The organism is Streptomyces sp. CT34, from assembly GCF_000805335.1.
Lineage (GTDB): Bacteria > Actinomycetota > Actinomycetes > Streptomycetales > Streptomycetaceae > Streptomyces.
The window spans coordinates 3862860-3918351 of the sequence record NZ_KN708638.1; the positions used below are offsets into that span (position 1 = coordinate 3862860).

39 protein-coding genes, 7 tRNA genes and 1 riboswitch (1 of these 47 running past the window's edge) are annotated in these 55492 nt (G+C 71.9%); of the genes, 24 read left to right on the forward strand and 22 right to left on the reverse strand.

Annotated features, from left to right (window positions below; genetic code table 11):
• A protein-coding gene (locus RZ84_RS16870; RefSeq protein ID WP_043265009.1) for an MFS transporter crosses the window boundary here: on the forward strand, window positions 1-502 show its final stretch. It extends 788 nt beyond the left edge of the window; 502 of the gene's 1290 nt are visible here — the last part of the coding sequence; its start codon lies off the left edge, out of view; its stop codon occupies window positions 500-502.
• A gap of 22 nt (window positions 503-524) precedes the next feature.
• On the opposite strand, the gene RZ84_RS16875 is transcribed toward RZ84_RS16870, so the two are convergent.
• The gene (locus RZ84_RS16875; protein WP_043265010.1) at window positions 525-2303 is read right to left on the reverse strand and encodes a SpoIIE family protein phosphatase; all 1779 of its coding nucleotides are present in this window, start codon (window positions 2301-2303) and stop codon (window positions 525-527) included.
• A gap of 295 nt (window positions 2304-2598) precedes the next feature.
• Complete coding sequence (locus RZ84_RS16880) at window positions 2599-3978, reverse strand: FAD-dependent oxidoreductase (protein WP_043270092.1); 1380 nt, start codon at window positions 3976-3978, stop codon at window positions 2599-2601.
• 445 nt (window positions 3979-4423) lie between these two features.
• Between RZ84_RS16880 and RZ84_RS16885 the strand changes: the two genes are divergently transcribed.
• Both RZ84_RS16885 and RZ84_RS16890 read left to right on the forward strand, forming a co-directional pair.
• A complete protein-coding gene (locus RZ84_RS16885) occupies window positions 4424-5227 on the forward strand; it encodes a TetR/AcrR family transcriptional regulator (protein WP_043265011.1) in 804 nt (267 codons plus the stop codon).
• A 261-nt stretch (window positions 5228-5488) separates the two neighbouring features.
• Entirely contained in the window at window positions 5489-7447 is a 1959-nt protein-coding gene (locus tag RZ84_RS16890; protein ID WP_043265012.1) for a sigma-70 family RNA polymerase sigma factor, read from the forward strand.
• A gap of 953 nt (window positions 7448-8400) precedes the next feature.
• Here the strand turns inward: RZ84_RS16890 and RZ84_RS16895 are convergent.
• The gene (locus RZ84_RS16895; RefSeq protein ID WP_043265013.1) at window positions 8401-10476 is read right to left on the reverse strand and encodes an asparagine synthase-related protein; all 2076 of its coding nucleotides are present in this window, start codon (window positions 10474-10476) and stop codon (window positions 8401-8403) included.
• Between the two features lie 709 nt (window positions 10477-11185).
• Here RZ84_RS16895 and RZ84_RS16900 point away from each other — a divergent pair.
• The 6 genes from RZ84_RS16900 to RZ84_RS16925 all read left to right on the forward strand — a co-directional run bounded on the left by RZ84_RS16900 (window position 11186) and on the right by RZ84_RS16925 (window position 19078).
• Complete coding sequence (locus tag RZ84_RS16900; protein WP_043265014.1) at window positions 11186-12634, forward strand: hypothetical protein; 1449 nt, start codon at window positions 11186-11188, stop codon at window positions 12632-12634.
• A gap of 321 nt (window positions 12635-12955) precedes the next feature.
• Entirely contained in the window at window positions 12956-14176 is a 1221-nt protein-coding gene (gene lhgO / locus RZ84_RS16905) for an L-2-hydroxyglutarate oxidase (RefSeq protein WP_043265015.1), read from the forward strand.
• Between the two features lie 707 nt (window positions 14177-14883).
• Entirely contained in the window at window positions 14884-15822 is a 939-nt protein-coding gene (trmB, locus tag RZ84_RS16910) for a tRNA (guanosine(46)-N7)-methyltransferase TrmB (RefSeq protein ID WP_043265016.1), read from the forward strand.
• Between the two features lie 230 nt (window positions 15823-16052).
• The gene (locus tag RZ84_RS16915) at window positions 16053-17444 is read left to right on the forward strand and encodes a PrsW family glutamic-type intramembrane protease (RefSeq protein WP_078893845.1); all 1392 of its coding nucleotides are present in this window, start codon (window positions 16053-16055) and stop codon (window positions 17442-17444) included.
• A 114-nt stretch (window positions 17445-17558) separates the two neighbouring features.
• Window positions 17559-18023, forward strand: a complete 465-nt coding sequence (locus RZ84_RS16920; protein ID WP_043270096.1) for a MerR family transcriptional regulator — start codon at window positions 17559-17561, stop codon at window positions 18021-18023.
• Window positions 18024-18031: 8 nt separating this feature from the next.
• Window positions 18032-19078 (forward strand): aldo/keto reductase, encoded by a 1047-nt coding sequence (locus tag RZ84_RS16925; protein WP_043265017.1) that lies wholly within the window; start codon window positions 18032-18034, stop codon window positions 19076-19078.
• Window positions 19079-19166: 88 nt separating this feature from the next.
• Here the strand turns inward: RZ84_RS16925 and RZ84_RS16930 are convergent, their stop codons facing one another.
• A complete protein-coding gene (locus tag RZ84_RS16930; protein ID WP_078893847.1) occupies window positions 19167-20138 on the reverse strand; it encodes a YDG/SRA domain-containing protein in 972 nt (323 codons plus the stop codon).
• 174 nt (window positions 20139-20312) lie between these two features.
• On the opposite strand from RZ84_RS16930, the gene RZ84_RS16935 reads away from it, so the two are divergent.
• Window positions 20313-20615, forward strand: coding sequence for a hypothetical protein (locus tag RZ84_RS16935; protein WP_043265018.1), 303 nt, complete (start codon window positions 20313-20315; stop codon window positions 20613-20615).
• Between the two features lie 305 nt (window positions 20616-20920).
• Here the strand turns inward: RZ84_RS16935 and RZ84_RS16940 are convergent, their stop codons facing one another.
• The 5 genes from RZ84_RS16940 to RZ84_RS41220 all read right to left on the reverse strand — a co-directional run bounded on the left by RZ84_RS16940 (window position 20921) and on the right by RZ84_RS41220 (window position 28807).
• Window positions 20921-21862 carry an aldo/keto reductase gene (locus RZ84_RS16940; RefSeq protein ID WP_043265019.1) on the reverse strand — a complete coding sequence of 314 codons (942 nt, stop codon included), beginning with the start codon at window positions 21860-21862 and terminating at the stop codon, window positions 20921-20923.
• A 250-nt stretch (window positions 21863-22112) separates the two neighbouring features.
• Window positions 22113-23396, reverse strand: coding sequence for a M23 family metallopeptidase (locus RZ84_RS16945; RefSeq protein WP_043265020.1), 1284 nt, complete (start codon window positions 23394-23396; stop codon window positions 22113-22115).
• Between the two features lie 11 nt (window positions 23397-23407).
• Window positions 23408-23547, reverse strand: a riboswitch (cyclic di-AMP (ydaO/yuaA leader).
• Window positions 23548-24332: 785 nt separating this feature from the next.
• Window positions 24333-25412 (reverse strand): PP2C family protein-serine/threonine phosphatase, encoded by a 1080-nt coding sequence (locus RZ84_RS16955; RefSeq protein WP_043265022.1) that lies wholly within the window; start codon window positions 25410-25412, stop codon window positions 24333-24335.
• Window positions 25413-25796: 384 nt separating this feature from the next.
• Entirely contained in the window at window positions 25797-26852 is a 1056-nt protein-coding gene (locus RZ84_RS16960) for a LysR family transcriptional regulator (protein ID WP_078894662.1), read from the reverse strand.
• Window positions 26853-27121: 269 nt separating this feature from the next.
• Window positions 27122-28807, reverse strand: a complete 1686-nt coding sequence (locus RZ84_RS41220; RefSeq protein ID WP_052229978.1) for an MFS transporter — start codon at window positions 28805-28807, stop codon at window positions 27122-27124.
• A 269-nt stretch (window positions 28808-29076) separates the two neighbouring features.
• On the opposite strand from RZ84_RS41220, the gene RZ84_RS39010 reads away from it, so the two are divergent.
• Window positions 29077-29244, forward strand: a complete 168-nt coding sequence (locus RZ84_RS39010; RefSeq protein WP_157878844.1) for an anthrone oxygenase family protein — start codon at window positions 29077-29079, stop codon at window positions 29242-29244.
• Between the two features lie 201 nt (window positions 29245-29445).
• Here the strand turns inward: RZ84_RS39010 and RZ84_RS16975 are convergent.
• Window positions 29446-29518: transfer RNA gene (locus RZ84_RS16975), tRNA-Lys, on the reverse strand.
• 381 nt (window positions 29519-29899) lie between these two features.
• Window positions 29900-32137, reverse strand: a complete 2238-nt coding sequence (locus tag RZ84_RS16980) for a DEAD/DEAH box helicase (RefSeq protein ID WP_043265023.1) — start codon at window positions 32135-32137, stop codon at window positions 29900-29902.
• Between the two features lie 281 nt (window positions 32138-32418).
• Here RZ84_RS16980 and RZ84_RS39015 point away from each other — a divergent pair, with 281 nt between their 5' ends.
• On the forward strand, window positions 32419-33231 hold the full coding sequence (locus RZ84_RS39015; protein WP_043265024.1) for a hypothetical protein: 813 nt from the start codon (window positions 32419-32421) through the stop codon (window positions 33229-33231).
• A gap of 50 nt (window positions 33232-33281) precedes the next feature.
• Here the strand turns inward: RZ84_RS39015 and RZ84_RS16990 are convergent, their stop codons facing one another.
• The gene (locus tag RZ84_RS16990) at window positions 33282-33632 is read right to left on the reverse strand and encodes a metallopeptidase family protein (protein WP_043265025.1); all 351 of its coding nucleotides are present in this window, start codon (window positions 33630-33632) and stop codon (window positions 33282-33284) included.
• A 132-nt stretch (window positions 33633-33764) separates the two neighbouring features.
• Between RZ84_RS16990 and RZ84_RS16995 the strand changes: the two genes are divergently transcribed.
• The 4 genes from RZ84_RS16995 to RZ84_RS17010 all read left to right on the forward strand — a co-directional run bounded on the left by RZ84_RS16995 (window position 33765) and on the right by RZ84_RS17010 (window position 35802).
• Entirely contained in the window at window positions 33765-35447 is a 1683-nt protein-coding gene (locus RZ84_RS16995; RefSeq protein WP_043265026.1) for a metallophosphoesterase family protein, read from the forward strand.
• 83 nt (window positions 35448-35530) lie between these two features.
• Window positions 35531-35603, forward strand: a tRNA-Glu gene (locus tag RZ84_RS17000).
• Window positions 35604-35649: 46 nt separating this feature from the next.
• Window positions 35650-35724: transfer RNA gene (locus tag RZ84_RS17005), tRNA-Asp, on the forward strand.
• Between the two features lie 4 nt (window positions 35725-35728).
• Window positions 35729-35802 (forward strand) — tRNA-Phe (locus RZ84_RS17010).
• 67 nt (window positions 35803-35869) lie between these two features.
• Here RZ84_RS17010 and RZ84_RS17015 read toward each other — a convergent pair.
• Entirely contained in the window at window positions 35870-36952 is a 1083-nt protein-coding gene (locus RZ84_RS17015) for an ABC-2 transporter permease (protein WP_043265027.1), read from the reverse strand.
• Window positions 36953-37087: 135 nt separating this feature from the next.
• Between RZ84_RS17015 and hrpA the strand changes: the two genes are divergently transcribed.
• From hrpA to RZ84_RS17030, 3 genes are all read left to right on the forward strand, one after another.
• On the forward strand, window positions 37088-41125 hold the full coding sequence (gene hrpA / locus RZ84_RS17020; RefSeq protein WP_043265028.1) for an ATP-dependent RNA helicase HrpA: 4038 nt from the start codon (window positions 37088-37090) through the stop codon (window positions 41123-41125).
• Between the two features lie 96 nt (window positions 41126-41221).
• Window positions 41222-41296 (forward strand) — tRNA-Asp (locus RZ84_RS17025).
• Between the two features lie 279 nt (window positions 41297-41575).
• The gene (locus tag RZ84_RS17030; protein WP_043265029.1) at window positions 41576-41812 is read left to right on the forward strand and encodes a DUF6274 family protein; all 237 of its coding nucleotides are present in this window, start codon (window positions 41576-41578) and stop codon (window positions 41810-41812) included.
• 533 nt (window positions 41813-42345) lie between these two features.
• On the opposite strand, the gene bldC is transcribed toward RZ84_RS17030, so the two are convergent.
• Together bldC and RZ84_RS17040 are read right to left on the reverse strand one after the other, a co-directional pair.
• Window positions 42346-42552 (reverse strand): developmental transcriptional regulator BldC, encoded by a 207-nt coding sequence (gene bldC / locus RZ84_RS17035; RefSeq protein ID WP_003980577.1) that lies wholly within the window; start codon window positions 42550-42552, stop codon window positions 42346-42348.
• A gap of 502 nt (window positions 42553-43054) precedes the next feature.
• Window positions 43055-43891 (reverse strand): DUF8083 family protein, encoded by an 837-nt coding sequence (locus RZ84_RS17040; protein WP_043262598.1) that lies wholly within the window; start codon window positions 43889-43891, stop codon window positions 43055-43057.
• Between the two features lie 192 nt (window positions 43892-44083).
• Between RZ84_RS17040 and RZ84_RS17045 the strand changes: the two genes are divergently transcribed.
• Together RZ84_RS17045 and RZ84_RS17050 are read left to right on the forward strand one after the other, a co-directional pair.
• Window positions 44084-45217 (forward strand): Leu/Phe/Val dehydrogenase, encoded by a 1134-nt coding sequence (locus RZ84_RS17045; RefSeq protein WP_107068045.1) that lies wholly within the window; start codon window positions 44084-44086, stop codon window positions 45215-45217.
• Between the two features lie 335 nt (window positions 45218-45552).
• Window positions 45553-45801: a DUF3073 domain-containing protein gene (locus RZ84_RS17050; RefSeq protein WP_043262599.1), complete on the forward strand. Its 249-nt coding sequence runs from the start codon at window positions 45553-45555 to the stop codon at window positions 45799-45801.
• Window positions 45802-45920: 119 nt separating this feature from the next.
• Here the strand turns inward: RZ84_RS17050 and purM are convergent, their stop codons facing one another.
• The 7 genes from purM to purS form a co-directional block, all read right to left on the reverse strand.
• Entirely contained in the window at window positions 45921-46991 is a 1071-nt protein-coding gene (gene purM / locus RZ84_RS17055) for a phosphoribosylformylglycinamidine cyclo-ligase (RefSeq protein WP_043265030.1), read from the reverse strand.
• Window positions 46992-47024: 33 nt separating this feature from the next.
• Window positions 47025-48584 (reverse strand): amidophosphoribosyltransferase, encoded by a 1560-nt coding sequence (gene purF / locus RZ84_RS17060; protein WP_043265031.1) that lies wholly within the window; start codon window positions 48582-48584, stop codon window positions 47025-47027.
• Between the two features lie 442 nt (window positions 48585-49026).
• Window positions 49027-49824, reverse strand: a complete 798-nt coding sequence (locus RZ84_RS17065) for a maleylpyruvate isomerase family mycothiol-dependent enzyme (RefSeq protein ID WP_043265032.1) — start codon at window positions 49822-49824, stop codon at window positions 49027-49029.
• A gap of 5 nt (window positions 49825-49829) precedes the next feature.
• Complete coding sequence (locus RZ84_RS41225; protein WP_241777737.1) at window positions 49830-49991, reverse strand: hypothetical protein; 162 nt, start codon at window positions 49989-49991, stop codon at window positions 49830-49832.
• Between the two features lie 221 nt (window positions 49992-50212).
• On the reverse strand, window positions 50213-52462 hold the full coding sequence (gene purL / locus RZ84_RS17070; RefSeq protein WP_043265033.1) for a phosphoribosylformylglycinamidine synthase subunit PurL: 2250 nt from the start codon (window positions 52460-52462) through the stop codon (window positions 50213-50215).
• Window positions 52459-53163, reverse strand: coding sequence for a phosphoribosylformylglycinamidine synthase subunit PurQ (gene purQ, locus RZ84_RS17075; RefSeq protein ID WP_043265034.1), 705 nt, complete (start codon window positions 53161-53163; stop codon window positions 52459-52461). Before purQ ends, purL begins: the two co-directional genes overlap by 4 nt.
• Complete coding sequence (purS, locus tag RZ84_RS17080) at window positions 53160-53423, reverse strand: phosphoribosylformylglycinamidine synthase subunit PurS (RefSeq protein ID WP_043265035.1); 264 nt, start codon at window positions 53421-53423, stop codon at window positions 53160-53162. The genes purQ and purS overlap by 4 nt, the downstream gene beginning before the upstream one ends.
• Before the next feature lie 300 nt (window positions 53424-53723).
• Here purS and RZ84_RS17085 point away from each other — a divergent pair, with 300 nt between their 5' ends.
• The 3 genes from RZ84_RS17085 (at window position 53724) to RZ84_RS17095 (ending at window position 54382) form a co-directional block, all read left to right on the forward strand.
• Window positions 53724-54044 (forward strand): histone-like nucleoid-structuring protein Lsr2, encoded by a 321-nt coding sequence (locus tag RZ84_RS17085; RefSeq protein WP_043265036.1) that lies wholly within the window; start codon window positions 53724-53726, stop codon window positions 54042-54044.
• Window positions 54045-54163: 119 nt separating this feature from the next.
• Window positions 54164-54235 (forward strand) — tRNA-Gly (locus RZ84_RS17090).
• Window positions 54236-54309: 74 nt separating this feature from the next.
• A tRNA-Gly gene (locus tag RZ84_RS17095) sits at window positions 54310-54382 on the forward strand.
• Window positions 54383-55492 lie beyond the last annotated feature (1110 nt).

Consider the following 55492-nt stretch of genomic DNA (forward strand, 5'->3'; position numbering starts at 1 on the left):
GATCGTGGCGGCGCAGTTCGTGGTGCTCCGGCTGGTCGAACGGCGGCGCCGGAGCCGGGTGATGGCGCTGGTCGGGATGGTCTGGACGGTGGCGTGGACAGCCGCCGGGCTGTCCGGGCTGGTGCACGGCGCCCAGGCGGTGGCGACGACGCTGCTGATATCCACGTACGCGCTGTTCGGTGTCGGGGAGTCGATGCTGGCGCCGACGGTGGCGCCGTTGGTCGCGGATCTGGCGCCGGCCTCGCTGATCGGTCAGTACAACTCGGCGTTCGCGCTGGTCAAGCAGCTGGCGCTGGCGGTCGGGCCGGCCGTTGGAGCGCTGATGGTGGGCCACGGGCTGTATGTGGCGTACATCGCGATGCTGGTGCTGTGCTGCGTGGGGATCACCGGGCTCGCGCTGTGGCTGGGCCGGATGCTCAGCCCGGCGCAGGACCAGCCGCACCGGGCGGCGGCCGTCCCCGCGCCGCGGGCCGAGGCGGAGGCCGTGGGCGCAGCCGCGTAGGCGCGCCCCTGCCGCGCCCCGACTACCCGCGCGGCAGGGCGAATTCGCACCACACCGCCTTCCCGCCTCCCGGTGTTCGGCGCGAGCCCCAGGAGGACGCGATGGTGGCGACGATGGAGATGCCGCGGCCGGCCTCGTCGGCGGGTTCGGCCCGGCGGCGGCGCGGGAGGTGGTCGTCGCCGTCGGTGACCTCGATGATCAGGCGGCGGTCGGTGCGGCGCAGCCGCAGGCGCATCGGCGGGGTGCCGTGCTGGAGGGAGTTGGCGACCAGTTCGCTGGCGGCCAGGACGCCGAGGTCGTGGAGTTCCGGGGAGAAGCGCCAGGAGGCGAGGACGCCGGACGCGAAGGCGCGGGCCCTGGGCGCGGCTTCGGTGCCGCCGTGGAGTTCGAGCGCGGCGTTGTGGAACAGCTCGGCGTCATGGCCCGTACGGGCCGGGTTCTGGATGACGAGGATGGCGACGTCGTCGTCGTGGGTGGCGGTGATGCCGAGGGAGCGCAGCAGGCGGTCGCAGACGATGTCGGGTGCGCCGGTGGCGCCGGCGAAGGCGCGCTCCAGTGCCTCGACGCCGTCGTCGATGTCCTTGTCGCGGCGCTCGACGAGGCCGTCCGTGTAGAGGACGGCGCTGCTGCCGGGGCTGAGCGGGACCGAGCCGGAGGTGTGCAGCCAGCCGCCGGTGCCCAGGGGCGGGCCGGTCGGTTCGGCGGCGCGGTGGACCGTGCCGTCCGGGTCGCGCACGAGGATCGGCAGATGACCGGCCGAGGCGTAGACCAGGCGGCCTTCGTTGGGGTCGTGGACGGCGTAGACGCAGGTGGCGATCTGGCTGGCGTCGATCTCGGCGGCCAGCCCGTCCAGGAGCTGAAGGACCTCGTGGGGTGGGAGGTCGAGGCGGGCGTAGGCGCGGACCGCGGTGCGGAGTTGACCCATGACGGCGGCGGCGCGCACCCCGCGGCCCATGACGTCGCCGATGACCAGGGCCGTACGGCCGGCGCCGAGGGTGATGACGTCGTACCAGTCGCCGCCGACCGCGGCGTCGGTGCCGCCGGGCTGGTAGGTGGCCGCGACCCGCAGGTCGTCGGGCTGTTCCAGCTCCTGGGGCAGGAGGGAGCGCTGGAGGGTGACCGCGGCGGCGCGCTGGCGGGCTTCGCTGGCGCGCAGCCGTTCGGCGGACTCGATCTGGTCGGTGACCTCGGCGCCGAAGACCAGGACGCCCTTGTGCGGGGCGACGCAGGCGACCTCGGGGTCGGGTGCCGGGCCGCTGGCGGCGACCTCGATCGGGGTGCAGGTGAAGGTGTAGTAGCCGTCGCGGGAGCGGTCGCCGCCGGCGCCGGCCGGGACCTTGCGGGACTTGACCGTGCGCGGCTTGCCGCTGCGCAGGACCTGGTCCATCAGCGGGAGCAGGCCCAGTTCGCCGAGTTCGGGGAGGGCTTCGCGGGCGGTCCGGCCGGCCGGGCGGGGGCCGAAGACGCCGGCGTAGGCGCCGTTGACGTAGGCGATGCGGTGCTCGGGGCCGTAGACGACGGCGACCAGGGCCGGGATGGTGCCGAGGATGTCGTGGACGGAGAGCGCGTCGACGGTGGGCGGCGCGGCGCCGGGGGCGGCGTCCTCGGAGGAGGGGCCTTCGGCGCGGGCGGCGGGGACGCTGCCGGGCGGCCCCGCGGGCGCGTCACTGCCGTCCGCGGGCGCGGTGGGGTGTGCCGCGGGGTCCGCGGACGGGGTGGCCGGCGGGGTCGCGCGGTCGGACCGGGCGGCGGCGCGCCGCTGTGTGCCGGGGAGTTTGGCGCTCCAGCGCGTGAAGATCACGGAGGGGTACCTCTTACTTCGCGTCGTCGCGCGGGGTCGGGCCGTCGGCATGGGGGGATGCCCCCGGGCGTGGCGGGGGGCACTGTCGGCACCCTCTGGCGGATTGCAGCAAACGTCCAGAATCCTCGTGATTGTCACTCTTTGCAGATACGAGCCCACCCATGGTCACACGTCCAGTGTGGCCGACCGGACTGTCATCCGTCAGACGCCGGGCGCCGGAGTGGAGTTCCGCGTTCCTCCCCGGTCGTCGCACCCCGGCCGGACCTGCGGTCAACTTCCCTGGTGGGGCGACCGGTCAGCTGGTTTCGTTGTGCCGGCCGGTACCCGCGGCGAGTTCGAATTCGGCGCGTGGGTTCTCCAGCGAGCCGAGTGAGACGATCTCGCGTTTGAACAGGCCGGCGAGGGTCCATTCGGCGAGGATCCGGGCCTTGCGGTTGAGGGTGGGCACCCGGCTCAGGTGGTAGACGCGGTGCATCAGCCACGCGGGGTAGCCCTTCAGCTTGCGCCCGTAGACGTGGGCGACGCCCTTGTGCAGACCGAGCGAAGCGACCGAACCGGCGTATTTGTGCTCGTAGTTCCTGACCTGGCCGCCGCGCACGACCGCCGCGAGGTTCTCGGCGAGCACCTTGGCCTGGCGGACGGCGTGCTGCGCGTTGGGCGCGCACTCCGCCCGGGGCTCGTCGGGCGAGGCGGGCGGCGGTGCCGTCAGGTCCGGGACGGCGGCGGCGTCCCCGGCGGACCAGGCGTGCTCGACGCCGTCCACCTGGAGCGCGGCGGTGCACTTGAGCCGCCCGCGGCTGTTCAGCGGCAGCTTGGTCGCGGCCACGATGGGGTGCGGTTTGACGCCCGCGGTCCACACCAGGGTTCTGGTGGGGAAGCGGGAGCCGTCGCTGAGCTGCGCGACGCGGCTCTCGCAGGACTCCAGCCGGGTCTCCAGCCGCACGTCGATGTTGCGGGCGCGCAGCTCGCGGACGGCGTAGCGGCCCATCTCCGGGCCGACTTCGGGCAGGATCCGGTCGGTCGCCTCGACCAGGATCCACTTCATGTCCTCGGGCCGGACGTTGTGGTAGTAGCGGGCGGCGTAGCGGGCCATGTCCTCCAGCTCGGCGAGCGCTTCCACGCCTGCGTAGCCGCCGCCGACGAAGACGAAGGTGAGCGCCGCGTCGCGGACGCCGGGATCGCGGGTGGAGGAGGCGATGTCGAGCTGTTCGAGGACGTGGTTGCGCAGCCCGATGGCCTCTTCGACGGTCTTGAAGCCGATGCCGACGTCGGCGAGGCCGGGGACGGGGAGGGGGCGCGAGACCGATCCCGGCGCGAGGACCAGTTCGTCGTACGCCACGATCATGGCGTCGGCGCCGGCCTCCTCGGCGGCCAGGGTCGAGACGGTCGCCTTCCGCTCGGCGTGGTCGACGGCGGTGACCTCGCCGATGACGACATCGCAGTCCGGCAGGACGCGGCGCAGCGGGACGACGACATGGCGCGGGGAGATGGAGCCGGCCGCGGCCTCGGGCAGGAACGGCTGATACGTCATGTACGGCTCGGGGTCGACGACGATGATCTCGGCGGTGTGCTGCCGCAGCTCCTGCTTGAGCGTCCGCTGCAGCCGCAGGGCGGTGTACATCCCCACGTAGCCGCCGCCGACAACGAGAATCCGCGCCACATCGTCCGAAGACACAGCCTTCACAGAGGTTCTCCTCGCGGTGTCGACCAGGCCCGGGGCGCCACCGATCGGGCGGCCGGGCCGGCGGCGCGGCCACCATCGGGCGCTGCGCCCCCGGGAAGCGCAGCACTGTTCCATGACGCACCCCCGAAGCGTCTTTGTCCACAGGCCGGTCGAAAAGTAAGTCCGGCGCGAGCAGCTGTGCGGAGTGGGACATTCCGGTCGACCGGTGCGAAGTACGCTGGTCAGGCCGAGATTGGCGCAGAGCGGGAGGGAGTGCGATCAGGGCGGATCGGCCCTGTTGGGCCGATCGGGGGGCGCAGCGTGCGGAACGCCCCCTTCAATCTTGACGCGGGCTCAACTATGTTCGTATCTCGTTGGGGTGCACCCTCTCGTCGGGTCACTCCGACCGTCAGGGCGGGGAGTCTCCGGGGGGAGACGTCATTACCGGGGGATCACTATGCACATTCAGGGCTCTCAATGGCCGGCGGCGCTCGGTGTGACCGCTGCTTCCAACGGTGCCAACGGCAGCAGCGGTGACAGCAGCGGTACGGGCGCGGTGACCGGCGCCAACGGCCGCGGCACGCCACTGCGGGTGGATGCCCAGCGCAATCTGGAGCATGTGCTGCGCGCGGCCCGAGAGGTGTTCGGCGAGCTGGGATACGGCGCGCCCATGGAGGACGTGGCGCGGCGTGCCCGCGTCGGGGTCGGGACGGTCTACCGCCGCTTCCCGAGCAAGGACGTACTGGTCCGGCGGATAGCCGAGGAGGAGACCGCGCGGCTGACCGAGCAGGCGCGGGCCGCGCTGGGACAGGAGGACGACCCCTGGTCGGCGCTGTCGCGGTTCCTGCGGACGTCGGTCGCCTCGGGGGCCGGGCGGCTGCTGCCGCCGGGCATCCTGCGGGTGGGCGCCGGTGAGGAGAGCGGGCCGGAGACGCGGGTTCCGGACGGCGGGACCGAGGCGCGGGTGCCGCAGCAGCGGGTCGCCGGCGAGACGGTCGAGCCGCGGACGGCCGCCGTCGAGGGCGGGGCCGGCACGGTGGAGGAGACGCCGGGCGGGCAGGCGCTGCTGGAGGTCGTCGGGCGGCTGGTGGAGCGGGCCCGGACGGCGGGGGCGCTGCGGGCCGATGTCACGGTCTCCGACGTGCTGCTGGTGATCGCCACGGGGGCGCCCGCGCTGCCCGACCCCGAGCACCAGCGGGCCGCCTCCGCGCGGCTGCTGGAGATCCTGCTGGAGGGACTGCGGTCGCGCCCGGCCGGGTGAGATCCGGCGGCCGGACCCGTCCGGAGGAGCCCCGGGTGCGGGGTCTCCGGACGGGGCGGCTGCTCCCGTACGCCGCGGCGGCCCCGGGGTGCGCGGAATATCCCGTACGCGCAAATTACCCCGGACGAGTGAACGTCGGTGCGGTCGTCCGAGGGGCTTCCTCAGACGGGTGGTTGCCCGCAGGGCCTCTGAAGCGTGGGCCATCGGTGTGGCACGCTTGCGCGGTGTTGCGGTGTGATGGCGGGTTCGGGGGCCTCGGCGATGGGTGTTGACGGACGGGACGAGCGGGGCGACGACGGGAATGCGGGCACGCCTTCCGGGCAGGTCCCCGGTCAGACCGGGCCGCTGGGGCCGACGCCACCGATGAGGGGGCCGGAGGGGCCGGCACCCAGCGTGCCGCCGCAGCGCGAGCGTTCCCACCGGGCGGCGGGGCCCTCCGGCGGCGAGCCGGCAGGTGCGTCGGCCGGTGCGTCGCCCAGTGCGTCCGCCGGCGGTCCGGACGCCGATCTGCCGCCGTCCGACGGCCAGTTGATCGCGGCCATGCGGGCCGGCGACGACAGCGCGTACGAGGCGATGTACCGCCGGCATGCCGACGCGGTGCGGCGTTATGCGCGCAGCTGCTGCCGCGACGCGCACACCGCGGAGGATCTGACCGGCGAGGTGTTCGCGCGCACACTTCAGGCGGTGCGGGGTGGGGCGGGCCCGGATTCGGCGGTGCGCGCCTATCTGCTGACCACGGTCCGGCGGGTCGCCGCGGCCTGGGCGAAGACCACCAGACGGGAGCAACTGGTCGAGGACTTCGCGGTGTTCGCGGTGTCGGCGGCCGGGTCGTCGCTGGACGACGGCACGCTGGACCTGGGCGCGGACGTCCGGGCGATGCACGAGGCCGAGCAGTCGATGGCGATGCAGGCGTTCCGCAGCCTGCCGGAGCGCTATCAGACGGTGCTGTGGCACACCACGATCGAGGACGAGTCGCCGAGCCAGGTCGCACCGCTGCTGGGGCTGACCGCGAACGCCACCGCGGTACTGGCGCACCGGGCCCGGGAGGGCCTCAAGCAGGCGTATCTGCAGGCGCATGTGAGCCAGTCGCTGACCGCGGGCGGGGACTGCGCCCGGTATGCCGACCGGCTCGGTGCGTACGCCCGGGGCGGGCTGCGGATGCGGGCCGAGCGGGGGCTGCGCAAGCATCTGGAGGAGTGCGCCCGGTGCCGGACGGCGGCGCTGGAGGTCGCGGACGTCAACGAGCGGATCGGGGCGGTGCTGCCGATCGCGGTCATCGGGTGGTTCGCGGCCGGGTACGCCGTCAAGGGCGCCGCCACCGTGGTGGGCGTCGCCGGGGCGGGTGCGGCGGCGGGGGCCGGTGCGGCTGCCGCCGCGCCCGGGGCGGGGGCCGGCTCCGGCACGGCGAGCGGTGCCGGTGGCGCGGCCGTCGGTGAGGGGCTGGGCGCGCCGGTGAAGATCGCGATCGGTGCCGGGGTCGTGGTCGCGGCGGGCGCGGCACTGGCGTTCGCGCTGGCCGGGTCCCCGCAGCCGGCGCCGCACCCGCAGGCGAAACCGCACCGGCCGGTACCGTCCGCGCCCCGATCGCCCTCTCCGGCACCGTCGCAGAAGCCGCTGCCGCCGGTGGGCGGGGCGGTGCCCGTGCCGGGGCCCACTCCGACCTCCAGCCCTGCGCCCGCGCCTCCGAAGCCGACACCTACGCCGACGCCGACGCCGACGGCCACGCCGACACCGGCTCCCACGCCGCCGAAGCCGACGCCCACACCGACCCCGACGCCCCCGCCGTCCACGTCGTATCAACTCGGCTCACTGCCGTACGACTTCGCCGGCGACGGCACCGCACCGGAGGTGCGCGCCTTCGAGAGCAGCTGGATGTGGAAGCGGCACCGGCCCAGCATCGACGGCACGGCGTATCCCCACGGCGTGAGCGTGCATGCGTCGTCCTCGGTGGTGGTCGCGCTCAACCGGCAGTGCACCGCGTATGACGCCGTGGCGGGTGTCGACGATCTCAGCCTGGGGCTGGGGGCGTTGCGCTTCTCCGTGTACGCGGACGGGGTGCGGCTGTGGCAGTCGGGCGCGGTGCGCGGCGGGGAGCGGGGGGTGCCGGTGCACGTCCCGCTGGCGGGCCGCAAGACGCTGCGGCTGGTGGTCGAGCCGGAGAGCGCCGGTGATCTGGTGGCGCTGGGGGACTGGGCCCGGCCGCAGATCAGCTGCCGGTGAGGCGGGCCGTTGACGGTCGCGGGGCCTTGGAGGGTTGCCGGGCGGTCGGCGGTTGTTGGGCTGCCGGCCGTTGTTGGGCGGTCGATGGTTGTTGGGGCGTTGACGGATGTTGGGCCGTTGGCGGTTGCGGGACGGGTGGTGTGGCCGGGGCCGGGCCTGGGCGGGGGCCGTGGGGCGAGTTCGTTCTCCTGTCGTAGGCCGCGTCATGTGCCGGCTCCCGGGGTGTGGGCTGTGTCCGCTCGCGGGTGCGGGCTGTGCCGGCGGCCCGGGAGACCTCGGATGCGGACGCGGCGTGGAGGATGTGCCGGGCTCCGGCGCGGGGGCTGTGCCGGACTCCGGCGCGGGGGCTGTGCCGGACTCCGGCGCGGGGGCTGTGCCGGACTCCGGTGGTAGGGGGGCGAACGCCAGGAGGGCGATGGCGTCCGCCGGCGTGCGGTGTGTGCTCTCGGCGTGCGGCGTTTCATAGGCGCCGTCGGCCGCGCCGTTCAGCTCGGCGCGCAGGGCCGCGGCCGTGCGCCGGACGTCCGCCTCCTCGGGGACGGGGCGGGACAGTTGACCGCGCCGGGTATCCGCGGCGCCCAGCAGCCGGGCGGCGTCGCGCGGGCGGGCCGTAGCGTGCAGCGGCATTGTTCGTCCTCCCTCCCCCAGGACCTCCGTCGTACCTGGGTCGTGCCTGGATCCGAACCTTCATGTGGTCGTTGCGGCCATTGTCGCGGGCCGCGGCGCACACCCGCGCGTTGTCCACAGCCTGGGTCCGCGACAACGGCGGTTATCCACAGTCCGGTTGGGGCCTCAGGGGCCTGGTCGAGTCCTCCCGAGGCCCGGTCGGTTCTCCCGAGGCAGGAGAACCGGAGCCTCCGGGTCCGGACAACCGGACGCCCGGATGCCCGGGCCCTCGCTCCCGCCCCACGCCCAGGCTCTGCCCAGGCTCAGGTTCAGACCCAGGCTCACGCTCAGGAAAGCCGTGCCCGGGGGACCACACCGCCCGCCACCGCGCGCTGCCGCGGGGCCTCCGCGCCGGTCCAGCACGAGCCGCGCCGGGCCAGCAGCCGCCGCAACCACAGCTCCGTGGAGACCAGTTCGGCCAGTCCGTCCAGCGGCAGCGCGGCGCCCTCGGCCGCCGCGCGGAGCGCCTTGCGCACCACCCGCGCCTCGATCAGGCCCGCGTCGGCGAGCAGCGGCGCATCGAAGAGCTGCACCAACTGGCCGACGGCGCCGCGCAGTCCGGTACGTACCGCGGCGGTGTGCGTGAGGTGCGAGGTGGCGCCCCAGCCCGGCGGCAGATCCCGTACACCGGCGCCGGCCAGCACCGAGCGCAGTACGGCGGCGCGGGCGCCCGGCTGCACCCGGAGGGTGTCCGGCAGCACACGGCAGGCGAGCACCACCTGGTTGTCGAGGAAGGGGGCGTGCAGCCGCTGGCTGCGGACCTCGGCGGCCTGCTCGAAGACCCGGTGGTCGGCGGCCTGACGGGCCAGTGCCGCCCGGGCGCGCCGTTCCCCGGGGCGGCCGGAGGCGGGTGAGCGGGTCGCGGCGTCCCCGAGGCGAACCGATACTTCGGCGAGCGCCTCTCCCGTGAGCCAGCGGGCGGCCGGTCCGGGCCGGCACCAGGCTAGGGCGGCCAGTGAGGCGTCGACCGCCCCGCCGGCCACCGGTTCGTCGGCGAACTGCCGCTCCATGAGGCGGCGCGCCGCCTCGGTGATCCCGGCGGCGTACGGGGTGCGGGCGAGCCGGCGGGCGGCCCGGTAGACGGTGAACGGGACCAGGACGGAGTGCGCGGACGGGCCGTCCGCCTTCGCCAACGCGGTGACCGGGCGCAGCAGATGGCGTCGCCGGCGGTCCACGAGGAGGTCGGCGAGCCGGGCCGGGTGGGCGTCGAGGACCTGGCGCGCGCCGTTCCCGACGAAGTGGTCCGCGCTGCCGGCCAGCAGCCGCCGGCGGTGGCGGCCGGCGACGGTGAGCGAGGGGCCCGGCTCGTCCGTGAGCGGACCGCTGTCGAGGTCGGTGTACGGGAGCGCCTCCTCGCCGCCGGCGACGACGACGTGGCGGAGCCGTGGGTTGTCGGCGATGCTGCGGGCACGCTCCAGTTCGGCCTCGCGGTGCGGCCGACCGCCGTTGGTGGCGCGGTCGTTGAAGGTGACGGCCAGCAGGCGCTCGCCGTGGCCGTTGATCGTGCCGGGTTGTCCGGGGAGACCGGCGGCCAGAAGGGCGAGCGTGCCGGAGGCGCTGCCTCCGGAGAGGTCGGCGCCGATGCCGGGGGCCGGTCCGCCGCGGGCCGCACGCCGCTCCGCGGGACCCATACCGGGCACCGGGCCGGGGTCCAGCCCCTCCGGCCCGTCCGGGTCGGGGGCGAAGCGGGGGCCCGCCAGCCGGGCGCGTACCGCCTCGACGAGGGCCTCGCGGACGCCGTCCACGGCCTGGTCCGGGGCCAGTTGGGGCGCGGCGACGGCCAGTGAGGTGGTCGGTTCGAAGGAGGCGATCTCACTGGTGCCGGTGCGCAGCACCAGGGCGTGGCCGGGCGGGATGCGGCGGACGCCCTCGTAGGGCGTGCCGGCGCCCAGCGCCTCGGGGGCGTCCGGGCAGGCCAGCAGGGCGGCCAGATGGCCGACGTCGAGGCCGGCCTCGACGAGGTCGGCGAGCGGCAGGGCGGCGGGGGCGTACGCGGGGCCGCCGGCCCACCGGGTGTGGAAGACGGGGCGGGCGCCGGCCAGATCTCCGGTGATGGTGATCCGGCGGCCCACCTGGGCGACGGCGGTGTAGCTGCCCGGCCAGGCGGTGAGGTGGCGCAGCGCGCCCCCTCGGGCGGCGAACAGCCCGACCCGCAGCTGGTCGTCGGTGGCGCCGCAGACCCCGAAGACGGCGAGCCGGGTCTCCGGATCGGCCTGGACGACGCGGACTTCGTAAGGCCGCCAGTCGCCGACCGCCCACAGGGGGTCCGGGTCGCCCCAGAGGAGCTGGGCGCCCACGGGCAGGACCGTGCGGCTCTCCCGGCCGGCGGTCGCGGCACTGCTCCACCCCACCAACCAGCGCATCGCCGCCTCCACCCGATTCCCCGTCCGCCGCGGGGCCGATGGCCGCCCCGTACAGCGAATTCCCCAGCTGTTGTGCGGTCCATGCTGCCATGGCGAGGGGTTTCGGGAGATGCCGAAGGAAGCCCGTATGCGGGCGGTCGACGGGGCGGGCCGACGGGCGCGGCGGCGCGCCACCGGGGCGGGCGTTGCCACCGGGGCGGGCGCGGGGCGCTGCAACGACCCCGGGTGGCCCCCCGTGTGGCCCCCGGGGCGGGCGGCGGCGTGAAAGCATCACCCGTCGCTTTTCGGCCAAAGTCCGCACCGTACAACCCAGTTGGGGACCGGCCGGCGCGTCGGGTGCCGCGTCGTCCGGTGCGGCGGCCGGGCGGCGCCCGACCCCCGCGACGGCCCGGGAAGCGGGCTGCGCCTCCCGGACCGGACCGCCACCCGCGGGGAATGAGGTGGCGGTGTCCCCCAGCCCACTGGATCCAGTGCAGCGGGCCGACCCACGCAGAATCATCGAAGCGCTCCGGCCGGCGGGCGGCCAGCGCGCACGGACGGGCGCACGGGCACACGTACCCGGAGCACATGCCAAATCCCGCACCCCTGTTTGAACACGAATCTCGCCATCCGGGACACCGACTCTTAACGGTCGGGATCCGGCGAACTACTCTGGGTGGACGCATGCCCCGGGGTACCGGGGAGGCTGTCGCTGTGTCGAGGGGTGCGCATGTCCAGGGATATACGCGGGCCGAACGAAAAGCTCGGCACCGTTCTCGCCCTCGCGGGGATCAGCAATGCCGGACTCGCGCGCCGGGTCAACGACCTTGGTGCGCAACGCGGCCTGACGCTTCGCTATGACAAGACGTCGGTGGCCCGATGGGTCTCCAAGGGCATGGTTCCCCAGGGTGCCGCGCCCCATCTGATCGCGTCCGCGATCGGCAGCAAGCTGGGGCGTCCGGTGCCGCTGCACGAGATCGGGCTGGCCGACGCCGACCCGGCGCCCGAAGTGGGCGTGGCATTTCCCCGCGATGTGGGCGCAGCGGTGCGCACCGCGACCGAGCTCTACCGCCTCGATCTGGCCGGACGGCGGGCCGGCGGGGGCGGCATCTGGCAGAGCCTGGCCGGATCCTTCTCCGTCAGCGCCTACGCCACCCCGGCCTCCCGCTGGCTGATATCCCCGGCCGACAGCTCCGTGGCGCGGGAGGCGGCCGAGGCGCGGGACCGGGACGCCGCGGCGGCCGGCGACGCGGGGATCCCGCAGCACGTCGGCCACAGCGACGTCACCAAGCTGCGCGAGGCCGCCGAGGACGCCCGCCGCTGGGACTCCAAGTACGGTGGCGGGGACTGGCGTTCGTCGATGGTGCCGGAGTGCCTCCGGGTGGACGCGGCACCGTTGCTCCTCGCCTCGTACAGCGACGAGGTGGGCCGCGCGCTCTTCGGGGCGACGTCCGAACTGACCCGGCTGGCCGGGTGGATGGCCTTCGACACCGGGCAGCAGGAGGCCGCCCAGCGGTACTACATCCAGGCGCTGCGGCTCGCCCGCGCCGCCGCCGATGTCCCCTTGGGCGGCTATGTCCTGGCATCGATGTCCCTCCAGGCGACCTACCGGGGCTTCGCCGACGAGGGCGTCGACCTCGCGCAGGCCGCCCTGGAGCGCAACCGCGGTCTGGCCACGGCCCGCACCATGAGCTTCTTCCGCCTGGTGGAAGCGCGGGCGCAGGCCAAGGCCGGCGAGGCGCGCGCCTGCGAGGTGGCGCTCAAGGCGTCCGAGGGGTGGCTGGAGCGCTCCCGCAGCGGCGACCCGGACCCGTCCTGGCTGGACTTCTACTCGTACGAGCGGTTCGCCGCCGACGCGGCCGAGTGCTACCGGGATCTGCGGCTGCCCCGCCAGGTGCGCCGGTTCACCGAGCAGGCGCTCTCCCGCCCCACGGAGGAGTTCGTCCGCTCGCACGGACTGCGCCTCGTCGTGTCCGCCGTCGCCGAACTGGAGTCCGGCAATCTGGACGCGGCCTGCGCGGCGGGCACCCGCGCCGTGGAGGTCGCGGGCCGGATCTCCTCCGCCCGCACCACCGAGTACGTCCGCGATCTGCTGCACCGTCTGGAGCCGTACGGGGACGAGCCCCGGGTGGTGGAACTCCGCGAGCGGGCACGGCCGTTGCTGGCGGCGCCGGCGTAGCGGGCGGGACGGGCGAAGCGGGCGAAGGGCAGAACGGTCGGCGGGCGGAACGGTCGGCGGGCGGAACGGTCGGCGGGCGGGTACCGGTGGTCGACGGGTGCAGAAGTCGGCGGGGGAACCGGTCGATGGGGGTGTGGCGGTTCAGGGACGGGTTGATCGGGTGGGCGTGCGGCGGAGCGGATGGCGCGGCTGCGAGCGGGGTAGCGGTGGCGGCGAGGCCGCGTTGTCAGTGCCGCCCGTCATGATGGAGTACGTCGTCGGCGATGATGCGCGGGGGCGCGGCGACGGGCAGGCCCGCGAGCAGGCGGTTGGGGAGGTGCGGTGGCGGCGTACGACTGCGATGTGCTGGTGATCGGTGCCGGGATCGTGGGGCTGTCCACGGCCCATGCCCTGACGCGCGCCGTGCCCGGTATACGCGTCGTGGTGCTGGAGAAGGAGCCCGGACCGGCCCGCCACCAGACCGGACGCAACAGCGGCGTGATCCACAGCGGGATCTACTACCCGCCCGGTTCGCTCAAGGCCCGCTTCGCCCTCCAGGGGTCGGCGGAAATGGTCAAATTCTGCGCCGAACACGACATCGCCCATGAGGTCACCGGCAAGCTCATCGTGGCCACGGACCGCAGCGAGCTCCCCCGGCTGCACGGCCTCATCCAGCGCGGCCGGGAGCACGGCCTGCCGGTGCGCGAGCTGGGCCCGGCCCAAATAGCCGCGTACGAACCCGAGGTGCGCGGCCTGGCCGCCATCCATGTGGGCACGACCGGCGTCTGCGATTTCGGCGCGGTGGCCCGGCAGCTCGGCCGCCTCGCCCAGGAGGACGGCGCCCGGATCGCGTACGGCGAGGACGTCACCACCATCGGCCGCCGCCCCGGCCGGGTCGCGGTCCGCACGGCCGCCGGCACGGTCTACCGGGCCCGCGCCCTGGTCAACTGCGCCGGCCTGCACTGCGACCGCATCGCCCGACTCGCAGGCGATGCTCCCGGGATGCGGATCGTCCCGTTCCGCGGGGAGTACTTCACCCTCGCCCCGGAGCGCGCCGCCCTCGTCCGCGGCCTGGTCTATCCGGTCCCCGACCCGGCCTTCCCGTTCCTGGGCGTCCACCTCACCCGCGGCATCGACGGCGCCGTCCACATCGGCCCGAACGCCGTCCCCGCCCTGGCCCGCGAGGGCTACGACTGGCGTACGGTCCGCCCCGCCGATCTGACCGGCACCCTCACGTATCCGGGCGCCTGGCGGATAGCCCGCCGCCACTGGCGCTACGGCGCCGGCGAACTGCGCCGGTCGCTGTCCCGGCGCGCCTTCACGGACACGGTCCGCCGGCTGCTCCCCGCCGCCCGGGAGGAGGACCTGCTGCCCTCGCCGGCCGGTGTCCGCGCCCAGGCCGTCCTCCCTGACGGCACCCTCGTCGACGACTTCCTCTTCGCCGAGACCCCGGGCATGATCCACGTCCTCAACGCACCGTCCCCGGCCGCCACGGCTTCCCTCCCCATCGGCCGGGAGGTGGCCCGCCGGGTGGTGAGGGTGGTGGGGGACCTGCGGGGGTGAGGGGGAGAGACCTGCGGGCGTGATGGGGGACCCGAGGGGGTGCCGGGGTCTGCGGGGTGACGGGGCGAGCCGGGCCGACGGGTGACCGGGGCTGCGGGATGAAGACGGGTGACCGGGGGCTGCGGAATGAAGGAGATGCCCCCCGATGAAGGGGACGCTCCCGATCAAGGGGACGCCACCGGTTAACGGAGGTGACCGGGGGGTCGCGGGGCCGACCGGGGCGACGTTGCGCGGCAGCCGTAACGGGGCCGAGTGGAGCCGTGAGCGGCAGCCGTAGCGGGATGTGAGCGGGATGGGGGCGGCGGAGTGATGGGTTCCCACGCAGGGCGGGGCCGGGCTGCCCTCGCAAGGGCGGACTGCACCCCCGACCGGGCGGACTGCACCCCGACCGGGCACGCCCCGTGCGCCGTATGCGCCCCCCAAGCGCCCCCTCCAGACGTGTTCTTCTAGAGGCACTGCCGCGCGGCCCGAGGTGCGGGGCCCGGGCCCCGCACCTCGCTCGGGCCCCACGCCCCTCAGCAGGCACCCGCCCGTACCGCCCGCTCGCACCGCCGTCGCATACCGCCGTCGCATCCCGCCCTCGTATTCCGCGCTCCCGTACCTCCTTCCTCTACAGCGCCCCGGCGGCCCCAGGTACCGCCCTCCTGCAGAGCCGCCCTCTCCAGCGCTCCCGTCCCCTCCCCCACCATCCGTAGAATCGACACACTGTGTCCGAGAACCACGCCACCCCCGAGACCACCGCCCCCGAAGCCGACGCCCTGGGCGCCGACGTCGCGGCCACCGCGGTCGCGCACGCCCGCGAGCACGCCACGCACGCGGACGGCCACGCCGCCGGAGAGCGGGCCGCCGCCCCGGCCCCCGCGGCCGGCGAGCCCCGCCCCCTCGGTGCCACCGCGGCCTCCGCCGCCGTGCCCCGGCGCGGCAAGCCGATGTTCCCGGACGGGACCGGACCGGCGGCCGACCCCGCGGGCTCGCACCACGAGCGCCGGATCCGTTCCTTCCAGCCGCGCCGCAGCCGCGTCTCGCCCTCCCAGACGGATGCGCTGCGCCGGCTCTGGCCCAAGTGGGGCGTGGACATCGACGGGCTCTCCCGTATCGACCTCGACGCGTTCTTCGGCGGGCTGCCGGTCGTCCTGGAGATCGGCTTCGGCATGGGCGAGGCCACCGCGCAGATGGCCGCCGCCGCCCCGGACACCGGCATTCTCGGCTGTGATGTGCACACTCCCGGCCAGGGCAATCTGCTCGGTCTCGCGGAGCGGAACGGCCTGTCCAACATCCGGGTGGCCAACGGCGACGCGATCATCCTGCTGCGCGAGATGCTGGCCCCCGGCTCGCTCGCCGGCCTGCGCGTGTACTTCCCCGACCCGTGGCCCAAGAAGCGCCACCACAAGCGCCGCCTCATCCAGCCGGAGTTCATCGCGCTGGCGTCCACCCGGCTCGCGCCCGGCGCCCTGGTGCACTGCGCGACCGACTGGGAGCCGTATGCCGAGCAGATGCTGGAGGTGCTCTCCGCAGAACCGACGCTGGAGAATCTGTACCCCGGTTACGCGCCCCGGCCGGACTTCCGCCCGCTGACGAAGTTCGAGGGCCAGGGCCTGGACAAGGGGCATGTCGTCCACGACCTGCTCTTCCGTCGCCGCGGCTGAGAACGGCTCGGGCCGCGGGACCGGCCTCGTATTACGGGAGCCCGGTCCGAAGCGTGTGCGAGTCCGGTGCAGTCCCGGTGCGAGTCCAGTGCGGGCCCGGCACGCGAAGCACCCACCACCACCGCCCACCACCACCAGCACAGGCACCGCCACCCACCCCGAACCGACCCCCGACCGACGTCTTCCCGCCACCCGCGCGCCATGTGGGCGCCCCTCGTTAGGGTCTATGGGTGTCCCCGTCCCCGCCGCCGCTCCCCGAGCGCTCACCGGGCCCGTCCCCGTACACCTACGCCGAGCCCCCTCCCGGGTCCCGGCCGGGGCGCCGACCCGCGCCGTGGCACAGCAAAACCGTCCGCGCCCTCGCGCTGGCCTCGCTGCTGGCGCTCTCCGGCGTGCTCATCATCGGCATCGTCCGCCGCCAAACCGGTACCGAGGGCTTCCTGGTCGGCCTCGGCCTGGCGGTCTTCCCGGTGCCGCTGCTCATCTCGGCGTTCTGCTGGCTCGACCGGATAGAGCCCGAGCCGTGGCGGAACCTGGCCTTCGCCTTCGCCTGGGGCGCCTGCGCGGCCACCCTGGTCGCGGTCCTGGCCAACGGCTTCGCCACCAACTGGCTGGCCACCAACTTCGCCTCCGCGTCCCCCACCGAGGCCGAGACGTGGGGCTCGACCGCCATCGCGCCGGTCATCGAGGAGGTGGTGAAAGCCGCCGCCGTCCTCCTCCTCTACCGCTTCCGGCGCCGCGACTTCGACGGCATCACCGACGGCATCGTCATCGCCGGCATCACCGCCACCGGCTTCGCCTTCACCGAGAACATCCTCTATCTGGGCAGCGCGTTCGGCGAGGACCAGTCCCTGGGACACAGCGGGCTGGGTTCCCTCACCGCCGGCACCTTCTTCGTACGGATCGTGGTCTCCCCGTTTGCCCACCCCCTCTTCACGATCCTCACCGGCCTCGCGTTCGGGATAGCCGCGACCCGCTACCCCCGGCGCCGCGCCGCCCGCGCCGCGCTCGCCGCCCTCGGCCTGGTCACCGCGATCCTCCTGCACGCCGTCTGGAACGCCGCCTCCAGCCTCGGCAACAGCGGCTTCGTCACCATCTACGGCCTGTTCATCGTCCCCGTCCTCCTCGTCGTGACCTGGCTCGCCCTCTGGGCCCGCCACCAGGAACTGCTCTCCCTCCACGCCTACCTCGCCCCGTACATCACCGCCGGCTGGCTCGCCCCCGCCGAACCCACCGCCCTCGCCTCCCTCAAGACCCGCGCCCTGGCCCGTGACATAGCCCGCAGTACCCACGGCCCCACCGCCGCCCGCGCCGTCACCGAATACACCGCCCTGGCCACCACCCTCTCCTTCCACCGCCGCCGCGCCCACCTGACGGGCACCACCCCGGACTTCGCGACCCGCGAGCGCGAGCTGCTGGACCACCTGTGGCACTACCGCCCATGGGCCGAACCGGCCCTGATCCAGGCCCTGGCAAGCCGCGAGGGAAGCAGGAGAAGCAAGGGGAACAAGGGGAGCGAGGGGAGCGAGGGAGGGAAGGTAGGAAACGGGAGGAAGAAGCAAGAGGTGGGCGGGCCGGCTGCCGCGTCGCTCGTCGATGAGGCGGACCAGTCGCCCAGTTGAGCGCGGCGCGGCAGACCGCCTCCTACGTGGCGGGCCGGCGGACGCGACGGCCCAAGAGGCACCGCACGGCGGGCACTTGCTTCAAGTGCACTTGAAGGTTCTAGCGTGGTCGGCATGACGGTGATCGACAGCACTCCCGTGACGTTGCCGCCCGTGGACGCCTGTGTCTCCGCGGGGGCGACGCATCCGCGACCCGACGGCCAGGACCGCTACACGATCAGCGAGGTCGCGGAGTTCACCGGGCTTCGGGCGCACACCCTGCGCTGGTACGAGCAGATCGGTCTGATGCCGCAAGTGGAGCGGTCGCACACCGGCCAGCGTCGCTTCGACAACCGGGACCTGGACTGGCTCGTCTTCGTGGGCAGGTTGCGGCTGACCGGGATGCCGGTCGCCGACATGGTCCGCTTCGCGGAACTGGTCCGCCAGGGCGAGGTCACCTTCGGCGAACGCCAGGAAATCCTGGAGCAGACCCGGCACGAGGTCGCCGCGCGCATCGCGGAGTTGCAGGACACCCTCGCCGTACTCGACGCCAAGATCAACTTCTATGCGGGCGCCCGCCAGGCGTCGGAAGGGGCCTGAGCGCCATCATGAGCAACACCACCGTGAGCAACGCCATCGAGCAGATCCGCAAGGTCGAACTGGGCACCGGCGGGCCCCTCGTCGGCGTCCAGGGCTTCGGCGCCATGGGCATCAGCGCCGCCTACGGGCAGACCGACGACGCGGCGGCCCGCGACACCCTGGAGGCCACCGTCGAGGCGGGCGTCACCCTCATCGACACCGCCGACATGTACGGCGTCGGCGCCAACGAGGAGTTCCTCGCCCCCTTCGTCGCAGCCCACCGCGACGAGATCACCCTGGCCACCAAGTTCGGTATCGAATACCGCGCCGACGACCCGAGCTACCGGGCCATCCGCAACGACCCCGGCTACATCAAAAAGGCCGTCGAAGCGAGCCTGCGCCGCTTGAACGTCGAGGTCATCGACCTCTACTACATGCACCGCCGCGACCCGGCCATCCCGCTCGCCGAATCCGTCGGTGCCATGGCCGCACTGATCCAGGAAGGCAAGGTCAAGCACCTCGGCCTGAGCGAGGTCACCGGTGCCGAACTGCGCGAGGCGCACGCCGTCCACCCGATCACCGCCGTGCAATCGGAGTGGTCGGTTTTCAGCCGGGACGTCGAGCGCAGCGCGGTGGGCGCAGCCGCCGCGCTGGGGGTCGCCTTCGTGCCGTACTCGCCGCTCGGCCGGGGCTTTCTGACCGGTGCCTTCACCGACGCCAGCACAGAGCTCTCCGGCAGCGACTTCCGGCAGTTGCTGCCGCGCTACACCGGCGACAACGCCAAGGCGAACGCCGCTCTCCTGGCACCGCTGCACCAGATCGCAGCCGACCACGGCGCCACCACGGCGCAGATCGCCCTGGCCTGGGTACAGCACCGGGCCCAGGCGCACGGCCTGGCCGTCGTACCGATCCCGGGGACCCGCAAGCGCAGCCGCCTCCTCGAAAACGCCGCGGCCACCCACATCACGCTGACCGCGGAAGAACTGGCCCTCCTGGAGCCGATCGCCGGCCAGGTAGCCGGCGACCGCTACGCGGACATGTCCCTCACCTCCGCAGCCCGGGAAGCCCAGGAGTGATCGGCGACCCGCCGTCCCGCGCCACACCGCTGACGTGGGCCCGACCGCCCCTGGACAACTGGCCCTGGCCGGCCCTGGCCGGGCGGAATTACGACTGTGCGTCCAGTTCGGCAAGCACAGCGGGTCGGTCGGCCCACCGCGCCCGATGGCTCTGCACGCATTCCCTTGCGATCTGGTGTTCCCTGACCCGGTTCAATACACCGACCATCTTCTGCGTCAGTCCATCGATCACTTCGAATCCATCGCTGAGCTGACGTGCTCCACGGTCAAACAGCGCATGGCAGTTCGGACAGAGACACAGCACATTCCCTATCTTGTCCGGGCCATTGTGCGGTTCTCCCAGCGCCTGGATATGCGCGGCCTCGCTGATGGCGTCGCCGTCCGGTGACACCACCAATCGCAGTCCGCACATTTGGCAGGTGTCGTTGTACATCTCCTTGACCTGGCGAACCACCTTTGAGTCCCGCTGGCGTCGCGCGGAGGAGACGATGCGGCGCACCGCCGCTTCGGCGTCGGTGTCCGTATCACCGGCCAAGGAGACGGGTTGCGGCTGCACCGTTTCACCTGGTGCGATCTTGAGCATGCGGAACTGGCAGACGCGGAAGCCTTCCTTGCCCGTAGTGATCCAGTGGCCCGCCACCCGAAAGAGGCCGCAGTACTCGTAACCACCGGTGGCCTGCCGCCGCTTGCCGCTGATGTTCAGACCCCGGATGACACGTACGGGCTTCCCCAGCGCCTGGTTCAGCAACAGCCCGGCGTTTCCGGGAGCGTCCAGGGTCTGGTCGGCGACCATGCGCCGGGTTTCGCGGTCTCGCCCGCCCTCACCGGTGTAGATGATCTCGTGCTCGCCGTACTCATCGTCGAGATAGCCGCCGGAGAGCACGATGGAGTCGACGCCCTGGTGCGCGGTACCAGATATCCCCGATCCCGATTGGCGATGCACTCCAGCAGCGTGCAATTCCGCATGGCTCTTGAAGTGCTGCCCTTCAGAGACGCCGGGCGGAGTCCCGAAGTTCACCGGATTCGCAGATTTCGCCTTCGCAGCCTTCGTCTTCGCCATGAACGAATACTGCCAACTCCTTGATCGCTACGTCGCCCCCTTGAGCAAGCTGTGGTGCCCGCCACAACCAGCCGCATGAGCACCAGCCGTGTCCCCCACCGAAGTCCACGAGCATCCGAGCGTAGGCTCCGTGGCATCGACCTTGATTTGGTACGGATTACGGAGGTTTCTGTGATGGCCGGTATACCGACGAGTGTGGTCGCGGCGAGTGGGCTGGTGGCTGGTTACGGCGTCGCCCGGTGGACCAAGAAGCGGCCGTTGGGCGGGGTGGCGCTGGCGGCTGCCGGGGCGGTGGCGGCCAAGGGGTGGCAGGAGAAGGCCGGTACGAAGGCAGCGGCTGCGCTGAGCGGGGCCTATGTGGCGGCGTTCGCGGGGTCGCATCCGCTGGCCAAGAAGATCGGGGCGTGGCCTTCGGTGTTCGCGGTCGCGGGCGGGGTGGCGCTGGCGTCGTGGGTGGTGGCGGATCGGCGGGGGTAGCGACGACCACCGGGCCGCGGGGGTTGTGACTGCCCCCGGGGCCGGACCGGGTTGTGGAGTTCGTGGTGCGGGGCGGCGAAGATAGCCGCCCCGCACCGCTGTTGTGGGCCTGCGCCGCTGTTGTGGGCCTGCGCCACGGTTGTTGGCCTGCACCGCTGTTGCCACGCCGCACCGCTGTTGTTTGTCGGCCTGCCCACTGTCGTCGGCGTGCGCCCTCTTGTCGGCCCCCCGCGTTCAAAGACCCCCGTCCTCAAGGGGCCCCCGTCCTCAGGGGTCGGAGGTGGGGTCGGCGGCGGGGGCGAGCGTCAGGCCGATGCCTCCCTGAGGAGGGCCAGTTCGACGTCGGTGAGGGTGAGGTCGGCGACGGCCAGGAGGGGCGGGAGCTGGGCGACGTTGCGGGCGCTGGCGATGGGGGCCGCGACGGTGGGCTGGGCAGCGAGCCAGGCCAGGGCGACGGTGGCGAGCTCGGCCCCATGGGTGGCGGCGACCGTGTCGAGGGCCTGGAGGACGCGCCGGCCCCGCTCGGTCTCCAGGTACTCGGCGGCCTTCCCGGAGCGGGCACTGTCGACGCTACCGCCCGGGCGGTACTTGCCGGTCAGGAAGCCGGAGGCGAGGGCGTAATACGGGACCGCGGCGACGCCGTGGCGGGCGGCCACATCGGCGAGTTCGCCCTCGTAGGTGTCGCGGGAGACCAGGTTGTAGTGCGGCTGGATCGCCACGTAGCGGGCCAGGCCCTCGCGGGCGGAGAAAGTCAGTGACGCGTCCAGGCGCTGCGCGGAGATGTTGGACGCGCCGATCTCCCGGACCTTGCCGGCGCGGACGAGCTCGTCGAGGGCGGTCAGGAACTCCGCCACCTCGACCGACTCGTCGTCGTAGTGGGTGTAGTAGAGGTCGATGTAGTCCGTACGGAGACGGGTCAGGGACGCGTCGACCGCGGTCTTGATCGTGGCGGCGGACAGGCCCTTGAGATCGGGGTGGGCGCCGACCTTGGTGGCGATGACGACCTCGTCGCGGTTGCCGCGGGCCGCGAGCCAGTTGCCGATGACGGTCTCGGACTCACCGCCCTTGTTGCCGGGCACCCACACCGAGTACGCGTCGGCGGTATCGATGAAGTTCCCCCCGCCGGCCACGTAGGCGTCGAGCACACGGAAGGACTCCGCCTCGTCGGCGGTCCAGCCGAAGACATTACCCCCGAGGGAGAGAGGGGAGACGGAGAGCGAGCCGATGGTCTTGGCAGTGTGGGTCATACCTTCTTTCAACGCCGGCGGGTGGGGAGTTGTTCCCATCCAACGCCGGCGGGCGGGGAGTTGTTCCCGTCCGCCTACGCGTCGTTGCCACAACCGGCAGCACCTCGTTCCGCGTCCGGAAGCACCTGGTTCCGCGTCCGGAAGCACCTGGTTGCCGCATCCGGCACCTCGTTGCCCTACGGGCACGTGCTTACCGGTTCCACCCGCGCATTCCACGAGGGAGTGCGCCCGTATGTCAGACGCCCGTATGTCAGACGCCGACCCCGTGGTCGCGCAGCCACGGCATCGGGTCTATCGGGGCGCCGCCGTCCGGGCGCACCTCCAGGTGGAGATGCGGGCCGGTGACGTTGCCGGTGGCGCCGACACGGGCGATCACGTCCCCCGTGGTGACCTTGCCGGAGGTCTTCACCATGGAGGACAGATGGCAGAACCAGAGCTCGGTGCCGTCGTCGAGGGTGAGGACGATGCGGTAGCCGTACGGGCCGGCCCAGCCCGCCTGGGTGATGGTGCCGGAGTGAACCGCCTTGACCAGTGAGCCCGTTGGCGCCGCGAAGTCCTGCCCGGTGTGGTTCGCGGCCCAGTGGTCGCCGGCCTGGCCGAAGCTCGCGGTGAGGGTGTACGAGGAGACCGGAACGGCGAAGCTCTTCGCCAGTTCGGCACGGCGGGCGGCCTCCGCCGCCCGGCGCTCGGCCTCCGCCGCCGCCTCCTTCTTGGCGGCAGCGGCCTGCTCCGCTGTCTTCTGGTGCACGGTCGCTTCCTTCGCAGCCTCCTGGATCGCTGAGTGCTCCGCGGCCTGGCGCGCTTCCCGGTCCGCGGCGCCCTGCTGGGCATCGGCCTGCTGGAGGATCCGGCTGCGCAGCGCCTCGGCCGCGCCGGTGCCCCGAGTGGCCTCGTGGTGCGTCACACCCGCCTGGGAGAGGGGGCGGGAGGTGTCGGCGGACGCGGTTGCGGAGTCCGCCCCGGAGGCGGACGGGGCGTGCGTACCGGCGGCCGATGCCGCCGTCGCGCCCCCGCCGTCGTCGGACGTGGCGCCCCCGCCGTCGTCGGAGAGGAGCGAGCCGATGCCGGGCAGCGACGCGGCGTCCGGGAGCTTGCCGGCGAGGTCGTCGGCCATCCCGCCGAGGTCGGGCATCGAGATCGGCACCGGCGGCCGGTCCTCGGCCGTGGCCATCCCGCCGGCGCCGACCGCCGCGATGACGCCGACGCCCAGGACCGTGCCACCGCGGGCGAGTCCACCGCTGCGCTGTTTGGCCACCCGGTGCTTGCCGCGGACGGGGCGGACGGACTCCTCGGTGGGGTTCCACTCCTCCCAGGGGCCGTCGCCCTCGCCGGACGCACCGTCGTGGGTGGCGGTGAATCCCGGGGCGACGGCGGGTATTTCGGAGGCGTCGCGCCCCTCGTCCGGGTCGGGGAGATCAGCGGCGGGGCCGTCGATGCCGTAGATGCCATCCATGCCGACAACGCCGTCGCGGCCAGCCGGTCCGGCGAAGTCGTAGGCGGACGGGGCGTATGGGGCGGGCCTGTTGGACGCCACGGGGGCGCACTCCTTTCCTTCCTTCTCGCCTACCGGGTTAGCTGACGGGTTCGGAGCAGGAAGGTCTCCTACGGTCGCCCCCTGGCGAGAGGCGTCCGATTCACCCCAAGGTGGTGGTTCCCCGGTTCCCTTGGCGCGGTGCTGCGCAATTCCAGGCAGATACGGCTGATTCAGGTGCGCCCCGTCGGGCGACCTGTGCAGTTCTGTGCATTCCGTACGGCTCCAACGACTCTTTACGGCTCTGCACGGCTCTGTACGACGGGGCGCGAGCGAGCAGTTCGGAGTGGTGCGGAGTGCTGCTGGACGTGCGGGAACAGCGCATTCGGGATTCGGCGTCGGCGCGCGGAGCCGCCACTGGCGACGGCTGGGACGACCGCGCTCCGTTATCGGACAGTAATAGAGACGGCGGTGGAATACCAAGCGTTCCCGCGAATCCGCCCGGGTTTTGCCCCGCGCCCCGTACGAGGCGTGGCATGGGACTTTCGCCATCGGCGCGGGCGCAGACAGGACGATTCGCCGGCACCGCGCCAGGTGATCTTGCGGTGATGGTGTGTCAGTTGTTATGCGGACGGGCGCCCCGCGAACACGGAGCGTGAGAGCAGTACGGCCGGGATCACGGCCGGGAACCCGATCGGGAACACAGCCGGAACCACGGTCGGGATCATGGTCGGCAACGTCGTGAACACCGGAAACGCCGAGATAGCCGGGAATACGGGGAACACCGGGAACGCCGAGATAGCCGCGAACGCCGGGGACGCCGGGAGCGCCGGGAGCGCCGTCAACAGCGCTCAGGCAGTGGCGAATCGGCGGCTGCCCCTGGGGCTGTCCCCCTGTCCCCCCGGACAGGCCCTGTCCCCATCTCCACCCCACCCCCATCCCCACCCCCATCCGTATCCCAATCCATCCCCATCCCGATCCGTATCCCCATCGGCACCCCTATGCCTCCAAGGGGCGCTGCACCGCCAGCAACGCCATGTCGTCCGCCGGCTCCCCGCCCGCATGCCGGGCCACATCGTCGAGCAGCAGCTCCAGGAGGTCGTCGGGCCCGGTGAAGTGCCGGCCGCGCAACCGGTCGCCGGGGTCGTAGAACCGGCCCAGCAGGTCCCGGGCCTCGGTCACCCCGTCGGTGAACAGGAGCAACAGCGCCCCGGCCGGAAGGAACGTCTCGTCCGACCGGTCCGGCCAGGCGGCCACATCGCTCAGCCCCAGCGGCAGCGCGGGCGAACTGGGCATCAGCTCCCGCAGGCCCCCGTCGGGGCTGAGCAGCAGAGGGGCCGGGTGGCCGCGGTTCAGGACGCGCACCACGGACCGGTCCACCGCGGGTACCTCCGCCAGTACGGCGGTGGTGAAGCCCTCGTGCCGGTCGGGTCCCTCGCGGCGCCCGCCCTCCCGTTTGAGCGCGCGTTCCAGCCGACCGGCCACCGCCTCCAGGGTGGCCTCCTGCTCCGCCGCCTCCCGGAAGGCACCGATGACGACCGCCGCCACCTCCACCGCCTCCAGCCCCTTGCCCCGCACATCGGCGACGATCATCCGCGCGCCGTACGGGGTGTCCTGCACCGCGTAGAGGTCGCCGCCGATCCGGGCGTCGGCCCGCGCGCCCACGTAGCGGGCGGCGACCGAGAGCCCGGCGAGCTGTTCCGGCGGCGCGGGCAGCACGGCCCGCTGGGCGGCCTCCGAGACATCCCGTACGGATGCCAGCCGGGCGTCGCTCATCCGCACGACCCGGTTGATGCCGAGCGCCAGCAGCGCCACCACGACGACCGTGACCGCCTCGGTCACCGACTCGTAGTAGTCCTTCTCGCCGTGGTACGTCATGACCCAGACCTCACTGAGGACGGCGGCCACGACGGTCACGGCGGTGGCCCGCAGGGTGTAGAGCGGGGCCGCCACCAAAGGGGCGGCGGAGAGGAACGGGGCCGCGGTGTACTGGGGCGGCGTGACTCTGTCGAAGACCACGCCACTGACGATCAGCACGGCGGGCAGCCAGCGCGCCAGGCGGCGACCGAGCGGGGACATCTCCTCCCGGCGCGCCCGCCTCTCCCGGTCGCCCGTGCGGTATCTGCCGCCTCGACGCATCCGCACCGGCCTCTTCCCACTCCGTCCGCCCGGCCGCGCCCCGTATGGGCTCCCCCGTCCGTAAGGGCTCCCCCGTCCGCGGGGGCACCCTCGCGTGCGAATGACTCGCGTACGGAGGAACGGACACCGTCCCCCAAGGCTCGCCGCTACGGGAGCCGGGCGGCGAGTCCTCGGGGGCCGGACGGGTCAATACGCGGGCGTCGGTACGGAGGGGGCGATACGGGGCGTCGGCGCGGCGGGTTCGGTACGGGGGACGTCGGTACGGGGGGTGTGTACGGGGCGGGCCCGGGGCGTGCGCCTCTCCTCTCACGCCCGCGGGTGCCGCTACGGGCGCGGCCCGGCGAGGTGCGCGCCCGCCTCCGCGTCCGCATCCGTCGCACGGCCCGCACCGGGCTCCGCTACGGGAGCGTCCACCGGCTCCGGTACGCCGACACCCCCACCGGCGCGCCCGTCCCCTCCCGCGCCCCCGCTCGCACTCCCATGCCCATTCCCACTCTCACTCCCGCTCCCCCTCCCGCCCTCGCACTGCCGGACCGTGGCCCGCGCATGGGCGAGGAAACGGCGGGTCAGCGGGTGCTCGTCGTTCCGGGGGTAGACGAGGCGCAGCGGCAACAGAGGCGCGTCCGGAATCGCCACGAAGGAGACGAACGGGTGCACCCGCTGCCGGCCGATGGACTCCGGCACCACCCCGATCCCGCGGTTGCCGGCGACCGCCTCCAGCCACTCGTCGAAGTTCCCGCAGCGGACGGCGACTTCAGGCCGTTCGTCCGCGGGCCAGTCCGACGGGTCCGTCGTCCCGCTGACCTGGTTCAGCACCAGCCGCCTACCGGCCAGCTCCCGCCAGCTGATCTCGTCCCGCGCCGCCAGCTCGGAACGCACCGATACGGCCGCGATCCGACGCTCGTGCAGCAGGGTCACCGCGGTCATGCCCGGTGCGGTGACCCGGCCCCGCAGGATCGCGATGTCCACCTCTCCGCTGTCCACCCCCGCAAGCGCCGCGTCCCGCCTGAACACCCGTGCCCCGACGCCGGTTTCCGCCTCGAAGCGCTCGATGGCGGCCTGCGGCCAGGTGGCCGGAAACCCCCAGGCGAACCCGATACGGAAGAGGGGCGCGTCCGGTGCGGGCCGCAGCGCCGCCGTCAAACGGGGCAGCAGCACCCGGAGTTCGTCGTAGAGCCGCTCACCGGCCGCGGTCAGCGTGACCTGCCGGGTCGTCCGCTCCAGGACGCGGTAGCCGAGCAACTCCTCCAGCCGGCGGATGGTGCGGCTCACGGTGGGCTGCGAGAGCGCGAGCCGGTCGGCCGCCCGCGTGAAGTGCCGCTCCTCGGCGAGGGCCACGAAGCAACGGAGGTGATGCAGCTCTATCCCCGTGATCGCCATGATCGGCATCCTAGGCGGGACACTCCCGGGCACTCGTGGGCAACCAGGCGATCGGGGCGGCAGGGCAGCCGGGGCGGGACCTCCCAGGGCCCGGCGTCTGGTGCCTGGCGTCCGCCGGCTCCCCGGCCCGGCGTCTGCAAGCACCCAGGGAGACCCAGGGAAGGCCAGCGAGGCCCGGCCCCTACGGAAACCGCCCCCCTTCCCCTCCCCCTACCTCATCCCCTCCTCCCCCGCGGCGTCGCCCCGCGCCACCTCCGCATGCCGCCCCCTCATCCCGCCCCAGATCGCCAGAAACGCCACCACGGCCACTCCGCACAGCAGCCACATCGCCGCCTGATTGCCCCGCAGAAACACTTCCGCGGACAGCGCCTCGACGCCCTGCCGGTCCAACCTCGCATGCGTACGCAGCAGTTCGGCACCCGCCGCCGGATCGGCGACCGCCCGCGCCACCCACTCCCCACCGGGCAGATGCCGCACGGCAAGCGCATCTCGCAGCGCGCCCCGCGCCGCCCGGCGGTAGACCTCCATCCCGGCGGCCAGCCCGACCGCACCGCCCAGGTTGTGAAAGGTCCACGACGAGCCGACGGCGGTGCCCGCCAGCCGTTCCGGGACCGCCGACAGCGCGGCAACCGTGGCCGGTCCGAGCACGCACGCCCAGCCGATCCCATGAGCGAGAACGCCAGCACGATGAAGCCGGTCCCGCTGTCCCGTGTGAACTGCGCCTGCAACACCGCCGACAGCGCGAACGCGGCGAAGCCCACGCAGAGCAGCCGCCGCGGCGGGAACCGGTCGGCCAGCCGCCCCACCACCGGCGACAGCAGCGCCATCACCGCCGTACACGGCAGCAGCATCAGCCCGCTCGCGGTGCCCTGGTAGTGCCGCACGGAGAACAGGAACAGCGGCATCAGAAAGAACGCCAGACAGTAGAAGAACGCCAGCGAGAAATCGGCCGTGATGGCGCCGAGAAACATACGGTTACCGAACAGCCGAAAATCGATGAGAGGTGCCGCGACCTTCCGCTCCACGAAACAGAACGCCACGATCCCGGCGGCACCCAGGCCCAGCAGCGCGAGAATTCGACCGGACGCCCAGCCCCAGGCATCCCCCAGCGTGAGCCCGAGAATCACCGCCGGAAGCGCAAAACTGATCAGCGCCAACCCGATCCAGTCCATGCGCTCGGCACCGCCCAGAACCCCGCCCTCACCTTCCGCCGCCCTCCGCACTTCCCGCACCCCTGAAAACTCCCGCCTTTCCCACTTTTCCACCCTTCCCGCCCTTCCCGCCGTCCCCGTCCTTCCCTTCCTGTCCTCCCTTTCCTTTCCTCCCCGCGATTCCCGCACCGCCGAAAAGCACATCGCCAGCCCGACGACCACCAACGGCACGTTCAGCCAGAACACCCAACGCCAGTCCAGCCACCCGACGACGAACCCGCCCAGCATCGGGCCGATCGCCAGCCCGACACCGTTGACGCCGTACAGCGCTCCGATGGCCTTGCCGCGCTGCTCCTCCGGGAAGGTGTCGGCGACCAGCGCGCCGGTGCTGGTGTACAGCACGGCGCAGGCGGCCCCCTGCACAAAACGGCAGACGATCAGCATCCGTACGTCCCCGGCGAATCCGGCCGCCAATGACGCGATACCGAAAACCGCCGTCCCGCTGTAGAGCACCCGCCGCCGCCCGTGGCGGTCGGCCAGCCGCCCCATCGTCACCATGAACATGGACAGCGCAACGACAAAGACATTGACGATCAGCTGGAGTTCGGTGACCGTCGCCCCCATGTCCCGCTGGATATCAGGGGCCGCCGTATTGACGATCGTGAGATCGATACAGCCGAGAAAACTGATGATGCTCAGCCCGGCGAAAGCCCACCGTCTCCGCCCGGAGTCTCTTCCTTTTTTGCGGTCGCCCTGCCGGACACCTGCCGCGCCCGCGGCCTCTACGACCGAACAACTCTCCACAATTCCCGCCCCTCGGGTCGCCTGTCGATACCGTCCCGCACGACGCTAGGCACGACACCGAAACCGGAGAAATAGCATTCCCGTCCGCCTCATACGCCCCGCGAATAAATCCCGGCACCGACGGAGCACCACCCACCCCGCTCCACCGGACCCACCCCCACCCATCGCAACGCTAGAAATGCAAGCCACTCGATCTAGCGTCACTCCACAAACTAGCGACGCTAGACATCGTCGTCACGGCCACCGCGCTGCTCGTCGTCGGCGAGCTGATGTCGGTCGCACGGCTCGTCCCGATCAGCTCCCGCGTCGCCCGGTGGACCCACGACAGCCTCCCGGCGGACTGGAAGCAGCAGATCGGCCGCCGGGACCGTTTCCACCATGTGCGCGTCGGCATCATCGTCGCCGCGTTCGCCCTGCCGGCCGTCGCCCTGATCTGAGGCACGGCCTCCCGCAGAGCCGAGGCGCGCCGTCGTGCGCCGCATTCCCCGTGCCCGACCGGCATCTGACGCAGCGCCTGCCGGGGGGACCGAACCCGCACGGCGCCCACGCCCGGCGGGAAAAGCGAAGCGCCTCGGCCGGAGTTTTCCGGTCGAGGCGCTGAACCGCAGGTCAGAGGCGCTGTCCTGCGAGGGATTCGGTGGGCCATCAGGGGCTCGAACCCTGAACCAATGGATTAAAAGTCCACTGCTCTGCCAATTGAGCTAATGGCCCGCAACGAGCAGCATAGCCCGAGGACGTCCCGCAGCCCGAAGGCATGGGCCATCCGGCCAATCGGCGGCGCGCCGCCGCGGTGTCCCGTGTGCCGTGAAGGCCCCGGTACGGCCGTGCCGCATGCCTTCCGCGAGTGCCTCGCTCACCGGGCTCGGGCGACCGTGCGGGCCGTCACGGGCGCTGCACAGGCGCCTCCCCCCACGCCACCACCTGTGCCAACGCGCAGGGCCCGTACGGCACTTGCACGCCGTACGGGCCCTGCGGAAGCTATGGCCGAATCTCGGCCATCACGATCTCGGCCAGCACGCTTCGGAGATCACGCTTCGGAGATCAGCCCGCTTCGCGGATCTGCGTGCTTCGGGGATCAGCGCGCTTCGGAGATCAGCCGTTGCGCTTCCAGCGCGGCTTGTCGTCGCGGCGGCCGAAGGAGCCGGCCGCGCTGCCCGAGCCGCGGTGGTCGTCCCGCCGGCCGTACGGACGGTCGCCGCGGTAGCCGCCGGAGGACGGACGGCCGCCGGAGCGGTCGTCGCGGTTGAACGGGCGGTCGCCGCCGCCGGAGCGGTAGCCGCCGGAGGCGCGCCCGCCGGAGCGGTCATCGCGGTTGAACGGACGGCTCGGACGGTCGCCGCGGTCGCGGTTGAAGCCCCGGTCGTCGCGGCGCTCGAACGACCGCCCACCGGAGCGCTCGTCGCGGCGGTCGCGGTCCCGGCCGAAGCCGCCGCGGTCGTCCCGGCGGTCGAAGGAACGGCCACCGAAGCGGTCGTCACGACGGTCACGGTCACGGTCCCGACCGAAGCCACCCCGGTCACCGCGGTCGTCCCGGCGGTCCCGCTGGAAACCGCCGCGGTCGTCGCGGCGCTCGTCACGGCGCTCGAAGGAACGGCCACCGAAGCGGTCATCACGACGGTCGCGATCCCGGTCGCGATCCCGGTCCCGGTCGCGGTCGCGTCCGAAGCCGCCGCGGTCGTCACGGCGGTCGTCACGGCGCTCGAAGGAACGGCCACCGGAGCGCTCGTCACGGCGGTCGTCGCGCCGGTCGTCCCGGCGGTCCCGGCGCTCGAAGTTGCCCCGCTCGTCACGGCGGTCGGACGACCGGCGCTCGCCGGCCGCCTGCTCCGGCACCGTCACCGCGGCCTCGGCCACCGCCTCCGCGGCAGCCTGGGCGGTCGCCGCCAGCGCCTCCGCCGGGTCCTCGCCGCGCTCGCGGGCGGCGCGGGCGGTCAGCCGGTCCGCCTCCTCGCGCAGTTCGGCGGCGCGGCGCTGCAGCCGCTCCAGCTCGCGGGTGAGCATGCCGACCTCGCGCTCCGCCTGCTTGGCGGAGTTGTTGGCCGACTCGGCCTGGACCTCGGTGAGCGAGCGCGCGCCGGTGATCCGGGCGACGTCGTCGTCGAAGGCACCGGCGCCGCCGACGATGTGGCGCGAGGCGTCCACGCCCGCGTCCTCCATCAGGCGGAAGATCTGCCGACGCTGGTGCGGCAGCGACAGCGAGACGACGGTGCCGGACTGGCCGGCGCGGGCGGTACGGCCCGAGCGGTGCAGGTAGTCCTTGTGGTCGCCGGCCGGGTCGACGTTCAGCACCAGGTCGATGCCGTCGACGTGGATACCGCGGGCGGCGACGTCGGTGGCGACCAGCGCGTTGACGTAGCCGTCCTTGAAGTCGGCGAGGACGCGGGTGCGCGCGCCCTGGGTCATGCCGCCGTGCAGCGCGTCCGCCTTCACGCCCGCCTCGACGAGCTGCTCGGCGATCCGGTCGGCGCCCAGCTGGGTGCGGACGAAGATGATCGTGCGGCCCTTGCGGGCGGCGATGGCGGCGGTGACCGGCGCCTTGTCCTTCGGCTTCACGACGAGGACGTGGTGGGTCATGGTGGTGACGTTGCCCTGGGCGCTGTCGACCTCGTGGCTGACCGGGTCGGTCAGGTAGCGCTTCACGAGCGTGGAGATCTCGTTCTCCATCGTGGCCGAGAACAGCATCCGCTGGCCGCCCTCGGGCACCTGGTCCAGCAGCTCGGTGACCTCGGGCAGGAAGCCCAGGTCGGACATCTGGTCGGCCTCGTCGAGGACCGCGACCCGGACGTCCTCCAGGGAGCAGGCACCGCGGTTGATGATGTCGCGCAGCCGGCCCGGGGTGGCGACGAGGATGTCGACGCCGCGCTCCAGGGCGTAGATCTGGTTGCCCATGGACGTACCGCCGCAGACGACCTTCATCTTCAGGCCGAGGACGTCGCCGTACGGCTGGAGGGCGTCCGCGACCTGCATCGCGAGCTCACGGGTCGGGGTGAGGATGACCGCGCGCGGCTTCTTCTTGTCGGTCTGGCCGCCGGCCAGCCGGGCCAGGGTCGGCAGACCGAAGGAGAGGGTCTTGCCGGAGCCGGTGCGACCGCGGCCGAGGATGTCCTTGCCGGCCAAGGCGTCCGGGATGGTCGCGGCCTGGATCGGGAACGGGGTGGTGACACCGTTCTGCGCGAGCTTGCGGACGACGCCCTCGGGGAGCCCGAGGTCCGCGAACGTCACGGTGTCGGCGCCGGCGGCAGCCGTCGCGGGCTCTGCGGATTCGGCGACCTCGGGAGCCGGCTGCTCGTCGAACGCGGGCAGGGCGGACTGGTCAGTGGAAATGGACATGCGAAATGCGAAACCTTCCGGAGTCTCGGCACGCGCCCACAACTCCGTGTGATTTCGCAAAGACCGCCTCTATGCGGTCAGCCACGGCAAGGGAGAGAACGCGCCACGCGGCGCGCTTCTTTTCTGGCGCCGGGCAAATGGGATCAAACGATCTACCACCATACGCACCCTGCCCCCCGGAAGGCAAATGGCCTCCCGGCCACCCGCTCCGCGCACCCTCCCCACCCCCTGACCAACGCCCCCGTAGGCCCCCGTATGCCCCGGACCCCACCCGTTCTCAGGTGTCCCACTCCACCTGCGGCGCCGACAACGACGGTGCCGAGGCCGACGAGGACGAGTGCGCCCCGTGCGAGGACGACGAGGAGGCGCCCGAGGACATCGGGGACTCGGGCGACGGCCCGGACGCCTGGGTGCTGCTGGGCGACTGGGAGCCACGCGGAGGCCCGGACGGCCGCCCGCTCGGCACACCGGCGCTCGGCGAGGCCGGCGCGGACGGCCGGTCGGAGCGGGACGGCGACGGCTGCGCGGGTGCCGACGCGCCGCCCCGGCCGCCGGACCCGCCGTGCCCCGCCCCCGCACCGGGCTGGGGCCCGGACGGCTTGGCCGGCTGCTCGGGCTCCGCCGGCGCGGCCGGTGACGACGAGGGCTGCGCCCCCGCCGACGGCCCGCCCCCGTCCTCGCGGCCCGCGGCCGGGTCGCCGCCCGCCGGACGCCCGGGGCCGTGTCCCGTCCGCCGCGACCCGTTGCCGCGCCCGTCGGCGGCGAGCCCGCCGGGGCTGGGCTTAGCGCCCTTCGCGTCGCCGTGCCGCGCGGCGCTGCCCGACGGCTTCGGGTGGCCGGGCTCGCTGACGCTCATGCAGCCGGCCAGCGAGGCGGCGAGCGCGGAGACGGCCACCGCCGCGGCGGCGACCCGCGCCAGCGGACGCCCGGACTGCGGCGCGGAGCGCGCGGCCGGGCGGCCGACGCGCTCCGCGGCCGGCCGTGACGGGAGCAATGGGGGGCGGGCTGGCATCGGGCGCACGGCGGGACCTCCGGATCCGGGGCGCAGGGACGGCGGCGACGGACGCCCTGCCCAACTCCCGCCCCCCGCTTGAGGACACGCGCACCACCCGCCCGATCGCACCGGCCCGGCCGGCGGCTGCGGTCAGCCGTACCCCAGTGCGTGCAGCCGCTCGTCGTCGATCCCGAAGTGGTGCGCCACCTCGTGAACGACCGTCACCTCCGTCTCGGCGACCACGTCCTCCTTGCTGGCGCACATCCGCAGCGTCGGCCCGCGGTAGATGGTGATCCGGTCCGGCAGGACGCCCGCGTACCACTCCCCGCGGTCGGTCAGCGGCGTCCCCTCGTACAGGCCGAGCAGTTCGGGGTCGCCGCCCGGGGGCTCGTCCTCGACGAAGACCGCCACGTTGTCCATCAGCCGGGTCAGCTCCGGCGGGATCCGGTCCAGCGCCTCGGCGACCAGTTCCTCGAACTCCTCGCGCGTCATTTCCAGCACACCACCATTCTCCGCCCGCGGGCCCCGCGGCCCGCTCCGCAACCGATCGTCCGGGACCGGCCGCCGGCCCGCAGCCCAAGCGGAGCCGGAACGTCCCGCATAACGGGCGGGCGCCGCGGGCATACGGGGCCAATGGCCCGCGCAGCGCGCTCCCGGACATCGCATCCCGACCCGCCACACCGGCCGCACCCCCGGCTACCGCGCCCCCGTCGCCCCGGCATCCGCACACCGTCCGTACGGCATCTGCCCGCAGCCGTACGGGGCCTGCCCGCCACCGTCCGCCGCCACTACCGATCGCGTCGTACGCCACCCGCTGTCTCGCTCGCCCCGCCCGCGCGCCCGTACGCCCGCGCCCTCGGCCTGGCGGCCGTCGCCGTGCTCGGGGCCTGGCTGGGGCTGCTCGTCATCGGGAGCGTCCAGGCCCCGGTCGGCCCGATGGACACCACCATGGCTCTACGGCCCTCCCTGGCCGGCGGCACCCGGATCACCGTCCCGCCACTGGGCGACCTGGAACTGGACAGCCACTACGCCCCCGTCCGCCTCGATGTCGACGTCGACCGGCTGGACCCGGCCCGCTCCACGGAGCTGGTCGAACATCCCGAGCGATTCGCCGGCCTCCAGGACCAGGTCACCCGTGACGTCCTCCGCGGCACCGCGGGCCTCGCCGTGGCCTCCTGCGTGGCGGTGGCCTCCGGCGCCACCGCACTGGGCCTGGTCGTCTACCGCCGCCCGCGCCGCGCGCTGGCCGCCGGCGGCCTGGCGCTCGCCCTGCTCACCGCCTCCGGCGCCGCCGCCTACGCCACCTGGAACCCCGAGTCCGTACTGGAGCCACGCTTCTCCGGACTGCTCTCCTCGGCGCCGTCCGTCGTCGGCAACGCCCGCAGCATCGTCAGCGAATTCAACGTCTACCAAAAGGAGTTGGCCCGCCTGGTCACCAACGTCACCAAGCTCTACGACGCCGCCTCGACGCTGCCCGCGTACCAGCCGGACCCCACCACCATCCGCGTCCTGCACGTCTCCGACATCCACCTCAACCCGGCCGGTTGGCACATCATCGCCTCCCTGGTGAAGCAGTACCGGATCAACGTGATCATCGACACCGGCGACACCATGGACCACGGCTCGGCCGCCGAGAACCACTTCCTGGATCCCGTCTCCACCTTGGGCGCGCCCTACGTCTGGGTGCGCGGCAACCACGACTCGCGCGTCACCCAGCGGTACCTGACCGGCCGCAAGCACGTCATCGTCCTCGACAACGGGCAGGTCACCCAGGTGGCCGGGGTCCGCATCGCGGGCGTCGGCGACCCGCAGTTCACCCCGGACCGCTCCATAGTGGCGGCCGGCGACGCCGCCGAACGCAGCGCCGGCGGGCGGCTCGCCGACGCGCTGCGCACCCAGCGGCTGGCCGGCACCCCCGTCGACATCGCGCTCGCCCACAACCCGGCCGCGGTGACCGAGGTGGACGGCCTGGCCCCGCTGGCGCTCGCGGGCCACATCCACAAGCGCGCGATCAGCACCCTCCCCCGGGGCACCCGGCTGATGGTCGAGGGCTCCACGGGCGGCGGCGGGCTGCGCGCCGTGCAGAACCGGCAGCCCGCGCCCGTAGAGGCGTCGGTGCTCTATCTGGACCGCGCCACCAAGCGGCTCCAGGCGTGGGACGAGATCACGCTGGGCGGGCTGGGCCTGTCCAGCGCCGAGGTCAGCCGCCACCTCCCGAGCGAGAACCAGCCCGGCGCCACGCCCACCCCGTCGTCGAGCCGCTCCGCCGGCCCCTCTCCGGGGGCGGCCGGAAGCCCTTCCGGCGAGCCCCGGTAAACCGTTTTGGCGAACGGTCCTCCCATCCCATATGCTTCTCACGTCCCCGACGGCGCCGGTAACGACGCCAAGGTGGGCCATCAGCCCTCATCGTCTAGTGGCCCAGGACGCCGCCCTTTCAAGGCGGTAGCACGGGTTCGAATCCCGTTGGGGGCACGCATCATCGTGTGCGAGACTGGTTCACGCCGCTCGCACAATGCAAGGTCCTGTGGAGCAGTTTGGAGTGCTCGCCACCCTGTCAAGGTGGAGGCCGCGGGTTCAAATCCCGTCAGGACCGCTGCGGCTGGGTAGCTCAGTTGGTACGAGCGATCGCCTGAAAAGCGATAGGTCGCCGGTTCGACCCCGGCCCCAGCCACACCCCTTGGAGAAGGCCCCGGTTCACCGAATCGGGGCCTTTCCCGTGTCCGGGAAGGGACCCCGCGTCAGCCGTCCGCCGCATGCGCCGGCGCGAGGTCGCGGCCACCCGGGTGGCGGTGCCGCCAGACCCAGAAGACCGTGCAGGCGAGCGCCGACCAGCCGGCGAGCACCAGGAACGGGAAGAGGTGCTGGTGGCCGCGGAAGTAGACCGCGGTGTGCTGGGCGTTGACCGACGCCCCCGGGGGCAGCCAGCGGCCGATGGAGCCGAGCACGGAGGGGAGCAGCGGCCAGGAGACCGCGCCGCCGGAGGAGGGGTTGCCCAGCAGGACCATCAGGCCCCAGGTGGGGATCATCGCCCAGCGGCCGATCAGGGTGTTGAACATCGTGAAGACCATGCCGGACGTGAACATGGTCAGCGCGAGGATCAGCCAGGACTCGACGAACGGGAGCCGCAGCGCGCCCAGCCACCAGTCGGCCACCGCCGCGATGGCGAAGGCGCCGAGCAGGGCGTAGGCGAGGGTGCAACAGATCCGCTCGGCCGGGTTGAGGGCGCGGGCGTGCACGCTGAGCTGGATGGCGCCGACGAAGCCGATGATCACGGCGGCCAGCGAGATGTAGAAGAGCGCGAGCCCGCGCGGATCGCCTTTCTGGAGCGGCTTGACGTCCTGGACCAGGACCTCCACGCCGGTCGCCCGGCCGACCTGGGCGCCCGCCTGGCTCAGCAGCTGCGCCACCGACGCACCCGAGGCGCCGGACACGTCCAGTTCCATACCGCGGCCGTGCGCCCGCAGGACGGCGAACTCGCGCTGCTCGTCGACGGCGTCGCGCGCCTCCTCGTAGGTGGCGTACCGGGTCAGCCGGAGCGAGGCGTTGAGGGCCTTCTCCATGCCGAGGACGAACGCCTTCTCCTGCGGGGCGACCGGGGTGGCGGGCGTGGCGACGACGGCGGTGGGGATGTGCCGCGGGGTCGGGTTGGCCATGGTGTAGGTGTACGAGCCGGCGAAGAGGCCGGCCGCCGCGGCGAGGATGAGGACCAGGACGGACGCCGGGAAGAACGGCGATCTCTTGAAGGCGGCCCATCTCTCCGCGGGGGTCGGGCGCCGTCCGTGTGCGCCGTGCGGAACGGATGCACCTTCATGATCAAACATATGAACACGCTAAAGCACCGATGACGGACATACCCGCCCCGACCTCCTGGCCCTGCCGCTGCCCGGTCCGCGATCCGGTCGCGGCCGTCAAATGGTTCGCCAGTCGTTTGCGCGAGGTGAGATCCTGGGGGACGTATGTCCAGTCAGCCTGCCTCCGCCCTGCCCGACGGCGCCGCATCCACGCTGCCCGCGCTGCTGAAGCGACTGCCCGAGCTGATGCTGCGCGATCAGCAGCGGCTGGGACGCCGGCTCGACGGCGCGCGCCGGATCCGCAAGCCCGAGGCCCGTGCCGCCGTGCTCACCGAGATCGCCGGCGGCATCGACGAGGCCGAGCTGCGGGTCGAGGCGCGGCGCGCCGCGATGCCGGAGGTCAGTTACCCGGCAGAGCTCCCGGTCAGCCAGAAGAAGGACGAGATCCTGGCCGCGATCCGGGACCACCAGGTCGTGATCGTCGCGGGCGAGACCGGCTCCGGCAAGACGACGCAGATCCCCAAGATCTGCCTGGAGCTCGGCCGCGGCGTCCAGGGCCTGATCGGGCACACCCAGCCGCGCCGGATCGCGGCCCGTACGGTCGCCGAGCGGGTGGCCGAGGAGCTGAAGACCCCGCTGGGCGAGAGCGTCGGCTGGAAGGTCCGCTTCACCGACCAGGTCGGCGACGACACCCTGGTCAAGCTGATGACCGACGGCATCCTGCTCGCCGAGATCCAGACGGACCGCGAGCTGCGCCAGTACGACACGATCATCATCGACGAGGCGCACGAGCGCAGCCTCAACATCGACTTCATCCTCGGGTATCTGGCGCAACTGCTGCCCAAGCGCCCGGACCTGAAGGTGGTCATCACCTCCGCGACCATCGACCCCGAGCGGTTCTCCCGGCATTTCGGGGACGCACCGATCGTCGAGGTCTCCGGGCGCACGTATCCGGTGGAGGTGCGCTACCGCCCGCTACTTGAGGAGGGCGGCCAGAGTGCATCTGATTTCAGGGACGCCGACCGCGACCAGATCACCGCGATCTGCGACGCGGTGGACGAACTGCGCAGCGAGGGGCCCGGCGACATCCTGGTCTTCCTCTCCGGCGAGCGCGAGATCCGGGACACCGCGGACGCGCTCAACAAGAAGAACCTGCCGGCGACGGAGGTGCTGCCCCTGTATGCCCGGCTCTCGCACGCCGAGCAGCACCGCGTCTTCCAGCGCCATACGGGCAGACGGATCGTGCTGGCCACGAACGTCGCCGAGACCTCGCTGACCGTCCCGGGCATCAAGTACGTCATCGACCCCGGCATGGCCCGCATCTCCCGCTACAGCTTCCGTACGAAGGTGCAGCGGCTGCCCATCGAGCCGGTCTCGCAGGCCAGCGCCAACCAGCGCAAGGGCCGCTGCGGCCGGACCAGCGACGGCATCTGCATCCGCCTCTATTCCGAGGACGACTTCCTCACCCGCCCGGAGTTCACCGACGCCGAGATCCTCCGGACGAACCTGGCCTCCGTCATCCTCCAGATGACCGCGGCCGGCCTCGGTGACATCGAGAAGTTCCCGTTCATCGACCCGCCGGACCGCCGCAACATCAAGGACGGTGTCGACCTGCTGAGCGAGCTGGGCGCGCTCGACCTCAGGCAGAAGGACCTCAGGAAGCGGCTGACCCCGCTGGGCCGCCAGCTCTCCCAGCTGCCGGTGGACCCGCGGCTGGCCCGGATGGTGCTGGAGGCGGACCGCAACGGCTGCGTCCGCGAGGTCATGGTCATCGCGGCGGCGCTGTCCATCCAGGATCCGCGCGAGCGGCCGTCGGACAAGCAGCAGCAGGCCGACCAGCAGCACGCCCGGTTCAAGGACGAGACGTCCGACTTCCTGGCGTTCCTCAACCTCTGGCGCTATGTGCGCGAACAGCAGAAGGCGCTGTCGTCGTCCGCGTTCCGCCGGATGTGCCGCACGGAGTTCCTCAACTACCTCCGCATACGCGAGTGGCAGGACATCTACTCCCAGCTCCGTACGGTCGCCAAGGGCATGGGCATCCACCTGTCGGAGCAGGACGCGGCACCGGACCGCGTCCACATCTCCCTCCTGTCCGGTTTGCTTTCGCATATCGGACTCAAGAACGCAGGGCAGGAAGGCGGGAGAGAAGGGGCCGCCAAGAACGAGTACCTGGGCGCCCGCAGCGCCAAGTTCGCGATCTTCCCCGGCTCCGCCCTCTTCAAGAAGCCCCCGCGCTGGGTGATGTCCGCGGAGCTGGTCGAGACCTCCCGGCTGTGGGCGCGGGTGAACGCCCGGATCGAGCCGGAATGGCTCGAACCGCTGGCCCAGCACCTGGTGAAGCGCACCTACAGCGAGCCCCACTGGGAGCAGAAGATGGCCGCGGTGATGGCGTACGAGCGGGTCACGCTCTACGGCGTCCCGATCGTCGCCCAGCGCAAGGTCAACTACGGGCGGATCGACCCCGAGGTCTCCCGCGACCTGTTCATCCGGCACGCCCTGGTGGAGGGCGACTGGCGCACCCACCACCAGTTCTTCCATGACAACCGCAAACTGCTCGGCGAGGTCGAGGAGTTGGAGCACCGCGCCCGGCGCCGCGACATCCTCGTGGACGACGAGACGCTCTTCGACTTCTACGACCAGCGGATCCCGGCGGACGTGGTCTCCGGCGCGCACTTCGACTCCTGGTGGAAGAAGAAGCGCGGCGAAGAGCCCGAACTGCTCAATTTCGAGCACTCGATGCTCATCAACGAATCCGCCGAGGCCGTCACCAAGGACGACTACCCGGATTCCTGGCGCCAGGGCAAGCTGAAGTTCAAGGTCACCTACCAGTTCGAGCCGGGCGCGGACGCGGACGGCGTGACCGTCCACATCCCGCTCCAGGTCCTCAACCAGGTCTCCTCCGAGGGCTTCGACTGGCAGATCCCCGGCCTGCGCGAGCAGCTGGTGACGGAGCTGATCCGCTCGCTGCCCAAGCCGATCCGCCGCAACTACGTCCCGGCGCCGAACTTCGCCGCCCGTTTCCTGGACACCACCGTCCCCCTCCAGGGCGCCCTGACCTCCTCCCTGGCGGCCGGGCTCCAGCGAATGGTCGGCGTCCCTGTCGAGGCGGCGGACTTCGACACCGCCAGGATCCCCGACCACCTCAAGATCACCTTCCGGGTGGTCGACGAGCGGCGCCACAAGCTCGCCGAGGCCAAGGACCTCGAAGCGCTGCGGCTCCAGCTCAAGCCGAAGACCCGGGCGGCGATCTCCAGGGCCTTCGAGCAGGCCGCCGAACGGCCCGCCAGGGACGGCAAGGGCGGCCGGGGCGACGGCCCGCTGGCCGGCCTGGAGCAGCGCACCGGCCTGACGTCCTGGACGATCGGCACGCTGCCGCGCACCTTCGAGACCCGGCGCGCGGGCCAGCCCCTCAAGGCGTACCCGGCGCTGGTCGACGAGGGCACCAGCGTCGCCGTGCGCCTCTTCGACACCGAGGCCGAGCAGCTGACCGCCATGTGGGCCGGCACCCGCCGGCTCATCCTGCTCAACATCCCGTCCAACCCCGCCAAGTTCGCCCAGGACAGGCTGAGCAACCAGCAGAAGCTCGCGCTGTCCCGTAATCCGCACGGTTCCATCGCGGCGCTCTTCGAGGACTGCGTGACCGCCGCCGCGGACCGGCTGATCGCGGCGCGGGGCGGCCCGGCGTGGGACGAGGAGTCCTTCCGCAAGCTGTACGACGCGGTGCGCGCCGACCTGGTCGACGCGACGCTGAAGACCATCTGGCAGGTCCAGGAGGTGCTGGCCGCCTGGCAGGCGTGCGAGCGCCGGCTGAAGGCGACCACGTTCCCGTCGCTGCTGACGTCGCTGGCGGACGTCAAGGAGCAGCTGGCGGAGCTGATCAAGCCGGGCTTCGTGACCGCGCACGGAGCCAAGCGGCTGCCGGACCTGATGCGCTACCTGGTGGCCGCCGACCGCCGCCTGACGCAGCTGCCCACCAACGCCGAGCGGGACCGCACCCGTATGGCCAAGGTGAAGGAGATGCAGGACGAATACGCCTGGCTGCTGGAGCAGTTCCCCCCGGGCCGCCCGGTGCCGGCCGCGGCCCGGGAGATCCGCTGGATGATCGAGGAGCTGCGGGTCAGTTACTTCGCGCACGCCCTGGGGACCGCGTACCCGATCTCCGACAAGCGCATCGTGAAGGCGGTGGACGCGGCGGCGCCGTAGCCTCCGGGCGGGCACCGGGATCGAGTTCGACCGCACCCCCTGACCTGCTGTACAGTCTTGTTCCGCAGCCCGCCGCAAGCGGAAAGCGAAACGCAAGGTCCTGTGGAGCAGTTTGGAGTGCTCGCCACCCTGTCAAGGTGGAGGCCGCGGGTTCAAATCCCGTCAGGACCGCTTTTTCACGGCCCGCATCCCTCTCGGATGCGGGCCGTTGTGCTGTCCGGACCGGCCCGCGGCGCGGTACGGTGCGCATCACACACCACCCGCGGTCCGCCCCGGCGGGCACCGCGATCCTCCCGGCCGCACGCTCCCCGCGTCCATCTCCCCCGGGCCGTCCGCCCTGTGGCCCGAAGGTCCCGTCCGATCCCGGCCGGCGGCGACGGGCGTCTTGACGGCGGCACCTGCCGCCGGTACTCACAGAGGAAGGCGTGGGGGCCGGGGAGGTGGCGTGCGATGACTGCTGCGGTACGACACGAGACCAGGGCGCTGTTGCGTGCCCATCTGTCGGCGGCCCTCGCCTACGGCTCCCGCCATCTGACCCGGCACTGCCCGGTCTGCCATCAGCTGCTGCGGCTCGCCATGGAGCCGCACGCGGCCCTCTCCGGGGCCGACGCGCCCCCGCCCGCCTCCGCCCCCCCCCCGGCCGCCTGCGAGCCGCCGGCGGAGGACGAAAGTCCCGCCGACCGGTGACCAAGGGCGCCTGCGCCCACCGGCGGCGCGGTGGAAGGCTGTTGATGTGGTGACGGTGAAGCGCCCCTTACCGCAGGGGACGTATGCCCTTCAAGGACCGCGCGATGTGACGGGAGTCACCGAACAAGTTTCGCGCGACAGGGAACTTACCGCCCGCCCACAACCGGTCAATTTAATATGTGCAATTGCACTCCTCGTCGAGTACTCCGAAACAGACCCGCCAGGTCCACACTGACGGCCCCCCTCAGGGCCCCTGAACGGGTCGTGACGCCCCCGCCGGAGTCGACCGGCGCCAGGGCGCCCCGAGCGCCGCGAGCGGCCCTGGAACGGCCGCACACAAAAGAGATCGCGCTGGACCCGGCGGAGTCCAGCGCGATCGATGACGTACCCAGATGGAACGGGTGTGGGCCTGTTGGGGCAGGCGCCGCGTCGTAAAGAGCTCTATGGAGCGGGGTGAAGCAGGTGAAGCATGTGGTGCCAAAGCGGGCGTTTCCGGGTTGGGGGGCCCGAAAACGGCCTGGTTATGCGGTTGTTCAGGACTCGCTGCGCTGCTGCGGGATACCCGCGAGCAGCGCGCGGACCTCAGCCTCGCGGTAACGCCGGTGCCCTCCGAGCGTACGGATGGACGTGAGCTTGCCTGCCTTGGCCCAGCGGGTCACCGTCTTCGGGTCCACGCGGAACATCGTGGCGACCTCGGCGGGGGTAAGCAGCGGCTCGGCGTCAGGGGTGCGAGCGGTCATGAGCGGCCTCCTCGGGAGAACCGAACCATCACGGTTCTTTCCTCTAAATTCTGCACCTTGACCCACGTTGCCCGAAATGGCAGACGCGGGCCGAGTCGGTTATAGGACGAACGGCTTGTCCTCGGCACTACAACTACACCATCTGTCCAGCCACGTCGGCCAAACCGATGGAATTGCCCTCTCAGGTGTTCAACCTTGGCGGATGCCGATGGACCGTGCCATAGCGGACAGTCACACCCCCGTGACGAACAGTCACAACGTGACCAGCCACCACGAGACCCCTCAAGGAGCGCAATACCGAACTATCCGCCCTTAGTTGGACGGAAGGAGCCCGAGTCAGGCTCCTTGTCCTATTTTGGCACGAGGGTACGCCTTAGGAGCAAGACCCGAAGTCAGTGCTTTAGGTCACGCTTGAGGCAATAGCCCGGATCGGGACCTACGTCCCGTACGTCCTGACCACCGGGATGCCGCACCCGGCAACTCCGCGTCGGGCACCGGGCATTCAGCTGGAGAACTGACGTTCGCGCACCGCGCGCCACCGCTGCGAGAGCTTCTCGTACGCGACGCCGGCCCGCTCGCCGTCCCCCTCGCGCAGCGCCGCCAGCCCCTCCGCCACCTCGGCGGCGGAGCGGTCCTCGGCGAGCTGCCCTTCGGGCACCGCGTGCACCAGCCCTCCGTAGTCCAGCTCCACGAGCGAACGCGGATGGAATTCTTCGAGCCAGCGCCCCACATCTACCAGGCCGTCGATGAGCGGCCCCTCTTCCAGGGCGTCCCGAAGCGTACGCAACCCGCGCGCGACGCGGCGCCGCGCCTGCACCATCGGCGTCCGGTAACGCAGCAGGGGCGCCTGCTCACCCTCCGTGTACTCGCGCTCGCCGTCCTCGAAGAGGACGAACCAGCGGACCGGGACGTGCCAGGTCGCCGCCCGGATCCACGGCCGGGCGTCCGGATTGCGCTCCCGCCACCGCTCGTAGTCGGTGGCCGCCTGGCGGCGCACCACCGGGGGCAGCGCCGCGTCCAGCACCGCGGCCGGCAGCAGCTCCTCCAGGGACTCCAGGGCCTGCCAGCCGCGCAGCCGGGTGCGCCAGGGGCACACATAGGTCACCTCGTTCACCACGGCGACGAACGCGTCGGCGCTCTCGTGGACCGGCACCGGGACCGGTGGGGTCGGCAGCAGATCGGCCAGCGCCCGGCGCTGCTCGTCGACGGCCGTGGGCATGTCGTCGCGCTTGGCGTAGCGCGCCCAGTAGGAGCGCTCCGGCTCGGGGAACGCGGCCAGCGGTTCGTAGACCCGCAGATACGCCACATACGGGACCCGTACCGACGACGCCAAGGCCACGCCCGCTCCTTCAAAGGAAAGTCCACCGCCCGGAGTTGCCTACCCCCGCCCGGTCTGGATACGGCAGATCGTCCCATGCCCGTCCCCCGGGAGAGGGTGATCCCCGGTACCTGGCGGATCAACGCGCCCTCCAGGTCTTACGCTCGTTTCAACCGGCCCTCCCCACCCGCAGGAGGGCGTCCTCCGCGACATATGGGAGTCACGACCGTGACTGACGTACGTCCTGCCTTCGCAGGCGCCGAGAGCGGCGTGCTGCAGACCCTGTTCCGCACGGAGCAGGGCGGCCACGAGCAAGTCGTTCTCTGCCAGGACCGGGCGAGCGGCCTCAAGGCCGTGATCGCCATCCACAGCACCGCGCTGGGCCCCGCCCTCGGCGGCACCCGCTTCCATGCCTACGCCTCCGAGGAGGAGGCCGTGCTGGACGCTCTGAACCTGTCGCGCGGCATGTCCTACAAGAACGCCCTGGCCGGGCTGGACCACGGCGGCGGCAAGGCGGTGATCATCGGCGATCCCGATCTGATCAAGACCGAGGAACTGCTGCTCGCCTACGGCCGGTTCGTGGCCTCCCTCGGGGGCCGCTACGTCACCGCCTGCGACGTCGGCACGTACGTGGCCGATATGGACGTGGTCGCCCGCACCAACAAGTGGACCACCGGCCGCTCCCCGGAGAACGGCGGCGCCGGCGACTCCTCCGTGCTGACCGCCTACGGCGTGTTCCAGGGCATGCGGGCCTCGGCCCAGCACCTGTGGGGCGATCCGACGCTGCGGGACCGCAAGGTCGGCATCGCGGGCGTCGGCAAGGTGGGCCACCATCTGGTCGAGCACCTCCTCCAGGACGGCGCCGAGGTCGTGATCACGGACGTCCGCGCCGAGTCGGTGGACCGGATCCTCGCCCGGCACCCCCGGGTGACCGCCGTCGCGGACACCGAGGCGCTGATCCGCACCGAGGGCCTGGACGTGTACGCGCCCTGTGCGCTGGGCGGCGCGCTCAGCGACGACTCGGTGCCGGTGCTGACCGCCAAGGTGGTCTGCGGCGCGGCCAACAACCAGCTGGCGCACCCGGGCGTGGAGAAGGACCTCTCGGACCGCGGGATCCTCTACGCCCCGGACTACGTCGTGAACGCCGGCGGCGTCATCCAGGTGGCCGACGAGCTGCACGGCTTCGACTTCGACCGCTGCAAGGCGAAGGCCGCGAAGATCTTCGACACCACGCTGTCAATATTCGCTCGTGCGAAGTCCGAGGGCATCCCGCCGGCCGAGGCGGCCGACCGGCTCGCCGAGCAGCGGATGGCCGAGGCGCGGACGGCGGGGGGCCCGCGCGCCTGATGGCCGCACCGCCGTCCAGGGGACGGCCCACGGCGGTCCAGGTGGCCGAAATCACACCTTGCGCGGCCCGTCACGGGCGGCGGGGGAGACATCCCTCACCACCCGTCGGCGGGTCGCCGTACAGGACAGGTTAAAATCGCAGTTGACCAGCGTGGAAAGGGCGCCTCGCCGGTCGTGCGGAGCGGTGGGTGATGCGGGCGACGTACCGTATGGCCGCGGAAGCAGGTACCGTTAAAGCCCTACGAGCCGGTCTCTCTGTCGAGAGCCCGCTCTGAATCATGAACGCGTGTCAAGACTCTGGGGCCATCGAGCCCCGTCATTGAGGGGGTCGACCCATGGGGCGCGGCCGGGCCAAGGCCAAGCAGACAAAGGTCGCCCGCCAGCTGAAGTACAGCAGCGGTGGGACGGATCTCTCACGACTGGCCGACGAGCTGGGTGCAACGCAGTCGAACCAGCAGCCTCCGAACGGAGAGCCGTTCGAGGATGACGAGGACGACGACCCGTACGCACGGTACGCAGACCGGTACAACACCGATGACGACGAGGACGAGGGCAACTCGACCAACCAGCGTCGTCGCGCTTGACACTCTGCGCGCTCGCGGCATTCATAACACCATCGCGGACCCGGTCCTGGGCAGTGCCCGGACCGGGTTCTGTGCTGCCCTGGTGACCGCCGGCGCGGCGGCCCCAGGGCTCGGCTGACTCAGGCCGCGTAGTCACCGGTGAGGGTCACTGCCTCGGTGTGGCCGCCGCGCTCGACGATCTCACCGCCGACCCAGGCGTCCACGCCGCGGTCGGCGAGGGTGGTCAGGGCGACGTCCACCGACTCCTGGGGCACGACGGCGACCATGCCGACGCCCATGTTCAGGGTCTTCTCCAGTTCCGGGCGCGCCACCGCGCCGGCCGAGCCCACCAGGTCGAAGATCGCGCCCGGGGTCCAGGTGGAACGGTCGACGGTGGCGTGCAGCCCGTCCGGGATCACCCGGGCCAGGTTGTTGGCCAGCCCGCCACCGGTGATGTGCGAGAACGCGTGCACCTCGGTCGTCCGGGTCAGCGCCAGACAGTCCAACGAGTAGATCTTGGTGGGCTCCAGCAGCTCCTCACCGAGGGTGCGGCCCAGCTCCGCCACCTCCCGCTCCAGGGCCATACCGGCCCGGTCGAAGAGCACGTGGCGTACCAGCGAGTACCCGTTCGAGTGAAGTCCGGAGGAGGCCATCGCGATCACCGCGTCACCCGTACGGATACGATCCGCGCCCAGCAGCCGGTCGGCCTCGACCACGCCCGTACCGGCACCGGCGATGTCGAAGTCGTCCGCGCCCAGCAGCCCCGGGTGCTCGGCGGTCTCACCGCCGACCAGCGCGCAGCCGGCCAGCACACAGCCCTCCGCGATGCCCTTGACGATCGCCGCGACCCGCTCCGGGTAGACCTTGCCGACGCAGATGTAGTCGGTCATGAACAGCGGCTCGGCACCGCAGACCACCAGGTCGTCGACGACCATGCCGACCAGGTCGTGGCCGACGGTGTCGTAGACGCCCATCCGGCGGGCGATGTCGACCTTCGTCCCGACGCCGTCGGTGGCCGAGGCCAGCAGCGGACGCTCGTAGCGCTTGAGCACGGAGGCGTCGAAGAGGCCGGCGAAACCGCCCAGCCCGCCGACGACCTCCGGGCGGGTGGCCTTCGACACCCACTCCTTCATGAGATCCACGGCACGGTCGCCGGCTTCGATGTCGACGCCCGCGGACGCATAGCTGGCACCGGTGGAATCAGCGGACATGGCTGAGAACTTTCGTTTGGGTGGGTACGAGCACTACGGGCGACGCAGCGCGTCGGCGCCGCCGACCCCGGCCGTGAGCGTCCGGAGGCCGTCCACGTCGGAGGTGGACGGGGCCGCGGTCTCCGACTCCAGGAGGTGCTTGCCCAGCAGCTCCGGGTCGGGCAGCTCCATCGGGTATTCACCGTCGAAGCAGGCGCGGCACAGCTTCGGCTTGTCGATCGTGGTCGCCTCGATCATCCCGTCAATGGAGATGTACGCCAGCGAATCGGCGCCCAGCGACTTGCCGATCTCCTCGACGCTCAGCCCGTTGGCGATCAGCTCCGCGCGGGTGGCGAAGTCGATGCCGAAGAAGCACGGCCACTTGATCGGCGGGGACGAGATCCGGATGTGGACCTCGGTGGCGCCGGCCTCGCGCAGCATCCGGACCAGCGCGCGCTGGGTGTTGCCGCGGACGATCGAGTCGTCGACGACCACCAGGCGCTTGCCGCGGATGACTTCCTTGAGCGGGTTGAGCTTGAGCCGGATACCGAGCTGGCGGATGGTCTGCGAGGGCTGGATGAAGGTCCGGCCCACGTAGGAGTTCTTGACCAGGCCGGAGCCGTAGGGGATGCCGCTGGCCTCGGCGTAGCCGACGGCGGCGGGGGTCCCGGACTCCGGGGTCGCTATCACCAGGTCCGCATCGGCGGGCGCCTCGGCGGCCAGCTTGCGGCCCATCTCCACCCGCGAGAGATAGACGTTGCGGCCGGCGATGTCGGTGTCCGGGCGGGCGAGGTAGACGTACTCGAAGACGCAGCCCTTGGGGCGGGCCTCGGCGAAGCGCGAGCTGCGCAGGCCGTTCTCGTCGATGGCGACCAGCTCACCGGGCTCGATCTCCCGGATGAAGCTGGCGCCGACGATGTCCAGGGCGGCCGTCTCGGAGGCCACCACCCAGCCGCGCTCCAGGCGGCCGAGGACCAGCGGGCGGATGCCCTGCGGGTCGCGGGCGGCGTAGAGCGTGTGCTCGTCCATGAAGCAGAGCGAGAAGGCGCCCTTGACCTTCGGCAGGACGCGCGGCGCGGCCTCCTCGACGGTCAGCGGCTTGCCCTCCTCGTCGACCTGGCCGGCGAGCAGCGCGGTCACCAGGTCGGTGTCGTTGGTGGCCGCGACCTGGGTCGCACGGCCGCCGTCCCGGGGCAGTGCGGCGACCAGTTCGGCCAGCTCGGCGGTGTTGACCAGGTTGCCGTTGTGGCCGAGCGCGATCGAGCCGTGCGCGGTGGCACGGAACGTCGGCTGGGCGTTCTCCCACACCGAGGCACCGGTGGTGGAGTAGCGGGCATGGCCCACGGCGATGTGGCCCTGGAGGGAACCGAGCGAGGTCTCGTCGAAGACCTGGGAAACCAGGCCCATGTCCTTGAAAACGAGGATCTGGGAGCCGTTGCTCACCGCGATGCCCGCGGACTCCTGTCCACGGTGCTGCAGCGCGTACAGCCCGAAATAGGTGAGTTTGGCGACCTCTTCACCCGGAGCCCAGACACCGAAGACGCCGCATGCGTCCTGGGGGCCCTTCTCGCCGGGGAGCAGGTCGTGGTTGAGTCGTCCGTCACCACGTGGCACGTCCCAGAGTCTAGGGCAGGTCGCGCATTCATCCGAACCGGGGATGGACGCGAGGCTGGAGGACCGCATGAACGGCTCGTTGCGCACGCTTGACGCGCACACGTCCTCCCGGCCGCGCACTCCGTCCCCTCGAACCCCGCGAACCCTTGGCGCGTCTGGCCTCTCACCAGGTGCGCCGCGGCTCCCGGCGTCCCGTACGGCACCGCCGCGCCCACCCCGGTCGCGTGGCCGGCACCTCCTCCCCTCCCCCCTCAAGGACAGGCGGTGCTCCCCTCGCCCGCACCCGCCCCACCACCCCTGAGCTGTGCTTTCGTGCGGTTTCCGCCATCCCAGACGGGACGACTTGAAGGCGTATGCACTCTATGCCGGTTTTGCTTTCCGGACGGTCGGTGTGAGATGCGCGACGCCCGCACGCGACCGCCGGACCGGGCGCCGGACCGGCTCAGCTCATGACCGGCAGAATGCCGCTGATATCCGCGCGCTCGCCACTGGCGCCGACCGCCGCCGCGTCCAGCGCCTCGGCCCACCCCAGACGGCCGGTGGCCAGGCGTATCCACGTCAGCGGGTCGGTCTCGACCACGTTCGGCGGGGTGCCGCGGGTGTGCCGGGGGCCCTCGACGCACTGCACGACGGCGAACGGCGGCACCCGGACCTCGACCGAGCCGCCGGGCGCCTTCACGGCCAGCGCGTCGGCCAGCAGCCGGGTGGTGATGGCCAGCGCCTGGCGGTCGTACGGGATCTCCTGGCCGGTGGCCGCCGCCAGGTCGTCGGTGTGCACGACCAGCTCGAGGCAGCGGGTGACCAGGACGTCGTCCAGCCGCATCGCGGCGGGCCGGACGGGCAGCACCCGGTCGCCCGGCTCCCGCGGGAGCAGCTCGGCGAACTCCTCGGCGGTGCGCGCCAGCAGCTCCACAGGGTCGTTGGCGGCGGCCAGCTCGCGGGTGAACGCGTCGACCCCCGGGGCGTACTCGGCGGCGGCCGCCGGCCAGTCCAAAAGAGCGGTCTCGGCCTGCTCCGGGACCGGCAGCCGCAGGGCGCGCGCCACGCTGCCGACCCCCATGGACAGATGCGCGACCAGCTCCCGCACCGTCCAGTCGCCCAGCCGGGTCGGCAGCGCGAACTGCTCCGGCGCCAACTCCGCCACGGCAGCGCGGACATGATCCAGCTGCGCGATGACGGCCGCACGGGTCTTGCGGGGGTCGTACTGGCGTGGGCGCGGCTTCCGGGCGGTGGGCGACATGGTGATCAGCCTAGGCGGCACCACTGACAGTCGGGCCGGATTCGGGGCGCGGGGGTGCTCTGCGGCTCCTCGGCCGTGAAGGTCTCGCCGTCGCGCGGCACGCCGATGCCCCGCCGGACGAAGACGAACGGGACATCGTCGGCGGTGTCCGGGTCGGCACCGTTCATCAGCTGGACGGGGAGGTGCGGCCCCGGTAGCCGTACCAGCCGGCCAGCGGCGCCTGACTGGCCAGCGGTACCTCATACCGAAGGGGCCGACCTCTTACGGCTCTTACGGAAGACGCCGGAGCGCCCGCGGGGTCGGGCCGGAACGCCGGCGCGGCCCGCCAGGCGTACTGGCGGGCCGCGTCGGCACGGCGGGACACGGGCCAGGGCCCCCGGGAGCGACGCTAGGCGATCAGCCCCGGGATGGTGGCTTCGTGTGCCTGCTTCAGTTCGGTGAGGGGGATGCTGAACTGTCCCTGGATGTCGAGGGTTTCGCCGTCGACGACGCCGATGCGGGTGGCGGGCAGACCGCGTGCGCCGCACATGTCGGTGAAGCGGACCTCCTCACTGCGGGGCACGGCCACGATGGCGCGGCCGGCGGATTCGGAGAAGAGGAAGACGAACGGGTCCAGTCCGTCGGGAACCACCACACGGGCGCCCTTGCCGCCCCTCAGGCACGATTCGACCAGGGCCTGGACCAGTCCGCCGTCGGACAGGTCGTGGGCGGCATCGGCCATCCCGTCCCGCGACGCGGAGATCAGCACCTCGCCGAGGAGCTTTTCCCGTTCCAGGTCCACCCGCGGCGGCATCCCGCCCAGGTGGTCGTGGACCACCTGCGACCAGGCCGAACCGCCCAACTCCTCGCGGGTCTCGCCCAGCAGGTAGATCAGCTGACCCTCGGTGGCGAACGCCACCGGCGTGCGGCGGGTGACATCGTCGATGACCCCCAGCACCGCCACCACCGGCGTGGGGTGGATGGCGGTGGTGCCGGTCTGGTTGTAGAGGGAGACGTTTCCGCCGGTCACCGGCGTGCCCAGCGCCTGGCAGGCGTCGGCCAGACCGCGGGTGGCCTCGGCGAACTGCCACATGACGGCCGGATCCTCCGGCGAGCCGAAGTTCAGGCAGTCGGAGACCGCCAGCGGCCTGGCACCGGTGGCCGCGACGTTGCGATACGCCTCCGCCAGCGCCAACTGCGCCCCGGTGTAGGGGTCGAGCTTCGTGTAGCGGCCGTTGCCGTCGGTGGCCAGGGCCACGCCGAGGTTGGTGTCCTCATCGATCCGGATCATCCCGGAGTCCTCGGGCTGGGCCAGCACGGTGTTGCCCTGGACGAACCGGTCGTACTGGTCGGTGACCCACGCCTTGGACGCCTGATTCGGCGAGCCCACCAACGCCAGCACCTGAGCCCGCAGTTGTTCCGGGGTTGCCGGACGCGGCAGACGGGCCGCATCGTCGGCCTGGAGGGCGTCCTGCCACTGGGGCCGGGCAAAGGGGCGGTGGTACGTCGGGCCCTCGTGGGCGACCGAGCGCGGCGGGACATCGACGATCTGCTCACCGTGCCAGAAGATCTCCAGCCGTTCGCCGTCGGTGACCTCACCGATGACGGTGGCGATCACATCCCACTTCTCACAGATCTCAAGGAACCGCTCGACCTTGTCCGGCTCGACGATCGCGCACATCCTCTCCTGCGACTCACTCATCAAGATCTCCTCCGGCGAGAGGGAGGAGTCCCGTAGCGGGACGGTGTCCAGCTCGATGTGCATGCCGCCGGAGCCGGCCGAGGCCAGTTCGCTGGTCGCGCAGGACAGGCCGGCCCCGCCCAGGTCCTGGATGCCGGCGACCAGGTTCTCGCGGAAGATCTCCAGCGTGCACTCGATCAGCAGCTTCTCCTGGAAGGGGTCGCCGACCTGGACGGCGGGCCGCTTGGCCGGCCGGGCGTCATCGAAGGTCTCCGAGGCCAGCACCGAGACGCCGCCGATGCCGTCGCCGCCGGTGCGGGCACCGTAGAGGATGACCTTGTTGCCGGCGCCGGACGCCTTGGCCAGATGGATGTCCTCATGCTTCATCACGCCCACGCACAGCGCGTTGACCAGCGGGTTGCCCTGGTAGCAGGGGTCGAAGACCACCTCGCCGCCGATGTTGGGCAGGCCCAGGCAGTTGCCGTAGCCGCCGATGCCGGCGACCACACCGGGCAGGACACGGTGGGTGTCGGGGTGGTCGGCGGCGCCGAACCGCAGCGGGTCCATCACCGCCACCGGGCGCGCGCCCATCGCCAGGATGTCGCGGACGATGCCCCCCACCCCGGTGGCCGCGCCCTGATAGGGCTCGATGTAGGAGGGGTGGTTGTGCGACTCGACCTTGAAGGTCACCGCATACCCCTGCCCCACATCCACCACACCGGCGTTCTCCCCGATACCCACCAGCAGGGCGTCGGTCCGGGGGGCCTTGTCGCCGAACTGCTTGAGGTGGACCTTGCTGCTCTTGTAGGAGCAGTGCTCGGACCACATCACCGAGTACATCGCCAACTCCGCACCCGTGGGCCGCCGACCCAGGATCTCGCGGATGCGCGCGTACTCGTCCTCCTTCAGACCCAGCTCGGCCCAGGGCTGACCCACCTCGGGGCTCTCGGTCGCGTGCTTGACGGTATCCAGGCTCATACGCCCACCAGCTTCTTCAGGATCGAGGTGAAGACCCCCAGACCGTCTTGGCGGCCGGTACCGATCAGCGGCTCCACCGCGTGCTCGGGATGCGGCATCAAACCCACGACATTGCCCGCCGCATTGGTGATACCGGCGATGTCCCGCAACGAACCGTTCGGATTGCCACACCCGTCGGCGGCCGGGCCATCGGTGACGTAACGGAACGCCACCCGACCCTCCGCCTCCAGCATGTCCAACGTCCGCTCATCAGCCACATACCGGCCGTCGATGTTCTTGAGCGGAATGCTGATCTCCTGCCCCAGCACGTAGTCGCCGGTCCAGGCAGTCGCCGCGTTCTCCACCCGCAACCGCTGATCACGGCAGAGGAAATGCAGGTGGTTGTTGCGCAACATCGCACCCGGCAGCAGATGCGTCTCGGTCAGGACCTGGAAGCCGTTGCAGATGCCCAGCACCGGCATCCCGGCCCGGGCCTGCTCGATCACGGTCTCCATCACCGGCGAGAACCGGGAGATCGCCCCGGCCCGCAGATAGTCCCCGTAGGAGAAACCACCGGGCAGCACCACGGCGTCCACCTGGTGGAGATCCTTGTCGCGATGCCACAGCGGCACCGCCTCGGCCCCGGCCACCCGAACCGCGCGCTGGGTGTCGCGGTCATCGAGCGTGCCGGGAAACGTGACGACTCCGACACGAACGGTCATGACTCGGCCCGCACGGCTTCGTCGACCCGGACTGTGAAGTCCTCGATAACGGTGTTGGCCAGGAACGTCTCGGCCATCTCATGGATACGGGCGAGGGCGGCATCATCGACCGGACCCTCCACCTCAAGTTCGAAACGCTTGCCCTGACGGACATCGGCGATCCCCGCAAACCCCAGACGAGGCAGTGCACGCTGCACCGCCTGCCCCTGAGGATCGAGGATCTCCGGCTTGAGCATGACGTCGACTACGACGCGTGCCACTGGCACTCCCGGTGGTGTGGTGCGTAAGGCGGTGACCTCACAGTACCGTGTTCGAAAATCTACGCGCATAGATATCCGGCGCGCCCGATCACGACCCGGTATCGACGGGAGCACACCTTGGGGAAAATCCTCGAAAAGATCCGGGGTTCGGATTGCAGCAAGACACGCTGACGAAATTAACTGGGCTTCACAATGCAATGCCCATCGCTGTACAAATGAAAAAGCATTGATCCCAATCAGCCGGATCCGGAGCATCACCCCACGTCAACAAGGGGTTGCTCCCCGAAAGGACCGATATCCGTGGCGCAGCGCGTAGTAGTAACGCTCTCCGATGACATCGACGGAGGAGAAGCCGCAGAGACGGTCATCTTCGGTTTGGACGGGAAGTCGTACGAGATCGACCTCAATCCCGCCAATGCGAAGAAACTGCGCGGCGCCCTCGCTCCGTACGTGGCGGCCGGCCGCAAGCGTGCCAAGTCCGGCAAGACCTTCCACCGGACCGCGGTGACCCCCGATCCCGCGGCGGTCCGCGCCTGGGCGCGCTCGCATCAGATGGACGTCCCGCCGCGCGGCCGGATCCCCAAGAAGGTCTACGAAGCCTTCAACGAGGCCAATCGCTAACCGACTTACCGGCACCCGCGGGCCCGCACACCGCCGACTTGCACAGCACCCCTACTGATCAGCTAGAGTCTGGAGCACGCCGAGGGGCGAGGCCGAAAGGCCGGGCCCCGAGGAGTCACGCGGGTGTAGCTCAGTAGTAGAGCGCCCCCTTTCCAAGGGGGAGGCGCAGTGTGCAATCCCTGTCACCCGCTCTGACAGTTCAACCGGTCCAAAGGATCAGGTAGAGTAGCTGTCGCGCCACTTGGTGAAAGCCGAGTGGATGCCTGCGGACGTAGCTCAGTTGGTAGAGCGCAACCTTGCCAAGGTTGAGGTCGCGAGTTCGAGCCTCGTCGTCCGCTCAGGAAAAGAAGGCCCCGGTCATGGAGACCGGGGCCTTCTTGATTTTCTGCCGCGGACCCGGCGGTTTCCCGGTGTGCGGCGCTCGCGGGTTCCCCACACACGGGCGCTTGCGAACTTCCCCCTTGCGGGTTCCCGCTTGCGGACTTCCCGGCTTCCGGGATTCTTCCGGTGCTTTCTCCACGGGTCCGGCTTTGCCGGTCGGGCTTTGCGGATACCGGCTCGCGAGCGGGCCGGTACCGGCCTCCGACCGTTGCGCCGTGTTCGGATTGTCCCGGTACAGGGCGAATAGCCGTATGCGAACGGGTCGTGCGATCTGCGTCACAGTTGGGGCGGGGCGCCTGCGCACGGCGCGTTCCCCTGGGGCTGCTGGGCCTCCTGGGGCTCCTGGGCGCGGACGGCGGCCGGTGGCCGGTGGCCGGTGGCTCCCGTGTGTCGTCGACTGCCGGAGGGGGCGCAGCAGCGCTGTTTCGTTCCGTTTCGGGACGGGCTCATGGGCGAGCGAGAGGGCGAAACCCGCGATGAGAACGGGGAGTTGGTCCGCAGTCCGCAGTCCGCAGTCCGCAGTCCGCAGTCCGCAGTCCGCAGTCCGCAGGGTGAAGGGTGAAGGGCAGGAGTCCTTGATCGTGCCGGCCTGGTGCTCGTCCGAAGGGGCATTTCCGCATCCGGCAGACGGTCTGGAGGACGGGTCCGGGAACGGGGTGGAGAAGGGGACGGGGATTGGGATCGGGCGTGCGGGGCGGGTGGGGTGTGTGAGTGCGCAGCGAGGATTGGTGCCGCGGGGGCGCGGGGGGTGCGGGGGATTTCCCGGGCGAACACGGGCCGGTGGTTCCTCTGCTCGCCCTGGAGTGGGTCGAGTTGATGTTTCTCGGGTGCGGTGGGCCGCGATGCACCGGGGCGGAACGGCGGTGATCGCATGCCGGCGCCGTATGCGGCAGCGGCCGTATGCGGCGGCGGATGTGGCGCGATGGATGTGGCGGTGGACACATTGTGGAGGGGTGCGGTGCCGGGGTGCGGGCCGGGGGTCGTGACGCGGCGGGGCGGTCGGGGCGTGTGCGGCGGGGGCCGGAGTGGGCAGGCCGGGGGCCGTGGCGAGGGGGGGGGGGGCGCGG

Excerpts from the sequence above, each read along its gene's own strand:
- RZ84_RS16935 (WP_043265018.1), top strand. The coding sequence starts at position 20,313 with ATGGCCGGTATACCGACGAGTGTGGTCGCGGCGAGTGGGCTGGTGGCT.
- purM (WP_043265030.1), bottom strand. The coding sequence starts at position 46,991 with ATGTCCGCTGATTCCACCGGTGCCAGCTATGCGTCCGCGGGCGTCGAC.
- RZ84_RS17050 (WP_043262599.1), top strand. The coding sequence starts at position 45,553 with ATGGGGCGCGGCCGGGCCAAGGCCAAGCAGACAAAGGTCGCCCGCCAG.
- RZ84_RS16995 (WP_043265026.1), top strand. The coding sequence starts at position 33,765 with ATGGCCCGCGCAGCGCGCTCCCGGACATCGCATCCCGACCCGCCACAC.
- RZ84_RS16895 (WP_043265013.1), bottom strand. The coding sequence starts at position 10,476 with ATGCGCTGGTTGGTGGGGTGGAGCAGTGCCGCGACCGCCGGCCGGGAG.
- RZ84_RS17015 (WP_043265027.1), bottom strand. The coding sequence starts at position 36,952 with ATGTTTGATCATGAAGGTGCATCCGTTCCGCACGGCGCACACGGACGG.
- RZ84_RS41225 (WP_241777737.1), bottom strand. The coding sequence starts at position 49,991 with ATGAACGGTGCCGACCCGGACACCGCCGACGATGTCCCGTTCGTCTTC.
- hrpA (WP_043265028.1), top strand. The coding sequence starts at position 37,088 with ATGTCCAGTCAGCCTGCCTCCGCCCTGCCCGACGGCGCCGCATCCACG.
- RZ84_RS16980 (WP_043265023.1), bottom strand. The coding sequence starts at position 32,137 with ATGTCCATTTCCACTGACCAGTCCGCCCTGCCCGCGTTCGACGAGCAG.
- RZ84_RS16890 (WP_043265012.1), top strand. The coding sequence starts at position 5,489 with ATGGGTGTTGACGGACGGGACGAGCGGGGCGACGACGGGAATGCGGGC.
- RZ84_RS16930 (WP_078893847.1), bottom strand. The coding sequence starts at position 20,138 with ATGGCGAAGACGAAGGCTGCGAAGGCGAAATCTGCGAATCCGGTGAAC.
- RZ84_RS16920 (WP_043270096.1), top strand. The coding sequence starts at position 17,559 with ATGACGGTGATCGACAGCACTCCCGTGACGTTGCCGCCCGTGGACGCC.
- RZ84_RS16885 (WP_043265011.1), top strand. The coding sequence starts at position 4,424 with ATGCACATTCAGGGCTCTCAATGGCCGGCGGCGCTCGGTGTGACCGCT.
- purL (WP_043265033.1), bottom strand. The coding sequence starts at position 52,462 with ATGAGCCTGGATACCGTCAAGCACGCGACCGAGAGCCCCGAGGTGGGT.
- RZ84_RS17065 (WP_043265032.1), bottom strand. The coding sequence starts at position 49,824 with ATGTCGCCCACCGCCCGGAAGCCGCGCCCACGCCAGTACGACCCCCGC.
- RZ84_RS17045 (WP_107068045.1), top strand. The coding sequence starts at position 44,084 with ATGGGAGTCACGACCGTGACTGACGTACGTCCTGCCTTCGCAGGCGCC.
- RZ84_RS16925 (WP_043265017.1), top strand. The coding sequence starts at position 18,032 with ATGAGCAACACCACCGTGAGCAACGCCATCGAGCAGATCCGCAAGGTC.
- purQ (WP_043265034.1), bottom strand. The coding sequence starts at position 53,163 with ATGACCGTTCGTGTCGGAGTCGTCACGTTTCCCGGCACGCTCGATGAC.
- RZ84_RS17030 (WP_043265029.1), top strand. The coding sequence starts at position 41,576 with ATGACTGCTGCGGTACGACACGAGACCAGGGCGCTGTTGCGTGCCCAT.
- bldC (WP_003980577.1), bottom strand. The coding sequence starts at position 42,552 with ATGACCGCTCGCACCCCTGACGCCGAGCCGCTGCTTACCCCCGCCGAG.
- RZ84_RS16940 (WP_043265019.1), bottom strand. The coding sequence starts at position 21,862 with ATGACCCACACTGCCAAGACCATCGGCTCGCTCTCCGTCTCCCCTCTC.
- RZ84_RS16960 (WP_078894662.1), bottom strand. The coding sequence starts at position 26,852 with ATGGCGATCACGGGGATAGAGCTGCATCACCTCCGTTGCTTCGTGGCC.
- RZ84_RS39010 (WP_157878844.1), top strand. The coding sequence starts at position 29,077 with ATGTCGGTCGCACGGCTCGTCCCGATCAGCTCCCGCGTCGCCCGGTGG.
- RZ84_RS16900 (WP_043265014.1), top strand. The coding sequence starts at position 11,186 with ATGTCCAGGGATATACGCGGGCCGAACGAAAAGCTCGGCACCGTTCTC.
- RZ84_RS16955 (WP_043265022.1), bottom strand. The coding sequence starts at position 25,412 with ATGTCCCCGCTCGGTCGCCGCCTGGCGCGCTGGCTGCCCGCCGTGCTG.